Consider the following 56966-nt stretch of genomic DNA (forward strand, 5'->3'; position numbering starts at 1 on the left):
ATCGTCAAAAAGCTCAATGCGGACCGCAATTTCAGCGTGTTCGGCGGGGAAGACATCAATCGTGTCGCCCCGTACCCGAAACGTGCCGCGAAGAAATTCGAGGTCATTGCGCTTGTACTGCATTTTGACGAGCTGCTTGATGAAGTCTTCGCGCGTTTTGGTGTCGCCCTGCCGTAGAATCAGACGCATCATCGTGTAGCTTTCGGGCTTACCGATACCGTAAATTGCAGAGACCGTCGCGACGATGATCGTGTCACGACGCTCCAAAATACTTTTGGTGGCGGCAAGCCGCATCTGCTCGATGTGTTCGTTTACCGCCGAATCCTTTTCAATGAAAAGATCACGCGCCGGAACATAGGCTTCCGGCTGGTAGTAGTCGTAGTAGGAGACAAAGTACTCGACGGCGTTTTCCGGAAAGAACTCACGCATTTCCGAATAAAGCTGCGCGGCCAGCGTCTTATTGGGGGCCATGACAAGCGCCGGCACCCCCACGCGCGCGATGACGTTGGCCATCGTGAAGGTTTTGCCTGACCCCGTGACGCCCAAAAGCGTCTGAGCGGAGAGCCCTTCTTCCACCCCTTCCGTGAGTTTTTCAATGGCAGGGCCCTGGTCACCGGCCGGATCGTAGGGCGAATGCAGCCTGAAGGGCGAATGCTCAAACGTGAGAACCTTATCTGTCATCGCTGTTGCACTAAAACGCAGTACCAAACGCAGAAACGGTTAACTTTAGCACCCGGCGCGTCCGATCGCCTCAGGAAGACGCAATTTTCTTTTCGTTGAATTTCAGTTACTTAGCCTCAGGAGCCGAATTTATTTCTAAAAATCGGCTGTAAGGACTTGCCAAGAGTGAAAAACGCCTGTATAGTTCGCGTCCTGCATTCCCCGATAGCTCAGTCGGTAGAGCAACGGACTGTTAATCCGTGGGTCGTTGGTTCGAGCCCAACTCGGGGAGCCAGAATTCATAAAGGTCCTGATACAAACGTGTCAGGACCTTTTCATTTGTGCTTGCCGCACCCGCTTCTCCCAAAATTGTGCGTTTTCTCTGTAACTAGCGCACGCACGTAGAAGGCCGCCATTACGACGGCCTTTTGCGTATCCGGGCTCAGTCATCAAGGTCCGGCGGCAAATCCCCAGACGACGCTCGGGAAATGTTGCTTGCAACGCCTGTGCCAGGGGTGTAGACCCCACCAGCTGATTCAACGCTCAAGTAGCACCACCGTGTAAGCGGACTATCTCTTTGGTCCGCCGAATTGAGTTCTCGGGATCAATGGGCTTGAACTGTTGCACGACATACTAAAGTACCCACCAAACGACATTAATTTTGACCCACCTCGAGGGGGCGTCGTGAGGTACTTTTACAATGACGAGAAAGTCGAGGATCATGGGTTCCGTTGTTCATCACAACGGAGGTTCCAAAACCATGATTACCAAAGAATGCCGTCTTCTTGTGCGGCAACTTGTTCTTGAAGAACACAAACCCATCCGCCATGTCGCCCGGATCTTGGGCATGGCACGCAACACGGTTAAGCGGTGCCTGCAGACGGATACCGACCAACCCCGCCGAGACACCCGCAGTCAGGCCGGCCGCTTTCTGGCCGAGCACTCCGACGAGGTGCGAAACAGCTTCTACACGTGCGAGAGCCGCTGTCCACCACTGCAGAGTTTGTTGCGTGAGACTTACGGCGTTGACATCCCCCTGAGAACGCTTGAGCGGTTTTGCAAGCCGTTTCGTGAGGCTGCCCGAGCTTGCCTGCAGCAGCAGGCTATTCACGGTCGCTACGAGACTGCTCCGGCACAGCAGTTGCAGATCGACTTCGGCGAGAAGGTTGTTCGGTTGGGCGGGAAGATGACACGCCTGCACTTTTTTGTTTGCAAGCTCGGTTACTCACGCCGATTGTTTGCCAAGGCCTATCCGTCTGAGACCCAGACTGCCTGGCTGGACGGGCTTGAGTCGGCCTTCCGCTACTTCGGCGGTCTGCCTTACTGCATCGTGTGCGACAACGCTTCCAGTCTGGTTCGCAACCACTATGCCAAGACGGCGGTCGAACGCTTTACCGAGCGCTTCTACCAGTTCTGCACCTACTACGGTCTCAAGCCGATTGCGACCGCCGTGTGTAAGCCTCGCAGCAAGGGAAAAGTGGAATCGGGGGTGAAGTATCTCAAAGGCAATCTGGCCGGCGTCAACAAACCCACCATCGAGGATTGGAACCTGTGGCTTGAGGCTTGGTGCCGATCTTCCGACGAGCGCAAGCTCTCGACGGTGTTTGACGGTCCTCGGACTCCTGCCCAGAGGTGGCAAATCGAGCTCCCCAAAATGCGTGCGCTCAGTAAGCCGCCGATGATCCACACCTACGTGGAGACTCGCAAGGTCGGCAACAACGACGGTCTTATCCGTGTTGACAACAAGTACTACCGAGTCCCCCAACATCTTGTCGGAATGAAGGTGCAGATTCAGATCGACGAGGCAACGATTTCTGTGTTGCAAGGGGGTGTTATGGTAGCCACACTCGATAAGACCGCCGATGTATTTAACCCTCAAGCTCAAAATCTGTCAAACGGTGAGATCGAGAAGGATGCCTACGACAAGAGTCGGGACAAGCTTGCCGAGGATCCTCAGTGGCAAGCTTACAGTGAGCACCGCAGCGCTCTCAGCGCCGATACGCGTGCCTATGACGACAGCATCGGCTGGACCGAGCCCAAGGAGCAAGAGTGATGAGCCGTGAATCTGATGAGAGGCTCTGCTCTCTGGCCGATCGTTTGCGTCTGCCCTATCTGCGCGACCACATGACCGAAGTTCTCGAGAATATTGCGCAGGCCAAAATGACGCCCCGTCAGGCTATCGAGTACGCCTTCGGCAAGGAAGTGCAACAGCGTGAATGCAATCGCTTCAAGCAGTTGCTGCAGTCGGCGCATCTGCCGACGATCAAGAAGCTGGAAGATTTCGATCTGACGGCGCAGCCGTCTATCAACCCCGGGACTATCCGTGAATTGGCCAGCTTGGAGTGGATTGACGCCGGCGAGAATGTCGCCTTCTTCGGCGTTCCTGGTGTGGGTAAGACGCATCTGGCGATCGGGCTTGGCTACAAGGCCATTGAGAGCGGTCGGTCCGTGCGTTTTTACACGGCGGCCAATTTGCTCGCCACGCTTGAGAAGGCGTCAAGAGAAGATACGTTGGAAGCGAAGCTGCGGGAAATCAACAAGCCCCAGGTGATCATCATCGATGAGATTGGCTACCTGCCGTTCTCGCCGTCGGCAGCACATCTTCTGTTTCAGTTGATCAACCGCCGTTACGAGAAGAAGAGCGTGGTCATCACGAGTAATCGACCGCCCTCGGAATGGAGGCTCATCTTTGCCGACGAAGCGGTGGCCGCGACGATCCTCGATCATCTTCTGCACCACAGCACAGCGTTAACCATCACGGGAAGCAGCTATCGATTGAGGGAGCATCGCCGTCAGGCCCTGAACAAGGGGCTTTTAACCAAGGACAATCGTCCCGAGTCGTAACAATAACGTTACGCTGTAACGTTACAGCAATTTTTGAAGAGATTAAAAATGATGAAAGATCAAAGTGTTAGTGATTCTGTACGTGAAATTTTAGAGAGCGTGCGGGAGAGTGACCTTCAGTTGCCGTCCATCCGTGCCATCCGAGCCAAGATTGGGAAGGGCTCGCTGGGGACGATCTCGGAGGCAGTGAATGAGTGGAAACAAGAAAAGCTTGTCCAAAAGGGCGAACTTCCGTCAGGGTTCGAACAACGTGAAGCCGAAAATATCATCAAAGCAGTATGGGAAGCCGTGGCCCCGATGATTCGGGCCCAGGTTGAACAGATCGACAGCCGCGCCAAGGCGCGGCTTCAGATCGAACACGACGAGGCAAGCCGTGTCAGGGAGGCCGCCGACGAGGCTCTAGCCTCGGTGGAGAAGAAGGAGCGCCGACTCGAAGAACTCGATGAGCAGGTGCGTGGTTTGCAGGAAGATCTGGCCAAGCTCAAGGGAGCGCTCGAACAGGCCAACACGGAGAATCTGCGCCTTGCAGCAGAAAACACCCAATTGCACGAAGCCTTGGATAAATCGCTTCAGGAGGAAGCCAAAGCACAGGCGTCACTGCAGTCGATGAAGAGGCTGTTGCCGTTCCTTGATCCCAAACACTTGGACAAGGTCTGCGTTGGGTAGCTTTGAATAAACAACCGGGGGGGGGGCGGCGGCCAAGAACGGCATTTGACGCGCCTTCCCCCTCCACGGCCTGCCGGCCGTGGAGGGTCGGCACGTCAAATGCCGTTCTTTTGTCCCTTTTGGAGGTGGGTCAATTTTTATGTCGTTTTGAGGGTCAATTCTTATGTCGCTTGACAGGGCTTGAACTCAAGTCGTCCGCCTCTGTAGCGATAAACGCGGAACTTCTCCAGTCCGGAGTGCTCCTTTTTAAAGTCCTCTTTGAAAACAATCTCCCAGCAATCCTTCTTACCGTTGACCGGCAGGCACTTACCGACAGAGCGGGAATTCCCCTTGCTGCGGGCAGGACGCTTCTTAACGGGATTCTTGTACGTCATTGCGTCCCTGTTCTTGGCTGAACCGTTGATGATCAGGGGCGGCAGTTCCGGAAGCGTAATGTTGGGCATGGTGTGCTCATAGAAACCTGTAGAGATGTTCTTTTTTGCGCAAAATATCGTTGTTTGCCATTGATTTAAAACAAATCTTTGGCGATTAATCTATGAATGTATCTATACGCGCACAATTTGGGCTTCTTTTCTTCAAAAAAACCACGCTGTAAGCACAAGGCACTATGAAGCCTCAGTAAAACCGTTCTAGCATGACGGTTACCCGGTTTTTTCCGCATCCACCGAAAGGAAAAAGCGTGCCGGGGCGTTTTCTGAGGTCAACACAAACGGCCCGCGGAAAACGTTGGCTGTTACGTTCTGAAGGCCTGGTTCACAGCCTTTGCGCCTGCAGAAGCAGTCAAATTCGTGCGGTCTGCGCCGGACAACCCCGATGCCGGTACCGTCTGCACCGTTGGTTTACATGCATTGCGAAAGAAGTTAAGAAAAATGAAAACTCTGGCCTCCGTCAGTCAGTTCTTCGGCAAGACTTTTGCCCTCTGGGTGCTTGTCTTTGCCGCCCTCGCGTTTTACTTTCCTGCAACCTTTAAGGTTTTTCTGCCCTACGTCTCGATTCTTCTCGGGATTGTGATGTTCGGTATGGGTCTTACGCTCTCCGTGGGCGACTTTAAGGCCGTTTTAACGCGCCCCCGCGACGTCTTCATCGGTATTGTCGGTCAGTTTGTGATCATGCCCGCAATTGCCGCGTTTCTCTGCTGGGCGATGAACCTGCCGCCCGATATTGCCGTGGGCGTCATTCTTGTGGGCTGCTGCCCGGGCGGCACCGCCAGTAACGTGATGACCTTCCTGGCCCGAGGCGACGTGGCGCTTTCCGTGACCATTACGAGCTGCACCACGATTCTCGCGCCGCTTGTCACGCCGTTTTTGATTTACTTCCTCGCCAACCAGTGGGTGGAAATCAATCCGCTCGCGATGTTCTGGTCCATCTGCCAGATCGTGCTCATTCCGATCGCTTTGGGTGTGGCCGTGAAGTCGCTCTTCGGTCGTAAGGTGGAAGTGGCTGTCTCGGCGCTGCCGCTGGTAAGCGTCGTGGCCATTGTGCTGATTCTGGCAGCTGTCGTTGCCGTGAGCCGCCCCACGATTGAGAAGGCAGGCCTGCTCGTTCTTGCCGTCGTGATTCTGCACAACGGTCTCGGACTTTTGCTCGGCTACATTCTCGGCAAGGTCTTTCACATGGAACTCCCGAAGTGCAAGTGCCTTTCCATCGAAATCGGTATGCAGAACTCGGCCCTTGGCGTGGCGCTTGCAACGGCGCACTTCGCGACGATGCCTCTCGCGGCACTGCCCGCTGCGGTCTTCAGCTTCTGGCATAACGTCTCCGGCCCCATCATGGCCACGGTTTACCGCCGCATGAATGACAAGGCCGGTGAACCGGTTGAATTCAAATAACGGTTCACCCACCAAGGCGGCGTCACACTGACGCCGCCCGAATACGACGAAACGCCCGATTTCTTTGCGGAAACCGGGCGTTTTAGTGTGCGTTAAGCGTACGCTTTAGAGCGTATCGCCGAACCACTTCACGTAGATTTTCTTGTACGTACCGTCTTCACGCACAGCCTTTAAGGCCTTGTTGAGACGTTCACGCAGGGCATTACCCTTTTGCACGGCAAAGCCGTAATCGTCCTCAGAAAGGATCACCGGCACTTCCCTTAGGTTCAGGTTGCGCGCAGCCTTCTGAGTGAGGAAGTATTCGTTCACGGGCTTATCGTTCACCATCGCCCAGCAACCCTTCTGATTGACTTCCAAAAAGGCTTCCGCAGCGGAATTAAACGTGCGGATCTTCGTTCCCTTGAGACGCTGAGAGAAGAGTGCCCCGGAGCTGCCGATTTCAACGCAAAGGGTTTTGCCTTCGAGATCCTTCGCGCCCTTAATCTTGTCGACGTTATCCTTGTGCGTCATGATCGAGAGACCGCTCTTGTAGTAGGGGTCCGAGAAATCGACCTTGGCTGCACGCTCGGGCGTAATCGTGAGTGCGGATACCGCCACATCAATGGAGCCCGAAACAAGCGCCGGCACCAGGCCGTCTAAGCCCATCGAATAGATCTGCACGTCAAACCCGGCCTTTTTGCCGATGGCGTTGATGAGATCAATGTCAAAGCCGACGTACTTGCCGGACGCTGAATCCAGGAATTCAAAGGGGGGATAGACCGTCTCACTGCCAACACGCAGGGTTTCGGCGTTGACGCTCACGACAACAAGCGCGGTCGCTGCTGCGACCGCAATCTTCTTGATATTCATACCGTAGGTTCCTTTTCCTATTGTTGTACGGGATTATTTCGGTGCGGCTCATATGGCCGCTCGAGAAGCCATGAGTCTACGCATCCCGGGATAAAAAACCATACGGCAAAATGGCTAGGAACAAACCCTTTAGGCAAAGAAAAACCCCCGAGACCGTTTTGATCCCGAGGGTTTTAAATGGTAAAGCCCGGCAGTGTCCTACTTTCACTGGAAATACAACCAACTATCATCGGCCCAGAAGCGTTTCACTGTCCTGTTCGGAATGGGAAGGAGTGGTACCGCCACGGTATGGCCGCCGGGCAAAGCCTGTTGTCTCAGAAGTTCTTTAATTGAACTCCCGTGACGAAGTCTTTGCAAAAAGAAGTAAACGTCGGAACGCGATTATTTGCATTCACTGCGCTTCAAAATCCATTGTCCGTTTCTCAACTGCCTCACATTAGGCTAGGCAGCACGGTTATAGGATCAAGCCTCACGAGCAATTAGTATCAGTCAGCTCAACGCCTCACAGCGCTTGCACTCCTGACCTATCAACGTCCTGGTCTCGAACGACTCTTCTGGGAGGTCTAGCCTCCGGGAAGACTTATCTTCAGGCAAGTTTCCCGCTTAGATGCTTTCAGCGGTTATCTCTTCCGCACATAGCTACCCGGCTGTGCCACTGGCGTGACAACCGGTACACCAGAGGTGCGTCCACTCCGGTCCTCTCGTACTAGGAGCAGCCCCCGTCAATCTTCCAGCGCCCGCGGCAGATAGGGACCAAACTGTCTCACGACGTTTTAAACCCAGCTCACGTACCTCTTTAAATGGCGAACAGCCATACCCTTGGGACCGGCTACAGCCCCAGGATGAGATGAGCCGACATCGAGGTGCCAAACACCGCCGTCGATATGAACTCTTGGGCGGTATCAGCCTGTTATCCCCAGAGTACCTTTTATCCGTTGAGCGATGGCCCTTCCATTCAGTGCCACCGGATCACTATGACCTGCTTTCGCATCTGCTCGACTTGTCGGTCTCGCAGTCAAGCACGCTTGCGCCATTGCACTATCAGCACGATTTCCGACCGTACCTAGCGTACCTTTGTACTCCTCCGTTACCCTTTAGGAGGAGACCGCCCCAGTCAAACTGCCTACCATGCACGGTCCCGGAACAGGTTTACTGTCCGCGGTTAGAACCTCAAACAAATCAGGGCGGTATTTCAACGTCGGCTCCCCAAAGACTGGCGTCCTCGGTTCTCTGCCTCCCGCCTATCCTACACAGATCGGTTCAAAGTCCAATGCAAAGCTGCAGTAAAGGTTCATGGGGTCTTTCCGTCTAGCCGCGGGGAGATTGCATCATCACAAACATTTCAACTTCACTGAGTCTCGGGAGGAGACAGTGTGGCCATCATTATGCCATTCGTGCAGGTCGGAACTTACCCGACAAGGAATTTCGCTACCTTAGGACCGTTATAGTTACGGCCGCCGTTTACCGGGACTTCGATCAGGAGCTCTCACCCCATCACTTAATCTTCCGGCACCGGGCAGGCATCACACCCTATACGTCGACTTTCGTCTTTGCAGAGTGCTGTGTTTTTAGTAAACAGTTGCAGCCACCTATTCTCTGTGACCTCTTCATGCTCGGAGTGTTTCACTCTTCACACTACAAAGGCACACCTTATCCCGAAGTTACGGTGTCAATTTGCCGAGTTCCTTCTCCCGAGTTCTCTCAAGCGCCTGAGTATATTCAACTCGCCCACCTGTGTCGGTTTACGGTACGGTCGACATTAAGCTATTGCTTAGAGGCTTTTCCTGGAAGTTCATCCCATCACTTCACTGCAAAATGCAGCTCGATGCTTTGTCTCGGAGATATGCCGGCGGATTTGCCTGCCGGCCTCCTACACGCACAAACCGGGACATCCAACACCCGGATGATGCTCAAAACTCCGTCCCCCCTTCGCACTTAACGTCGGTGCAGAAATCTTAATCTGCTTCCCATCAGCTACGCTTCTCAGCCTGGCCTTAGGGGCCGACTCACCCTGCTCCGATGAACGTAGAGCAGGAAACCTTGGGCTTACGGCGAGCGGGCTTTTCACCCGCTTTATCGTTACTCATGTCAGCATTCGCACTTCTGATACCTCCGGCATGCGTTACCACACACCTTCGCAGGCTTACAGAACGCTCCCCTACCACTTGCACTTGCGTGCAAATCCGCGCTTTCGGTTACAGACTTAGCCCCGTTACATCTTCCGCGCATGAGGACTCGATCAGTGAGCTATTACGCTTTCTTTGAAGGATGGCTGCTTCTAAGCCAACTTCCTGACTGTCTTAGCCTTCACACTTCGTTTTCCACTTAGCCTGTATTTGGGACCTTAAACGGCGGTCTGGGTTGTTTCCCTTTTGAGTCCGGACGTTAGCACCCGGTGCTCTGTCTCCCGTGATTCAACTTCCGGGTATTCGGAGTTTGCCATGGTTTGGTAAGACGCCATGTCCCCCTAGCCATAACAGTGCTCTACCCCCCGGAGTCAGTCACGAGGCACTACCTCAATAGTTTTCGGGGAGAACCAGCTATCTCCAGATTTGTTAAGCCTTTCACCCCTAACCACAGCTCATCCGCCGGTTTTGCAACACCGGTCGGTTCGGTCCTCCAGTGTGTGTTACCACACCTTCAACCTGGCCATGGTTAGCTCATCTGGTTTCGGGTCTACGCCTTACGACTCTATCGCTCTGTTCGAACTCGCTTTCGCTGCGCCTCCCCTACTCGGTTAAGCTTGCCGCAAAACGTAAGTCGCTGACCCATTATGCAAAAGGTACGCAGTCACCCCGTAGGGCTCCTACTGTTTGTATGTATGCGGTTTCAGGTTCTATTTCACTCCCCTCCCGGGGTTCTTTTCGCCTTTCCTTCACAGTACTGGTTCGCTATCGGTCGATCATGAGTATTTAGCCTTGGAGGATGGTCCCCCCGTCTTCGGACAGGATGTCACGTGTCCCGCCCTACTTATCGTCTTTTTAGTACCATGCACCGGACTTCGCATACGGGGCTGTCACCCACTGTGGCCGGCCTTTCCAGACCGTTCTGCTGTCACCATGCATTATCAAAGACTAGGCTGCTGCGGTTTCGCTCGCCGCTACTGCCGCAATCTCGGTTGATTTCTTTTCCTGCAGTTACTTAGATGTTTCAGTTCACTGCGTTCGCTTCACAAACCTATGTATTCAGTTTGTGATACCGGTTACCCGGTGAGTTTCCTCATTCGGACATCTGCGGATCAAAGTCTTTTTGCCGACTCCCCGCAGCTTTTCGCAGGCTTACACGTCCTTCATCGCCTATGATCGCCAAGGCATCCACCACATACACTTAGTCACTTGATCCTATAACCCTGCAGCCTTTTGCCCGCAGAGTATTCACGTGACTGATTTCGTAACGTGCTGTTCTCTTGGTTAATTCGTTGAGATTCTCGTTCAATGAAGATTTGAAACTCAGTTCAAATGCAATCACATCCCGTTTCAGCGTCTCATCAACGCTGAAATTGAACGCTTTACTTCTTTTTCCAAATTTTTAAAGAGCTCGGTGCATCTTCGTACTGAAGACACTCCGTTTAAATGTTTTCAGTTCTCACTGAAAACGCTTAAACCGGGCGTCTGGTGGAGACAAACGGGATCGAACCGTTGACCCCCTGCTTGCAAAGCAGGTGCTCTCCCAGCTGAGCTATGCCCCCGCGTGTTTCATGCACTGCGTTTGGTGGGTCTTGATGGACTCGAACCATCGACCCCCGCCTTATCAAGACGATGCTCTAACCAGCTGAGCTAAAGACCCAACCGCATTACAACTTCAACAGACTCAACCGATAAGTGTGGGAACTTCCTTCTTTTACTGCAGTTCCTTTTCAGAAACATTCTCTAGAAAGGAGGTGATCCAGTCGCACCTTCCGGTACGACTACCTTGTTACGACTTCACCCCAGTCATGAAACCCACCGTGGGCGCCGCCTTCCTTGCGGTTGGGCAAACGTCTTCTGGTGAACCCCACTCCCATGGTGTGACGGGCGGTGTGTACAAGACCCGGGAACGTATTCACCGCGGCATGCTGATCCGCGATTACTAGCGATTCCGACTTCATGCAGTCGAGTTGCAGACTGCAATCCGGACTACGATCGGTTTTCTGGGATTGGCTTCACCTCGCGGCTTCGCTGCCCTCTGTTCCGACCATTGTATGACGTGTGAGGCCCCAGCCATAAGGGCCATGAGGACTTGACGTCATCCCCACCTTCCTCCGGTTTGTCACCGGCAGTCTCATCAGAGTGCCCTTTCGTAGCAACTGATGACAAGGGTTGCGCTCGTTGCGGGACTTAACCCAACATCTCACGACACGAGCTGACGACAGCCATGCAGCACCTGTGCTCAGGTTCCCTTGCGGGCACTGCCTCATCTCCGAAGCATTCCTGACATGTCAAGGCTGGGTAAGGTTTTTCGCGTTGCATCGAATTAATCCACATCATCCACCGCTTGTGCGGGTCCCCGTCAATTCCTTTGAGTTTTAATCTTGCGACCGTACTCCCCAGGCGGTCTGCTTCACGCGTTGGCTTCGTTACTGAGAATTAAATTCCCAACAACCAGCAGACATCGTTTAGGGCGTGGACTACCAGGGTATCTAATCCTGTTTGCTCCCCACGCTTTCGTGCATGAGCGTCAGTTGCGTCCCAGGGGGCTGCCTTCGCCATCGGTGTTCTTCCACATATCTACGCATTTCACTGCTACACGTGGAATTCCACCCCCCTCTGACGTACTCCAGTCGGACAGTCACAAATGCAGTTCCCAGGTTAAGCCCGGGGATTTCACATCTGTCTTACCCAACCGCCTGCGCACGCTTTACGCCCAGTAATTCCGATTAACGCTTGCACCCTACGTATTACCGCGGCTGCTGGCACGTAGTTAGCCGGTGCTTATTCTTCAGGTACCGTCAGCACCCCGGCATATTACTCCGGAGCTTTTCGTCCCTGACAAAAGCGGTTTACAACCCGAAGGCCTTCTTCCCGCACGCGGCATGGCTGGATCAGGGTTGCCCCCATTGTCCAAAATTCCCCACTGCTGCCTCCCGTAGGAGTCTGGACCGTGTCTCAGTTCCAGTGTGGCTGGTCGTCCTCTCAGACCAGCTATTGATCGTCGCCTTGGTGAGCCTTTACCTCCCCAACTAGCTAATCAATCATCGGCCGCTCCGTCTGCGCCAGGCCTTGCGGTCCCCGGCTTTCACCCTCAGGTCTTATGCGGTATTAGCCATCCTTTCGGACGGTTGTCCCCCACAAACGGACACGTTCCGATGTATTACTCACCCGTTCGCCACTCGCCATCAGAGAGCAAGCTCTCCATGCTGCCGTTCGACTTGCATGTGTAAGGCATGCCGCCAGCGTTCAATCTGAGCCAGGATCAAACTCTTCACTTGAATCCTGCTTTTTGGTCGTACTCAAATCACTCGCAGAAACTGACCGAGATAAATCTCAATCATTTCTTTGGCTTAAAGTCTGAGTACTTCCGATTTTTTTGCGTTTCCATGAAGAAACTGCATTTTTCAGAAGCACCCACACTTATCGGTTCGTCTGTTTCAGATTTTTAAAGAACACCGAAAACCTGTCGTTGGTTGCGGAGGGAGGATTTGAACCTCCGACCTTCGGGTTATGAGCCCGACGAGCTACCGGACTGCTCCACCCCGCGATCCGAGTTTTCGCTCTGCCTCATCAGCAGAGAAAGCGCATATTACAGAACGATTTTTCTGATGTCAAGCTTTGCGCCAAAAATTTTTTAAGCGCCTTTTGCGGCCATTACCTGAATTACGCCACCGCCTGAGGTTTTTCGCCTTGATTTACAGCGGTTTTCCGAAAGCCAGCCAACCCCGACGGCCCCGCTCTGTTAAAATGCACAAACAACACTTAGTACTTTCGGCCTACGCCGCACACCATATGCTGACAGCCGCTTGAAAGTTTGAAGAGGCTGTCGGAAAATGTGCGTGCATTTTTCCCCTGCGGCAGAGCATTTTGCCGCCATTTATAAACAGTAAACCGCCATGCTTTACAAACTTGCCAAGAGCGTTCTCTTTCAGATGCAGCCTGAAACTGCCCACCATCTGATCATGGAGAACTTGGACTGGGTCACTTCGTTCGGTCTTCATAAGCTGCTTACCCACACGCCCCCGGAAGATCCGGTGGAAGTGATGGGCATCCGCTTTCCCAATACGATCGGGCTTGCGGCCGGCATGGATAAGGACGGCGAGCGTGTAAGCGCTTTCGGTGCCCTCGGGTTCGGCCACGTCGAAATCGGCACGATCACGCCGCTCGCGCAGCCCGGTAACGCCAAGCCGCGCTGTTTCCGCGTGATTCCCGCCGAAGGCATCATCAACCGCATGGGCTTTAACAACGAAGGGTGCGACAAGGTGCTCAAGAACTTAAAGAGTGCCGACGCCTTTAAGCTCAGAGGCGGTGTTTTGGGGATCAACATCGGCAAAAATGCCGTCACCCCCATTGAAAATGCGGTGAGCGACTACCGTATCTGCCTGCAGAAGACCTATGCCAAGGCCGATTACATCGCCGTCAACATTTCAAGCCCCAACACCAAGAATCTGAGGACGCTCCAAGGCGACAAACCCCTGTGCGAACTGCTCGAGGCCCTTAAGACCGAGCGTGAAAAGATCATGGAAACGCAGGGTCTGGCCTACAAGCCCATCGCCGTGAAGCTTGCGCCCGACCTCGATAACGATGCCATCCTGCGCGCCGTGGACCACATTGTGAGCTACGGCATGGACGCGGTGATTGCCACCAACACGACGATTGATCACTCCTCCGTTCAGGGGCTGCCCCACTGGGAGGAAACGGGCGGCCTTTCCGGTAAGCCCCTGATGGAGCGCTCCACCGAATGTCTGCGCCTCATTACCGAGCACCTCAAGGGCGAACGCCCCGTGATTGCCTCGGGCGGCGTCATGACCGGGGAAGACGCCGTCATCAAGATGCAGGCCGGCGCCGCACTCGTGCAGCTTTATTCGGGCTTTGTCTATAAGGGACCGGCTCTGGTGGCTGAGTGCGTGGAAGCCGTTGCCAGGTGGCGCGCTGAACAAAAGCACTGACATACATTTTTTCTGAGCCGGTTTCAGCAGTCTGATTCCGGCTCTTTTTCTCCGAAATATCCGATACTTCGCTCATGGTTGGGTGCGGTAAAATCGCCCGCACCTTTAAGAGAGGTCTGACGGCGCGGCTTCCTGCCGCAAACCGACAAACGAAAAACGCCGCAGCCTCTGAAAACCCCAACACAACAATTACAGCGACAGCCATGTTGTCTTCCACTCTTCCTGTCCGTCCCGCCTTTTGGAACGTACCGCTTTGGGCCGAAATCGGCGTTTACATCATCGGACTCATCGCCGTCATCGTCTGCGCGGCAGGCATTATCCGTGTGATCAGGGAGCGCCGCGCGGGAGCTGCGCCCGAAACGCCTGAAGGCCCCCGCAAGCGGCGCATCGCAAATCTTTTCTGCGAGGTGCTCGGACAAAGCAAAGTCATGCGTGGCGCAAGCGGCAAAGCGCATCTGGCGATTTTCTGGGGCTGCATTTTCCTTTTCTGGGGAACGGCCACCGCCACGCTTGACTGGGACGTCGGTCACTATGTGTTCGGGCAGCAGTTTCTGACCGGACGCTTTTATCTTGTCTACAAGCTCATCCTGGATACGGCCGGCCTTGCCGCTTTAATCGGCCTCGGCTACGGCGCCTGGCGCCGCTTTGTGGCGCACGACGAGCGGGTGGAAAGCAACGGGCGCTTTGCCTGCCTTATTGCAAGCCTTGCCGCCATCATCATTACGGGCTTTTTCGTTGAAGCCCTACGCCTTGCGGTGCAGCAGCCCGCCTGGCGTGAGTTTTCTCCCGTGGGTAACCTCCTTTCCCAGCTGTTTGCGGGCAGCACCCCGGATTTTCTGACCACAGCCCATCTCTTTCTTTGGGTTGTGCACGGGCTTGCCTCGCTGATTTTCATCGCCGCGGTGCCGCTCACGTTTTATTCGCACATCTTTAAGACGCCGATCTCCATTTTCTGGCAGAAAGTGTCGCCCGCGGGTGCCATTGCCAAAATCGACAACATCGAAGAGCAGGAAACGTTCGGCATTTCCAAGTACGAGCAGTTCACCTGGCGCGACCGCGCCCGCTTTGACGGCTGCACCGAATGCGGCCGCTGCCGCGGCGTGTGCCCGGCCGTCAAGGCTGATACGCCTCTGGATCCGAAGTCGCTCATCATGACGCTCCGAGACAGAATGCGCGATGCGGCAAACGACAAGGAACTTATTGGGGGGCTCGTGAGCCGTGACGCGCTCTGGAGCTGCACCACGTGCGGCGCCTGTGCGCGCGCCTGTCCCGCCGACATTCCGATTCCGGATCTCATCGTCTTGATGCGCCGGCATCTTGCGCTTGAAACAGGCGAATTCCCCGAAGGGCTCGCCGGCGCCCTGGAAAACACCGCTTCGGTCGGTAACCCCTGGGGCATGGACCCGGGCAGCCGCCTTGCGTGGGCCAAGGACCTGGATGTGCCGGTTGCCAAACCCGGCGTTGCCTACGACGTACTCTACTGGGTGGGGTGTTCAGCCAGTTACGACCGCCGGGCGCAGAAAATTGCCCGCGCCATGGTGAAGATTCTCAAGGCCGCCGGCATTCACTTTGCCGTAATGCAGGAAGAGCGCTGCCACGGCGACTTCGCTCGCCGCGCCGGTGAGGAATACCTCTTTCAGACAGCTGCCGCCGAAAACATCGAAAACCTCAGAAAGTATCAGTTCAAGGAACTCGTTGCGGCCTGCCCGCACTGCTTTAACACCCTTAAAAACGAGTATCCCCAGTTTGAGGGCGGCACCTTTAACTGCGTGAGCCATACGGTTCTCATTGACCGGCTCATCACCGAAGGCCGCATCAAGGTGAGTAAATCGCAGTTTTTCACCGTGATGCACGATCCCTGCTATCTCGCGCGCATGAACGGCATCACCGCCGAACCCCGCCGGGTGCTCGAAACCCTCGGCGCACACCTGCGCGAAGCCAAACACAGTAAGGCCGATACGCTTTGCTGCGGCGCGGGCGGCGCTCAGATCTTTATGGACCGGCCGGCCCGCATCAACGTGATCCGCCTGAAAGAACTCAAGGACACCAAGAGCGAAGTCGTTGCAAGCGCCTGCCCGCACTGCCTCACGATGCTCACAAGCGCGCAGGCTCAGCAAAAAGAAGGCGACAAGGACGAAGTTCTCTTCCTTGACGTCGCGGAAATCGTGGCCCAGCAGCTCGAAAGCGCTGCCGCCGAAGAAACGTCCGGAAGCCAGCGTCATGGCAGCTGATAAAGATTCAGACATCAAAACCGTGCAGGTTCTTGACCGCGCCGTCAAAATTCTCGACGTGGTCGCTGCCGGCTCGGACCCGGTTAATTCCAACCGCATCGTGCAGGAAACCGGGATTCACGCGTCTACCGCACACAGGCTTTTGTGGAGCCTCACCGAGCTCGGATTTCTGGAGCACACGACGGAAAACTGCTGGCGTCTGGGCCTGCGGTTTCTCGAGTACGGCAACCGCGTGCGCCGGGCGCTTCCCGTGCGCACTGCAGCCGTTGACGTGATGCGCTCGCTTTACGAAAAAACGCAACTTACCGTCAACCTTTCGATGCGCTCGGCGGATTCGATCATGTACATCGATCACGTCTACGCGCCCAAAACCGGCGTGCGGTTTTCCCGCCAGGTGGGAGCCGTGGCGCCGATGCACTGCACAAGCGGCGGCAAACTCTTTTTAAGAGAAATGACGCCCGAGGATCTGAGCGCCTACATCGAGCGCACGCATCTGGCACCGCGCACATCGCATTCGCTTGCCACCCGCGAAAAACTCATCATTGAACTGGACCGTATCCGCGAAAGAGGCTGGGCCGAAGACAACGAAGAGCTCGAATACGGCATCCGCTGCATCGGTGCGCCGATCAGGGACGAAAACGGCCGCATCACGGCGGCCGTCACACTGGTCTCTGACACGGAGATCAAACGTAAGCCCGAATTTGTGGACCTGCTCGTTAAGGGCGCGGCGCAGATCTCGGCGGCACTTGCCTCAGCGGCGCAGCCCGCCGCCTGATTTAAAGGCAGGACTCAAAGCGGCAGAGCTCAGACGGGCACTGCCGCTTTTTTCTTGTCAGAAACCGCGCTCCTTGTTGGCGGCAAGCGCGGTCTTTACGACGCGCCGCGCCAGAGACGATGTCGGATCGATGATGTAGACCGTCTTACCTGCGCAGTCAAAATCCCCTTCATCCAGAATCAGCGGCAGCTCCGTGCAGCCCAAAATGAGCACGTTGCAGTCATAGGTCTTCACCAGGTACTCGGCGGCGCTGACGAGGTCCTCGCGGCAGATGCCGTCGGTAAATCCCGCCTTGGCGCCCTTGGGCCCGTAAATCGCCGCCATCACGCGCGCCTGATGCGCCTCATCGGGCACAAACATGGGAATGCCCATCGCTTCAGCTTTCTTCGAGTAAATGCCGGTGCGCACGGTGCCTGTCGTCGCCATCAGACCAACGCGGGCCTTATCGCCGAACTTTGCCTGAATTTCGTTGAGGCACGACTCCTGCATGTCGATGAAATTCACATCGAGGTGACGCCGCATGTAGGGCATAAAGGCGTGCGCCGTATTGCACGGGATGATGACTGCGTCACAGCCGTCGGCCTGCAGGGCCTTGGCGCAGCGGTACAGTGCGAGCGTGGGATCGGCTCCGCCCTCCAAAAGCGCCTTCGTCCGGTCCGGAATCTGGGGATTTTGCTCCACCACCAGACGGATATGTTCCTGATCGGTTGTCGCGGGCGTTGCCTTCACAATCTTGTCGTAGAGGTCCACCGTTGCAGCGGGTCCAAGGCCGCCGATAAGTCCCACCTTGTAGGGTTTCTCAGGCAGCGCATCACACGTTGAAAGCAGCTTTTCCGCGTAGTCTTCAACGGGAAGAGGCCCGCCCTTGGCGCCGCAGGCATCCACCACGGCGATGCTCACCTCGGCCGCGAGCTCATCAAACCAGGCATGCGGGCACGCACAGGTAAAGGCGGCAATTCTCACGCCCTTTGCGGCAAGCGCTTCCACCGCGTTAAAAAGCTCAATCTTGCGGTCGGCAAGCTTCACCCGTTCGTCCGGCGCATCCTGCCGCATGGCCGTCTCTTCAATCACAACCTTCACGAGCGGATCTTTTGCAATGAGTGCGGCTTTCAGAGCCGTTGCCTGCTCCGGTTTGGCGCCGGCCACAATACCGATATATTTCATTTCTTTCTCTCCTGCACTTTGTGTCTGCAGTGTTTTTTCCAGGACGCTCCCGGCGCCCGGCTGATCGGGTCATGATACCGCCCCTGATACGAAAAAACCTTCGGTTTTTTCCGAAGGTTTTGCCTCTGACGGGTCTTACATCAGCTCGTAAGGAGTGCTCTTGGCAAAGACCGCCTGATACTCGGTTTCGTCCTCAAGCCAGCGGCGCATCCTGAGCATATCGTCGGCGCGCTTACCGTTGGTGGCGGAGTCAAGCACCACCATCACAAGGCGGTGCCCGGCAAATTCGCTCTGCACCACCATGCAGCGGCCCGCTGCCGTCGTAAAGCCCGTTTTCTGCAGTCCCACATTCCAGCGCGGATCACCGATCAGACGGTTTGTGGTCTGAAGGCGAAGTTTCGAAATCCCGGCGTTTAGTAGTGCCGTGGGCGTTGTCGATGCCTTACGGATCACGGCATAGCCGTGTGCTGCCGCCGCCAAAAGCCCGAGATCGCGGGCCGTGGAAATATTTTCGTTGGAAAGTCCCGTGGGATCGGTAAAGCGGCTGCTTGTCATGCCGAGTTCCGCAGCCTTCTCGTTCATTGCCTTCACAAAGGCTTTAACACCCCCGGGATACGTGCGCGCAAGCATGTGCGCGGCGCGGTTGTCGGAGCTCATAAGCGCCGCCTGCAGCGTGGCTTCACGCGTTAAAACCATTCCGTTTCTGAGCTTACTTTCCGCGCGCGACTTCACGTAATCGGCGCGCGTCACCCGCAGTTTCGCTTTCATCGGCAGTTCGCTTTCCACAATCACCAGAGCCGTCATCAGTTTGGTGACGGAAGCGATCGGAAGGCGCACATCGGCATTTTTCTCAAAAAAGACTTCACCCGAGTCCTGATCGGCCATATAGGCAACGGAACTCGAAAGTTCCAGCGGATCCGGTGTATCGCGCAGGCCCGCGAGCATCGCCACCGACGGTCTCTGGCGCGTAAAGCGCGCACGGGTGCGGCGCTTGGGCGTTTTCACCTGGGGCTTGGCAGGCGCATAAACCGAGGCGGGCCGCAGGCTTGCAACGGCGTCGCCCGTGGCGGCGGGCGCGGCAACGGCCGAGCCTGCCAGCACAAAAGCAGCACTGACTGAAATCAACAATTGACGGAAAAACACGCGGAGAGCCCCGAAAAAAACGCGCCCGAAAACGGCAAAAACCTTGTTAATGCTAAGGAAAAATTTCTTCAAAATCAACCAGATTAACAATTTTTTAAAGTCGGCGGATCGACTCCCAGACCTTGGTGAGGCGCTTCACGCTCACGGGCATCGGGGTTCTCAATTCCTGAGCAAAGAAGGACACCCTCAGCTCTTCAAGAAGCCAGCGGAAGTCCGTGAGCCGCTCATCGGGCTGTCCGCGCCGCTCGGCCAATTCCCGGAAGTACGGTACCGAAAGGCGGGTGATGTCTGCCATGCGTTCGGCGTCTTTTGCCGGATCATTGCGGATTTTGTCCAGACGGCTGTTGACCGCCTTCACGTAGCGCTCGTAATGCCTGAGTCTGTCAAGCCCCACCACCAGGAGAAAGTGTTTCGGGAAAAGCCCCCGCAACTGATTTTTGATGTCCTTGACGGCCTCGGGCCAGGCCTTGGCGCCCTGCAGTTTTTTGGGCACGAGCGCGAGTTGCGCCGTCACCGCTTCAAGCGTGCGGGCAATTTCCTGGCCGATGAGCGTGAGTTTTGTCCGCGCCTCGTCCTTGCGGTGTCCGAACTCTTCGGCGTTCACGGGCCAGGGTTCAGCCATCGCGCAGGTCTCAACGGCCGCTGCCACCACGTCGTCGCGGAGCGCTTCAAAGCTTTCAAAGGCGGCGCTTACCTCCTCAATGACACCGGCCTGCATCTGCACACGGTGCAGTCCCGAGAGGTTCTTTTCGAGGTACTTCACCTGCTCTTTCATCTGAATGATGAAAAGGCGCCGCAGCCCCGCGCGGTGCGCGGCCTTTGCCTGCAGCGGATCATCGAAGACTTCCAGGGAGCACGCGTCTCCCCGGTCGACTAAGGCCGGGTGCCCGATCAGAGTCTCACCCCGGCGGCTGATCTCCATAAGTTCAGGCAGTTCCCCGAAATTCCAGACCGTGATGTTGTCGGCCAAATCTTCGGCAATCGATTCATCGGCCTGCGCCACGGTCTGAAAACTCTTTTGAGCCTCCTCTCCGAGCTCACTTCTGAGTTCGGCAAGGTTTCGGCCCATACCGAGCTGACGGCCGTGCTCATCAACAACCTTAAAGTTCATGATGAGGTGCTTGGCGAGAAACTCGGTTTTAAAGTCTTCCCGCTGACAACGCACGCCGGTCTCTTGGGCAATATCGTCGATCAGGGCATCAATGAGGGTTTTGGAGCCGACCTGAACCCCCTTGGTGCGCTCGAAAAAGCCCGCGGCGTACTGCTGCAGCGGCACGCAGTGCCGTCTTAAGCGCTGCGGCAGGCTCTTTAAAAGACTCTGCACCTTTTCCTTGAGCATACCCGGCACCAGCCACTCGCAGCGCACGGGATTAACCTGATTGAGCGCGAAAATCGGCACCGTCATCGTGACGCCGTCGCGCGGTGCACCGGGTTCAAAGTGGTAGGTAAGCCCCATCTCAACCCCCGCAACCGTCACCTTCTTCGGGAAGAAGTCCGTGGTGACCCCCTGCGCATCGTGGCGCATGAGCTCTTCCCGTGAGAGGTAAAGCACCTTTTTATTGTCTTTTACCGCCTCTTTGAGCCACGCTTCAAAGCCCGTCTGATCCGTCACGTCCTTGGGGATACGCTCATCGTAAAAAGCCACAATGAGTTCATCGTCGACCAAAACGTCCGGACGGCGGCTTTTGTTTTCAATGTCGCGGATTTCCCGCACAAGCTGCATGTTGTGCCGGAAAAAGGCGGCGTTACTGTCAAAGTCCCCGCCGACGAGCCCCTCGCGGATAAAAAGTTCTCGCGCGAGCACCGGATCATGCCGGGCAAAGGAGACACGACGCTGCATGTAAACGGGGAGCCCGTAGAGCGTTCCCCTTTCAAGCGCCACCACTTCACCGCGTTTTTTCTCCCAGTGCGGTTCCGTCCAGCTCTTTTTGATGAGGTGCGCCGCGGCCCTTTCCACCCACTGCGGCTCAATATCAGCCGCGCAGCGGGCAAAAAGCCGGCTTGTTTCAACGAGTTCCGCGGCCATGAGCCACTTTGCGGCTTTCTTTGCCAAACCCGAGCCCGGCCACACCCAGAAGTGAATGCCGCGGGCACCGAGATACGGGGGCGCCCGGAAGTCGGCGTCAAGCTGCCGGCAGCCGAGGTTACTCAAAAGCCCTGTTAACAGTGCCTCGTGAATCTCTTCGTAGCGGGCGGGCTTGGTGTTCACGGTCCAGCCGATCTCGCTCGTAAGTTCACTTAACTGCTTAAAAACGTCGCGCCACTCGTGAAGCCTTCGCGCAGAAATAAAGCGCCGGTGCAGCTCTTCGGTAAGTTTCCGGTTGCTTTCTTTTTTGGCGCGTGCCTCTTCGTACCAGCGCCAGATTCTGAGATAGGACAAAAAGTCGCTTTTTTCATCCTTAAACATCTTGTGCGCGTTGTCGGCGGCGTCCGGCGCATCCGCAGGCCGCTCTCTGGGATCCTGAATCGAAAGACCGGAAACAATCACAAGCGCTTCAGCCAAAGACCCCTTCTCATGCGCGGCAAGGAGCATCCGCGAAAGGCGCGGGTCCACCGGAAGACGCGCCAGAGTCTTACCGACCTCGGTGAGGTTTCCGATGTCGTCCGTTGCGTTTAATTCATTGAGAATCTGATAGCCGTCGGCCACCGCGCGCGCGGGCGGCGCCTGCACAAAGGGAAAGTCCCGGACTTCGCCGAGTTTTAAGGACTTCATCCGCAGAATCACCGCCGCAAGGTTGGAGCGCATGATTTCCGGATCGGTAAAGGCCGGGCGCCGGGCAAAATCTTCTTCCCCGTAAAGACGGATACAGATACCGTCGGCCACACGGCCACAGCGGCCGGCACGCTGATTGGCCGAAGCCTGACTCACGGGCTCAACCAAAAGCTGCTCCACTTTGTTGCGGTAGGAGTAGCGCTTGATGCGCGCCAAGCCCGTATCCACCACAAAGCGGATTCCGGGCACCGTAATGGAGGTTTCCGCCACGTTTGTGGCAAGCACCACGCGTCTTAAGCCGCCCGGTCGAAAAACGCGCTCCTGATCCTGCGCCGAAAGCCGTGCGTACAGGGGAAGAATGTCAATCATCCCGGGGCGGTGATGCTTGGCAATCACTTCCGCGGCTTCCCGGATTTCACGTTCTCCGGGCAAAAAGACAAGAATGTCGCCGCGGCCTGCCGTCTCCAGTTCATCAACGGCATCGGCAACCGCGTCCATAAGCGTGCGGTCGTCTTCCTCGTCGAGGTCTTCCACAGGTCTCCAGCGGATTTCCACCGGATACGTGCGGCCTGAAATCGTAAAGACAGGGACCGGATGCTCGGCGTCTTTACCGAAGTGCTTGGCAAAGCGCTCGGAGTCAATTGTTGCGGACGTCACAATCACTTTGAGGTCAGGACGCTTTGAGAGAAGGCGCTTTAAGTACCCCAGCAGAAAATCAATATTGATCGAGCGCTCATGCGCTTCGTCGATAATGATTGTGTCGTATTTTTTGAGCAGCGGATCGGTCTGGGTTTCCGCAAGGAGAATGCCGTCGGTCATCAGCTTGATGGTGGCGCCGAGCGAAGTGACGTCGGTGAAGCGCACCTTGTAGCCCACCACCTCACCGGGCTCGGTGTTCAGTTCCTGAGCAATGCGTTTAGCGATGGAACTTGCGGCAATACGCCGCGGCTGAGTGTGACCGATAAGCCCCTTTTTGCCGCGCCCCGCCATCAGACAGATTTTCGGAAGCTGCGTGGTCTTCCCCGACCCCGTTTCACCGCAGACGATGATCACCTGGTTATCTCGTATGGCCTTCACAAGCAGATCACCCTGCTCACTTACGGGCAGTCCCGGCGCGAGCTCAAAAGGCGGAATCGGGTTGCGGGATTCTTCAAAACTTAAGCGCGCTTTTGCCGGTGCCGCGGGTTTTCGGGCTTTTTCATGATCCGCCCGGCGGGCTTTCTGAAGGGGCCCTTGGGCCGGCATCTCACTTCTGCGGTTTACCGGCGCGCGCTGCGGCTGCTTTTTCTCTGTGGGCTGCTTTGCTGCCGCACGGCCCGTCTTCACTTCATGCACGGCCGTTTTTTCGGGCTGCCGGGCCTTTTTGAGCTGATCCGGTTTCTGCGGGGTCTGAGGCTTTGCCGCTAACTTGGGCGCAGCCGCCAGAAAAGTGGCCTTCCGGCCCTCAATAAGGCTGCGCAAATCACCGAACGGACGGGCCGAGGCTGAATCTGTCATAAGGAATTGAAAAAACGGGCGAAATAACAGAAGGCCGCCATTTTAACGAAGTCGGGGAAGGTCCAACCACGAAACAAAATCCGAACTTCCGCAGACTCCGCGCAACCGTTTCGCCCTTGAGGAAGGCGATATCCGGGATTCGGTGTTGGCAGAGTTCCGCCGGATCACAGTGCCGCCGTTGCGGCGTCTGTTGAGTACCGAAAACTGCCAAAAGTTAACGCCCGCAAGTCTCGTAAACAGGCGGGCGTTGGAGGACGCGATGAGCACTAGAAACCATCGCTTACCTGCCATTCTACTCAGACTCAGATGCGAATTCGGCGTAGGATGCGCTTACGGTCGACAGCTGCTGGCTTTACGGCCGTTTTGCACACAGCAAGGAAACACCATGCCGACAGAAGAAAATCACGCCGCAGAGACGCAGAAAGCCGTCCCCGCGGTCACAGAACCGGCCGCCGCCGACCTCTCACGCTGGGTGGCGTGGCTGCGCTCGGCCGCGCCCTACGTGCATCTTTTCCACGGCAAAACCTTTGTGATCAGCTTTGCGGGCGAAGTGGTGGCCGACACCAAGCTTCTGAACCGCCTCGTGATGGACGCAAGCCTTATTGCGAGCCTCGGGATCAAGCTCGTGCTCGTGCACGGCTCGCGCCCTCAGATTGAAGAGCTGATGCAGTTAAGGGGGCTTGCGGGTGAATTTCATAAGGGCGTGCGCATCACCGATGAAGCGGTTTTGGAATGCGTGAAGGAAGCCTGCGGCGAAACGCGGTTTGACATTGAAGCAGCGTTTTCCCAGGGGCTTCCCAACACCCCGATGCAGCACTCCCGCATCCGCGTGGTCTCCGGCAACTTTGTGACCGCCCGCCCCATGGGCATTATTGACGGCGTGGACTTCCGGCACACCGGTCTTGTGCGCAAAGTCGACGCCCAGAGTATTGAAGACGTCTTAAACCGGGGCTTTGTCGTGCTCGTGAGCCCCTTCGGCTTTTCCCCCACGGGCGAAGGTTTTAACCTCACGACCGAAGACGTCGCCACGTCCATCGCTTCTGCCATCAAGGCCGACAAACTCATTCTTCAGGTCGGGGTTGCAGGCGTTCGTCCTGACGGGGTCATGGCCCCGGAACTCACGGCCACACAGGCCGAAAAACTGATCGGCGACAAACGCGTCGACGCCGAAGACGTCTACAACCTCAACTTTGCCCTTAAGGCGATCCGTAACGGCGTGAGCCGCGTGCACATCGTCCCCTGGATGGTTGACGGCGCCATTTTGGCCGAGCTTTTCACGCACGACGGCGTGGGCACGATGATTGCCGAAGAGAATATGGAAAGCATGCGTGAGGCGGTCGCCGACGACGTGGGCGGCATCATGAAGCTGCTTGAGCCCTTTGAAAACGAAGGGATCCTTGTAAAGCGCCCGCGCGAAAAGCTTGAGCGCGAAATCAGTCACTTTACGGTTTTGGAACACGACGGCATCATTTACGGCTCGGCCGCCCTCTATCCCTATCAGGAAGCTAAAATCGGGGAAATGGCCGCCTTTGCCGTGCATCCTGCCTATCAGGGCAGCGGCGATGGCGACAGGCTTTTGCGCCGCATCGAGCAGCGGGCCCGCGAACTCGGGCTCACGCGGCTTTTTGTGCTCACCACGCGCACATCGCACTGGTTTATCAATCACGGGTTTGAGGCTGCGGACCTCGAGAGCCTTCCGATTGAAAAGCAGCGCATGTACAACTGGAACCGGCGCTCACAGATTTTTATCAAGCAACTTTAAGGAATAACGACCATGGCACGCACCGTGCACTGCATCAAACTCAACAAAGACGCCGAAGGGCTCGATTTTCCGCCGGTTCCGGGCGAACTCGGCAAGCGCATCTGGGCTGAAGTCAGCAAAGATGCCTGGGAAGACTGGAAGAAGCTGCAGACGATGATGATCAATGAGTACGGTCTGAACTGCGCCGACCCCAAGATCCGCAAGCATCTGATGGAGCAGTGCGAACGCTACTTCTTCGGCGAGGGCGTGGAAGCCGTCCCCAATCATGTGCCTGTGGAAGAAAAGAAGCCTGAATAATTCCGCTTCCCTCCAAAGCAAAAGCCGGCGAAGACTCGACAAAGGCGTCTAGCCGGCTTTTTTGTCTATGCGCTTAACGGGCCTTGAAGGTCTTCACGCCCTCTTCCGTTCCGAGCAACAGCACATCCGCCCCTCTCCGGGCGAAAAGCCCGACCGTCACGACGCCCGCCATCGAATTAATCTTGTCTTCAAGCGCCTTGGCGTCCGTAATCGAGAGCCCGTGCACATCGAGAATCCGGCAGCCGTTATCAGTCACAAAGTCCCGGAGCACCGGGCGCCCGCCCAGGGCGGCAAGTTCCCGGGTTAAAAGGCGGGCAGCCATCGGGATGACTTCAACGGGCAAGGGAAAACGCCCGAGCACATCGACTTTTTTACTTGCGTCAGCAATGCAGACAAAAGTGTCGGAAGCCGCGGCCACGATCTTTTCACGGGTGAGCGCGCCGCCGCCCCCCTTGATCATTTCAAAGTCCGCGTTGATTTCATCGGCCCCGTCCACGTACACCGAAATGCGGTCTTCGAGCGTATTGAGGTCAATCACCTTAAAGCCCAGGGCTTCCAGTTTTTTGCGGGAGCGCTCGGAACTTGACACACAGGCGGACGGCTTTTTCCCGGCTTCTTTGAGAGCATCAATAAAAAAATCCACCGTGGAACCGGTACCGACGCCAAGCACTTCGCCGTCGGTGACATAGTCAAGCGCCGCAAGGGCGGTTTTGCGTTTAAGATCGTTCTGATTCATCTTTTAAATCCTCTGCGGGGCGGTGTTTAACCGTCTCAACAGAGCGAATTTTGGCAAACGCGGGCGCAGATTGGAAACCATGGCAACAGGACACAACGAAACGGACACCCCAGAGGCTCAGTTTCTCGCGCATCAGCTCATGCAGCCGGTGACGGCTGCCGACAATTACGCGGCGGCTCTCCTGGAACTCCTTCACGGCGGGCGCCTTACCCCCGAAAAGCTCGAAGAAGGACTCGCCAAAATTAAGTCGCAGACAGAAAAAGCGCTCGGCACCGCCAAGGCCCTCCGGGCACTCACCCGCGCGCAGACAACGGCTGCGGGCCGTGCCCTTTTTTCAGAGGCGTTTAAGGCGGCGCTTACCCGCGTGCAGACCCTTTTTCCGGCCTTTTCCTGTCCGGCCGAAGGCCTTTGCGGTACGAACGTTGTCTGCGACCCGGTCCTTTTGGAAGAGCTCCTTTTTAATCTGCTGAAAAACGCCGCAGAAGCCGCTTCTGACACGGGCAGCAGTAAAGCCCGCGCAGCCGTCACGGTCTCGGGGGGCACCCTCGTTTTCACGCTCACCAACCCCGTTGCGGACGCAGACGAGGCGTTCACCGCCGCGCAGGGACCTGCGGCCGCAAACCGCAAAAAAGGCGGCAGCGGCACGGGACTCATCGTCGTGCGGCGCATTTTGGAGGCCTGCAGAGGACGCCTCTCACTGACCGCTCTTTCCGAAGGACAATTCAGCGCAACCGTCACGTTTTGTGTCGCCGGATACAGCCCGCGAACCGTTTCTAATAAAAACTAACCCTTACGCGTAAACCCTCGGTGCGGTACAATAAGAAACACGACCGATTGCTATTGTTCCAGGAGTTTGATTTATGGCTTTCCCGGATTACTTCACCGAGCCGCAGCAGCCTTTGGGCACTGTTTACGTTGTCGACGACGATGAGGCCGTCTGCGATTCCGTGCGCTGGCTTCTGGAAGCCGGCAACTACAAGGTGGAGATTTTCGACAGCGGCGAAAGCTTTATCGCAAAGTACGATCCGCAGGCCATTGCCGTGCTGCTGCTTGATGTGCGCATGAGCGGCATGAGCGGACTGGAAGTCCAGGAACACCTCATTGCCCGCAAGGCAGACCTTCCGATCATCATTCTCACGGCCTACGGCGACGTGCAGATGGCCGTCAACGCCCTGAAAAAGGGTGCCGTCGACTTCATTGAAAAACCCTTTGACCATGCGGCTCTGAGGCAGCTCGTGGAAAAAATGCTCGGTGAAGCACGCCGCAGACGCAGTCTCAACGAGCGGGAAGCCGCGGGGCGCCAGAAACTTGCCAAACTCACGCCGCGCGAACGTCAGGTTCTGGAGCGCATCGTTGCCGGGCGCCTTAACAAGCAGATTGCCGATGACCTCGGTATCTCCATTAAGACGGTGGAAGCCCACCGCGCCTCCATTATGGATAAAACAGCCTCCGGCACCGTTGCCGATCTGATGCGTGTGGTGATGGATTCGGGCGAGCGGCTCTGAAGCCCGCCTGACAACGACTTAACGCAATCCGGCGCAAGAAAAACAAAAAACGCCGGATTTTGTTTGGCTTTCCTTTAATGACCCAGGTTTATTTTCTGATTCCGGGCTTGCTGCTGCCTGAAGCGGCGCGCCCCTTTCTCTCAGCCGAAACGCTTGCCGTTGCGGGACGCATCACACGCGCTGCGGCGGGCGACGCCGTCACGCAGGTGCTCACCGCCGGCCCTGCGGCAGCAAGTGTGCATCTGGCGTGGCTCTGGCGGGTGCTTACGCGAAAGCCCCTGCCGTTTGCCTCAGCTCCCTACGCCTGGCTTATGGATCAGGGGCCGGAACTTTCGGGCGAAATCTGGCGCATGCACTTTGCTCACGATGACGGCACGGCACTTACGGACCTGGACGGCCGCATCACAAATGACGCGGCCGAGAGCCTTGCGCAGTTACTCAGAGCGCCTCTTGATCAGGCGGGCTTTGTGTTGCAGCGCTGGGATCAGACGTTTTACCTCACCCGCAAGACGGACTGGGGCGTGGAAGCGGCCGCCTGGCCCGTGCTGCGCGCAGGAGTCATTAACCGGGATTGCACCCTGGCCGCGCGCACTGATGCGGCGCCCGACGCATTACCGAAAGCGCAGGAAACGGTGAGAACCATCAACAGCCTCTTGGCCGGCGCCCGCATCACAACAGACGGTACCCAAGTCAACTTCACCTGGATCGACGGGGGCGGTCACGGCGGGCGCTTTTATCCGCCCACCAAAATCCGCAGCGTCCTCACCGACGACCCGGCTGTTTTGGGCTGGGCTCAGGAAGCCGGGATTCTCAACCACCGCACCGGAAAAGCCAAGGACGCAGAGACCTGGCCCGGGGATGCCCCTCCGGGCGAATGCATTGCCGTGCTTGAGGACCTTTACGAGCCGTGGCTCACGCGCGACTGGAAAACCTGGAGTGAAAAACTTCCGGCGCTTGTCACGCACATCGAAACGCTTGCTGCCGCCTCCCGCATCAAAAACTGTGATCAGGCGCTTGTTGTTGCCTGCGGCACGACGCACACGGTGTCGGTTCCGGTGAGACTTCCCGGGGCCGCCGCACGCGCCTTAAGCCTTTTGGAGCGCCTCAGGGGAAACAGCGGGCTTACTGCCGAAGCCTGGCTTTTCGAACCGGATTAATTCATCATGACCACTCTTTTTCAGCTGCGTCCTTACGACAAGCAGGCGTTTGAAACACTGGTGCACGGCGGAGTACTGCGGCCCGTCGCGCAGGCTCTCGCGGCCCGCGGGGTCACCTCAAACGAAGACCTGCGGGAAGACTGGAAGGCGATGCTCCCTCCGTCAGCGCTTGAGGGCACCGAAAAAGCAGCCCGCCTTTTAGCCGACCTCAGGGAAAAGAAGGGCCGCGTCATCATCGTTGCCGACTACGACTGCGACGGGGCAACGGCCTGCGCCGTGGCGATGAAGGGGCTCACCCTCATGGGGATTGCCGCCGACTACATCGTCCCTGACCGCTTTAAGCTCGGCTACGGGCTTACACCCGAAATCGTGGACATGTGTGCGGAGCGCACGCCGAAACCCGATCTCATCATCACGGTTGATAACGGCATAGCAAGCATTGAGGGTGTGGCGCACGCCAAGGCGCTCGGAATCGACGTTTTGGTCACCGACCACCATCTGCCCGCGGATGTGCTGCCCGAGGCAGCCTGCATCGTGAACCCCAACGTAAAAACAAGTACCTTCCCGAGTAAGTCCCTTGCCGGCTGTGGTGTGATGTACTACGTGCTTCTTGCGCTGCGTGCGGAGCTGAGACGCCGGGGTGTGTTTACAGCAGAAACGCAGCCGAGGCTTGATGCGTTAAGCGACCTCGTTGCCTTGGGGACGGTCGCTGATGTCGTGAGACTCGACAAAAACAACCGCATTCTTGTGGCGCAGGGGCTCGGACGCATCCGCCGGGGCCTTGCCGCCCCGGGCATTTCCGCGCTTTTTACCGTCGCGGGCCGCGACTGGCAGAAGGCTTCGGCGCGCGACATTGCCTTTGCGGTCGCCCCGCGCATCAACGCCGCAGGGCGCCTCACGGAAATGGGTGTCGGTATTGAATGTCTTTTAACCGACAACCCCGATCACGCACAGCTCTGCGCCGAAAAACTTGAGGAACTCAACAAAGAGCGGCGCGGTCTGGAAGACACCATGCAAAACGACGCGAGCGAATACGTCGCGCAACTTGACTGGCACAGCCGTGCCACCGTCACGCTTTTTGACGAGAGCTGGCATCAGGGTGTGGTGGGACTTGTGGCAAGCCGCGTCAAGGAAAAAATCCACCGTCCGGTGATTGCCTTTGCCTGTGACGGCGAGGAAGAACTCAAGGGGTCGGGGCGCTCAATCGAGGGAATTCACCTCAGAGATGCCCTGGATCGGGTGAGCAAAATTGCCCCGGACGTCATCGTGCGCTTCGGCGGCCACGCCATGGCCGCGGGCCTTACGATCCGCAAGGAAAACCTGCGGCGCTTCAGCGCGCTTTTTGAGCAGGCAGTCTCCGAAATGTACGACGCCTCCGTCTTTAACCGCGTGGTGCTTGTAGACGGCGCGTTAAGTCCCGAAGAGATCACGTTTCCTCTGGTGGAAGCGATCAGCGCGCGCATCTGGGGGCAGGGCTTTGAAAGGCCCCTTTTTGCCAATGACTTTACGGTGCTTTCGCAGCGCGTTTTAAAGGAAACGCACTTAAAGATTTTGCTCGAACTCGGCGACATGCGCTTTGACGCGATTTTTTTCCGCAGAAACACACCGTTGCCGGCCAAGGTACGCCTGGCGTACCGCCCTGAAATCAATGAATTTCAGGGGCGGCGCACCGTGCAGCTCGTCGTTGAAGCCGCTGAAGGCGCTTAAGCTTTCATTTTTCGAAAGAAAAACGCGCCCCGCGGGCTTTTGTAAGCGGCCCTGCTCCCTTATAATTCATAGTTTCTCCGCACGAAAAGCACTTTTTTGAAAGAGGCCGGGTTCACGCGTGAATCCGCCCGTGCGGACCGTTTGACAAATACATATTTGTAGGGACATGATGGAAGCCGAACGCATCAACCACATCACGAACCTCTGTGAAGATTTAGCTCACCGTCTTGCTGAGCTTAGGGGGTATCTTTGACGTCGACCGCAAGGAGCGCCGACTCGAAGAAGTAAACCGCGAAATGGAAAATCCGGATCTCTGGAACGATCCGGAACACGCGCAGAAAATCAGCAAGGAAAAGAAAACGCTTGAGGATCTGTGCGGCAGTTTCAAGCGTCTCACATCGGGCATTGCCGACGCCAAAGAGCTCTTTGAGATGAGCCTGGCCGACAACGATGAAGCCGGCGCCGAAACGGTTGCCGCCGAAGTCGAAGGCTTTGAAAAAGACGTTGAAAAGCTCGAATTCAAGCGCATGTTCAATCAGCCGATGGACAGCGCCAACTGCTACCTCGAAATTCAGGCGGGCGCAGGCGGCACCGAAGCCCAGGACTGGGCCTCGATGCTTGAGCGCATGTATCTGAGGTATGCCGAACGCTCCGGGTTTTCCGCCAAACTCACCGAAGAAACCGAGGGTGACGTCGCAGGGATCAAAGGCTGCACGATCTTTATCGAGGGCGAATGGGCCTACGGCACGCTCAGAACTGAAACCGGCATTCACCGTCTGGTGAGAAAAAGCCCCTTTGACGCCAACGCCCGCCGCCACACGTCCTTTGCCAGCGTCTACGTCTACCCCGAGGTCGACGATTCCATTGAAATCACGATTAATCCGGCGGACCTTCGCGTTGACGTCTTCCGCGCTTCCGGTGCGGGCGGCCAGCACGTGCAGAAAACGGAATCCGCGGTGCGCATCACCCATATTCCGACCGGTATCGTCACCGTCTGTCAGGATGACCGCAGCCAGCACAACAACCGTGAGCAGGCCATGCGCCAGTTAAAGGCCAAGCTTTACGAAGCCGAACTCAGAAAACGCATGGCCGCGCAGGAAAAACTTGAGGAAAGTAAGAGCGACATCGGCTGGGGACACCAGATCAGAAGTTACGTTCTCGATCAGTCCCGCGTTAAGGATCTCCGGACCAACGTTGAAACCGGCAACACCGGTGCGGTTCTGGACGGCGACCTGGATCAGTTTATTGAGGCAAGCCTCAAGCAGGGCATTTAACCGGACGGCCCAAACGGACACAACAATTTTTCGGAAAAAAGAGAAAATGACCGAACAGAACAACAAGAATCAAGCCCCGGCAGCCGCGGCAGAGGATGAAAACCACATCATCGCCGAGCGCCGTGCCAAGCTCGCACGCCTGCGTGAAGCCGGTGTCGCCTACCCCAACGATTTCGTGCGCAAGGACCTTTTCGGGGACCTGCGCGCCAAGTTTGGCGACAAAAGCCGCGAAGAACTCGAGGAACTTAAGCCCGAAGTCGCCGTTTCCGGCCGCATGATGCTGAAGCGCGTCATGGGTAAAGCTGCCTTTGCGACCATGCATGACTTCACAGGCGACATGCAGTACTTCATCACCCCGAGCGAAGTGGGCGATGAGGCGTTTGCGCAGTTTAAGGCGATGGACCTCGGGGACATTGTCGCCGCCCAAGGGCGCCTTTTCCGCACCAACCGCGGAGAGCTCTCGGTGCACGTCACCAAAATCCGGCTGCTCACAAAGAGTATCCGGCCGCTGCCCAATAAATTTAAGGGCCTGCAGGATCCGGAACAGTGCTGCCGTCAGCGCTACGCCGATCTCATCATCAATCCGGAAAGCCGCACGCGCTTTGAAACGCGCTCCAAGGTTGTGGCTTCGATCCGCGAATACATGCAGGCGCACCGCTTCATGGAAGTGGAAACGCCGATGCTCAACCCCATCCCGGGCGGCGCCAACGCCAAGCCCTTTGTGACGCATCACAACGCGCTTGACATGGACCTGTTCCTGCGGATTGCCCCCGAGCTTTATCTCAAGCGCCTCGTGGTTGGCGGCTTTGAGCGCGTCTTTGAAATCAACCGGTGCTTCCGTAACGAAGGCATCGACACGCGCCACAACCCGGAATTCACGACGATCGAGTTTTACGCCACCTACTGGACGTACCGCGATCAGATGGAATTTACGGAAAACCTCCTGAGAACCGTGGCTCAGAAGGCAACGGGCTCGATGGTGCTCAACTACCAGGGCACTGAAATTGATCTTTCGAAACCCTTTGCGCGGCTCACGCCCGAACAGGCAATCATGAAGTACGCGCCGCAGTACACGCCGGAAAACCTCACGGATGAGGCGTTCCTCAGAGCAGAACTTAAGCGCCTCGGAGAGCCCCAGCCCGACTGGGTCGGCATGGGGGCGCTCGTGATGGGGCTATTTGAAGCCGTGGCAGAGTCCAAGCTCATTGAGCCCACGTTCATCATCGACTACCCGGTCGAGATTTCGCCTTTGGCCCGCGCTTCCGACACCCATCCGGAACTTACCGAACGGTTTGAACTCTTTATCTACGGGCGCGAGACCGCCAACGGCTTTTCCGAACTCAACGACCCCGAAGATCAGGCGCGGCGCTTCCAGGCGCAGGCTGACGCCAAGACCCACGGCGACGATGAAGCCATGTACTACGATGCGGACTTTATCCGCGCGCTCGAGTACGGGCTGCCGCCGACCGCGGGCTGCGGTATCGGCATTGACCGCTTCGTGATGCTTTTAACGAACGCCTCCACGATCCGCGACGTGCTGCTCTTCCCGACGCTGCGTCTTGAAGCGTAAGCCGCAAAGGACGATTCATGCCGGTTCAGTTTGACGGCGTGACGCGAGAGCCCCGGCCCGCCGGGGCTCTTTTGCTGTCGGTTAACGGGCAGAGAGCCGGCCTTGTCACACGCGAAAACCTCGCCTTTATCGAAAGACTCGAAAAGCCTCTGGCATCCGCCTTTTCACTGAAGGGAGAAACCCTCACGCTCACGCTTCCCGCGGCTTCCGACGCGTTTTTGGCTGACCTCGCAGCAGCGCTCTGGCGGCGTCACGCGTTTTTTCAGTGGCGAAATGAAGCGCTTGACGTGTTGGCCGAAGACGACGCAACGGTCATTGCGCACGCCGAGCGCGGCCTTTTTCGGTTTCTCGGGCTCACAACCCGCTGCGTTTATGCGGTTGCCTCCACCCCTTCAGGAAAATTTTGGCTCGGCAAAAGAAGCGCGCATAAAGCAATTGATCCGGGGCTTTACGATACGCTCGCTAGCGGGCTGATTGCCGCAGGCGAAACCGTGCAGGAAGCGCTCATCCGGGAAACCGCCGAAGAGTCGGGACTTACGCCCGAAGTCTGTCAGTTTCACCCCGGCTGTGCCGTCACGTTGATTGAACGGCGCGTCAGGGAAGGATGGATGCGGGAAATCACATACACATACCGCGCAGAGGTCGCTGAAGACGTGACGCCCCAAAACACCGACGGCGAAGTGGAACGCTTTGACGCCGTGGATACTGAAGAGCTCAAAGACTGCGCACGGCGCGGGCTTCTTACCTTTGAGACCGTTGAGGCGCTCACCGTCCTCGGACTTCTTCCCAAAACCAAACAACAGAACACAACACCGTGAAAATTGCCACCTGGAACGTAAACAGCATCAAAGTGCGCGCCCCGCAGGTCTGCGCGTGGCTTCAAGCCTCCCGCACCGACGTGCTCGCGATGCAGGAAATCAAAACAACAGACGACCTCTTTCCGCGCGACGCATTTGACGCCGCAGGGTACGATACGTATGTCTTCGGGCAGAAGACCTATAATGGGGTGACGCTTGCCGTCAGACGCGAAACCGTCGCAAAAGTCGAGGATGTCGTCACTGGGATTCCGCATTATCCGGACGAACAGAAGCGCTTTATCGCCGCGACAATCACAGGTAAGGACGGTGCCCTCGTGCGGCTTGCGGGCGTTTATGTTCCCAACGGCCAGGCCGTGGGCTGCGACAAGTACCTCTATAAGCTTGACTGGCTCTCGGCACTGACCCACTGGACGCGCGCTGAAATTGCTGCCGGCAATCCCCTCATGATTGTCGGAGACTACAACATTGCACCTACGGACGCCGATGTCTGGAATCCGGAGAGCTGGAAAGGCAACATTTTGGTGAGCGAACCCGAGCGCAGTGCGTTAAAAACACTGCTTGCCGCCGGCCTCACCGACACGTGGAACCTGGAACTGCACGACCCCGAAACCTACTCCTGGTGGGATTACCGCCAAAGCGGTTTTGAAAAGAACCACGGCCTGAGAATCGATCTGATGCTCGCTGCCGAGCCGCTGACGCAGCGCATTAAAGACGTTGCGGTCGATACGGCCCCGAGAGCCACCGAAAAGCCGAGCGATCACGCACCGGTGGTGCTCACGCTTTCAGCCTGATTCTTATCCGCAGGTACAAAAAAGGGAACCGTTTTTTAGCGGCTCCCTTCTTTTTTATCCGGCAGTCAGCAAAGACTACGGAACATTGAACTTAAAGTCGTGGCACTGAGCGCAGAAGTTTTCGCTCTTTTCGTGGCCCAGGTGGCAGTTCGTGCACTCGAGCTTATCCTGGTAGTGCGGAGAGGTGTGCGGGTTGTGGGGCTTGACGTTTTTCGTCTTATTCACCAGAGCCTGCGTCGGATGGCACTTCGTGCAGGTATTGATGTCGGGCGGATCAAGCTCGGCGGGATTGCCCTTACCGTGACACATCTCGCAACTCACCCCCTTTGCGACGTGGCGGTCAGCCAGAAACTTATCAGCGGCCGAAGCCTGGCTCACAGCCATGAGGCCGGCGCTCACTACAGCCAACGTCATCAGAGCAGTACGCAGCATTTTCTTTTTCTCCTGAATCGGGGGATTTCTCTTTTATTCTGCAGGGCGCATTATGGGCTTATGCGAAACTTAAAGCCATAACAAAAAAGGGCGTCCCTACTGGGGAAATCACTAGGAGAATTATGCGGACCTTAAGCTCCTAGGAGTTTTGCCCGCGGTCAGTCGCGCTCGTCAATCCAAATCTGAAGGATCGCCTCAAGGCGCGCTTCGGTGGAAGCCTGCGGGTCATCGTCAAAATCCGGAAGCGCCAGAATTTTGGCGTGCAGTTCCGTCATTCTGAGCGTTGTCGGGTCCAGGTCCGGCTCATTGTCGTAAAGCTCTTCGGCAATGGCGCGGCTGTCGGTCCATTTGAGTCCCATGATTTTCTCTCCCAGGCAAAAAGAAAAAAGCCGGTGCTCACGAAAAACACCGGCAGCGGCCGAAAACGGCTTATTCGTTGACGAGATTGCGGTTATTTTTCGGAATCTCGATGGTGATGTCTTTGTCACCCATCACGGTCTGGCAGGCAAGGCGCGATTCGCTTGTGGCGCCGAAGGCGTTGTCGAGCTGATCGTACTCGTCGTCGGAGGGCTCACCGAGGCTCTCAAACCCCTCCTTCACAATCACGTGGCAGGTCGCGCAGGCGCAGTTGTACTCGCAGGCGTGCGGCAGATTGATGCCCGACTTATTGAGGCTCTGCGCGAGCTTTTCACCCGTTTTGACTTCAATTTTGGCGCCCTGCGGGCAGAGTTTTTCGTTCGGAAGAATCGTTACAAAAGGCATGGTTAATCTCCTGATAATTTGTGTTTTTAAATCTTGATGTCACTTAAGCTTTGGCCGGCCAGGGCCTGACGGATCGAGCGGTCCATGCGCCGTGCGGCAAAGTCGCCCGTGACGCGTGTGAGCTCATCAAGCGCCTTTTTAATGGCGGCGGCGTCCGTCCCTGAAGCGGTCTTTTTAAGTGCCGCTTCAGCTGCATCAATCGTGCGGCGCTCGGCGTCATCCAAAAGGTCTCCGTCCTGAGCCAGGGCCGAATCCGTGGATTCGATGAGACGGTCGGCTTCCACGCGGTTTTCACGCAGTTCCCTCTCGTGCATGTCGCTTTCAGCCGAGCTCGACCCGTCTTTAAGCATCCGCACGATATCCTCGTCACTTAACCCGTAACTCGGTTTCACGGTGATGGAACTTTCCACCCCGGTGTGCTGTTCGCGGGCTGAGACCGACAAAAGGCCGTCGGCGTCAATCTGAAAGGTCACGCGGATGCGGGCAGCACCGGCTGCCAGCGGCGGGATCCCGCGCAATTCAAAGCGCGCAAGCGACCGGCAGGCGTCCACCACTTCGCGTTCGCCCTGCACCACATGAATGGCCATCGCGGTCTGTCCGTCCTTAAAGGTCGTGAAGTCCTGCGCCATCGCCACCGGTATTGCGGTGTTTCTGGGAATGACTTTTTCAACGAGCCCGCCCATGGTTTCCAGGCCCAGGGACAACGGCGTGACGTCCAGAAGCAGCCAGTCGTCGCCTTCGGCAACGTTACCGGCAAGCTTATTGGCCTGCATCGCTGCGCCCACGGCCACCACCTGGTCCGGGTCGATGTTGCAAAGCGGCGCCTTTCCGAAATACGCATCAACGGCCTTGCGCACGCAGGGCATGCGCGTTGCGCCCCCCACAAGCACCACGCCCTTAATATCGGCGGCGCTTTTTTTGGCGTCCTTTAAAACGTTTCCCACGGCGTCCGTTGTCTTTTGCACAAGCGGAAAGACCATGTCGTCAAAAGCCGCGCGGGTGAGCGTTTTTTCAATTGTGCGGCCGTCGGAGAGTTCGAGCTTTAAAACCACCGCATCGGTGTCGGTGAGCGCTTCGCGCGCTTTTTTCGCCGCGAGCGTGAGCCTGCGTTTGTCTTTGGGCGTGAGAATCCCCTCGCCCTGACCGGCAACGCCTTCAAGCGCCCAGCAGACGACGCGGTGATCGAAGTCATCGCCCCCCAAGGCGGAGTTGCCGCCCGTGGCGAGCACTTCAAAAACACCCTTGGTGAGTTCCAGCAGCGACACATCAAAGGTGCCGCCCCCGAGGTCATAGATGAGATAAAGGCCTTCCGCGGCGTTATCAAGCCCGTAGGCGAGCGCCGCAGCCGTCGGTTCATTCAAAAGCCGCAGAACGTTAAGCCCCGCCAGACGCGCCGCGTCCTTGGTAGCCTGGCGCTGCGCGTCGTCAAAGTACGCAGGCACCGTAATCACGGCCCCCACAAGCTCCCCGCCGAGGCGCGCTTCAGCGCGCGCTTTCAGGGCCTTTAAAACTTCAGATGAGACTTCCACGGGGGTTTTCACGCCCGCCGCGGTTTCAATTTTCACCATCCCTTCGCCCGGCACAAAGCGGTAGGGAAGCGTGATGTTCCCGGCGATGTCTTTAAGCCCCCGGCCGATCAGGCGCTTGGCTGAACTGATGGTGTTTAAGGGATCGTCGGCCTGCTCGACCGCGGCCTGCCAGCCCGTGTGCACGGTGCCGTCGGCGAGATACCGGACAATTGAAGGCAGAAGCGCCCGCCCCTCATCGTCGCGGATCACTTCGGCTGCGCCGCTTACGACGCTTGCCACAAGGGAATTAGTGGTGCCGAGGTCAATACCGACCGCAAGCCGCTCCTCGTGCGGCGCCGCGGACAAACCCGGTTCGGCAATCTGCATGAGCCCCATGATCAGAATTCCTTACGTACATCACTGCCCGCGAGTTCCGCGCGCATCTTTTCAATAAACATGAGGCGCCGCACGGACTGAACCGCCGCGTCATTGTCCCTGGCGTCATCAAGCGCCGCAGCCAATACGCCGATTTCCTTCGTGCGCGCGGCGTCCACTTCGGCGATCAACTTGTCCCGGGCCTCACCCTGCGCTTCTTCAGCGGCTTCCCGCCACTGCATCTGCTGCATGAGAAAGGCCGTGTCCATGTGCGTGTCGGTTTCGCTTTTGATGTCGCGGCCCCTGAGTTTCAGCAATTCCGTAGCCCGGGCAACCGGCGTCATCAAAGCATCGCGCGCTTCGTTGATGCGGCCCGCCCACTGCTCGGCCACGCGGCGCTCGGCGGCTGAGCGGTCGGCAAAGCGGTCGGGGTGCACCGCGGCAATGGCTTTTTTCCAGCCCGCTTCAACCGCGGCCGGATCAAGCCTGAACTGCTCGGGAACCCCGAGCAGTACAAAAGACGTCATCTGCATGATCAAAAATCAGACGTGAAAGGACTTACCGCACCCGCAGGTCTCTTTTTCCTGCGGATTGTTGTACTTAAAGCCTTCCTGCAGGCCCTCCTTGACATAGTCAAGTTCGGTGCCGTCAATGTAGGGAAGACTCTTTGCGTCAACAATCACCTTGACGCCGTGACTTTCCCACATCTGATCATCGTCGTTCACGGCATCGGCAAACTCAAGCTTATAGGCCATCCCCGAGCAACCCGAGGTTTTTACGCCGAGCCTTAAACCAATGCCCTTGCCGCGCTTGGCAAGATAGGCTGCAACGTGCTTGGCGGCGGCTTCCGTTAGTGTGACTGCCATAATCCTTTACTCCTGAAATCCGGTGTCCTGCGCGGGCTTACTTTGCCTGCTGCTTCTTCTTGTAGTCGTCAATGGCGGCCTTTACCGCATCTTCGGCGAGAATCGAGCAGTGAATCTTCACGGGCGGAAGGGCGAGCTCCTCGGCAATCGCGCTGTTGGAGATCTTGGCTGCATCGTCCAGGCTCTTACCTTTCACCCATTCGGTCACCAGAGAACTCGAGGCAATCGCCGAGCCGCAGCCGTAGGTCTTAAATTTGGCGTCTTCAATCACGCCCTTGTCGTTGACCTTAATCTGCAGGCGCATCACGTCACCGCAGGCGGGGGCCCCCACCATACCGGTGCCGACGTTGGCGTCATCCTTGTCAAGCGTTCCCACGTTGCGGGGATGCTCGTAGTGGTCCATCAGTTTTTCGCTGTAAGGCATTTCTTCTTCACTCCGGAAAATTCGTGATTTTCCCCGGACGCGCTTTATAAAGCAGAGCCCGGGGTACGGTCAAAGACTCAGTGTTCGCTCCACTTCACCTGGGCCATGTCGATGCCCTGCTGGTGCATTTCCCACAGGGGCGAGAGCTCACGCAGCTTCGCGACTTTTTCCGTGAGAAGCTTCACGGCAAAATCGATTTCTTCTTCGGTCGTAAAGCGCCCGAGCGTAAAGCGGATCGAGCTGTGCGCAAGTTCATCGCTTCTGCCCAGAGACTTCAGCACGTAACTCGGCTCAAGCGAAGCCGAGGTGCAGGCAGAGCCAGAACTCACCGCCAAGTCCTTGACGGCCATCATGAGGCTTTCGCCTTCGATGAAATTGAAGGACACGTTAAGGTTGGAGCAGACGCGGTGCTCCATGTCGCCGTTAATGACGATTTCGGGGATGTTCTTTTCGATCCCGTCCTTTAAGCGGTCACGAAGAGCGGCGATACGCTTGATTTCCTCGGCCTGCTCCAGGCGCGCGAGGCGGTAGGCTTCACCCATACCGACAATCTGGTGCGTAGGCAGCGTGCCAGAGCGCATGCCGCGTTCGTGTCCGCCCCCGTGAATCTGCGGTTCGATACGAACACGGGGCTTGCGGCGCACGTAAAGGGCACCGACACCCTTGGGGCCGTAAACCTTGTGACCGGAAAGGCTCATGAGGTCAATCTTGAGTTTTTCCGTATCCAGGTCCATCTTGCCCACGGCCTGCGTGGCGTCGCAGTGGTAAAGCACGCCGTGCCTGCGGCACATTTCGCCGATTGCGGCAATATCCTGAATGACGCCGATTTCGTTGTTGACGGCCATCACGGAAACGAGCGTCGTGTCCGGACGGATGGCGGCTTCAAGCTTGGCAAGATCGAGAAGGCCGTTTTCCTCAACGTCCATGTAGGTCACTTCAAAACCTTCGGTTTCAAGATGGCGCATGGAGTCAAGCACAGCCTTGTGTTCGGTCTTGACCGTAATGAGGTGCTTGCCCTTATCCTTGTAGAAGTGCGCAACCCCCTTGATTGCGAGGTTGTCGGCTTCCGTTGCGCCCGAAGTCCACACGATTTCACGGGGATCGGCGTTGATGTAGCGGGCCACTTCGGCGCGCGCTTCTTCAACGGCCTTTTCGGCCTCCCAGCCGTAGGCGTGCGAGCGGCTTGCGGGGTTACCGAACTTTTCGCACAGGTAGGGAATCATTTTTTCGGCCACGCGCGGATCCACCGGGGTCGTTGCCGAGTAGTCAAGGTAGACAGGAAGCTTCAGGGTCATTCGTTGTTACTGCGGCCTTTTGTTGCCGCATCCTCATGGATTAAAAGTGTCTTCTGATGAAAAACGGGTTCTTCAAAAAAAATCAGTGCGCGGGCATTCTCACCCGCACGGGCGACTCATTGGCGGCCTCGGCGGCATGCGCGTGGCGCGCTTCGTAGCGGTCGCGGATGTCGGAGAGCGTCTGCGTATTTAAAAACTCGGCCATCCGGTCGTTTAATTCCGACCACAGACCGTGCGCGAGGCACTCGGCTCCGCCGCGGCAGCTTGCGCCCCCGCGGCACTGCGTGGCATCAACCTTACCTTCCACCGCAGAGACAATTTCTCCGGCGGTGATTTTGTCGGTCGGCCGTGCCAGGCGGTAACCGCCTCCGGGGCCGCGGACGGACTGCACCAGTTCGGCGCGCCTCAGCTTACAGAAAATCTGTTCAAGATAGGCCACTGAGATCTGCTGGCGGCGGGCAATGTCACTTAAGCGCACCGGGCCCGCGTCACCGTAGAGGGCCAGGTCGATCATGCTCGTCACCGCAAAGCGGCCGCGTGTCGTCAGTTTCATAATCGTGTCGCTCAGCCTCAAAAAAATAAATAGCCGAGTAATTTTGTCAGGAATGATACAGATTCCGGCAGAAAATAGCTGACTAAAACTGTCAGGTTTAGAAAAACCCTGCTTCCGAACTAAGACTTGTTACGGTGTCCTCCTCCGGCTTTATTACAATGTTCTGCTAAGACGAAAGGTGCGCCGGACGTAAGGGCGCGCCTTCTTTGTGTTCGGAGAAACAAACCATGAGAAAAACGACGCTTTGTGCCGTCCTTTTTGCCGCTGCGTTCGGCGTCCACTGCGCGCAGGCCGCCCAGACCCTGCGCGTTGCCACGGAAAGCACCTTTCCGCCCTTTGAGTACGTGAACACCAAAACCGGTGACATCGAGGGCTTTGACATGGACCTCATCCGGCTGCTCGCGAAAAAAGCGGGCTACAACATCGAAATCGCCAACATGGGGTTTGATGCGATTGTCCCGGGCATTCTCACAAACACCGTTGATATCGGCGCCGCGGGCATTTCCATTACGCCGCAGCGCGCTAAGCGCGTTCTTTTTACGGATCCCTACTACACCTCGGGGCTTTCCTTCGTGATCCGCGCTGAAGACAAAACGAAACTCAAAAGCATCAAAGATCTCGACAATCAGCCGATCTGCGTGCAGATCGGCACCTCGGGCGCCATGCGTGCGGCCAAGATCCCCGGCGCCACGGTCCGTACCTATAACGGGCTCAATGAAGCCTATACGGAACTCTTAAACGGCGGCTGCCGCGCCGTGCTTAACGATAAGCCCGTAAACGGCTACTTCATGGCCAAGTCCAATAAGAGCAAGCGCTACCACCACGTCACCGACGAGAGCCTTAAAGCCGAAGAGTTCGGGTTTGCCGTGAGTAAAGAGCGCCCGGAGCTGCTTGAAAAGCTCAACAAGGCCCTAAGAGAAGCCCGTAAAAACGGCGAGTACCAGGCGCTTTACACGAAGTACTTCGGGGAGTAATCCGCCCGCCGTATGCGGTGTAAGCCGCACGCGGCGCGATTCTTCTTTATGATGCGTTGATAAGAAAGCCCGTTTCCGGGACGCCCCGCGTTCCGGGGGCTTATTTCGTCCGCTGTTTTCACTGTTTTTCTGCGTTCTCGGCCGCGGCTGAGAGCCAATCTTGGGAGCCACACATGGAGTTTGATTTTTCACTGATTACCGGGTCGCTGCCCCTGTTACTGCAGGGCGCACTTGTGACGCTGGAAATCACCGCGCTCTCCGTGGGCCTGGGACTCGTATTCGGTCTGATTGCGGCGCTCGCGCAGATTTCCAAGTTTGCCCCGCTGCGGCTTTTGGGCAAGATCTACGTGGACTTTATCCGCGGCACACCGCTTCTGGTGCAGATCTTCATCATCTACTTTGCCCTGCCCGTCATCATCGGCCAGCGCATCGACCCGTTTGTGGCGGCCGTGGCGGCCTGTTCCATTAATTCGGGCGCCTATGTGGCGGAAATCTTCCGCGCGGGCATTCAGTCGATTGACATCGGCCAGATGCGCGCGGGGCTTTCGCTCGGGATGAACTGGTCCATGACGATGCGCTACATCATCCTGCCGCAGGCCTTTAAGCGCATCATTCCGCCGCTTGGAAACGAATTTATCGCCATGCTCAAAGACTCGTCCCTTGTGTCCGTGATCGGCTTTGAAGAGCTCACGCGCTCGGGGCAGTTGATCATTGCCGAAACCTACGGGTCACTGGAAATCTGGTCGGCCGTGGCGGTGATTTACCTCGTGATGACTCTGACCATCACGCGCCTTGTGAGTTTCCTTGAAAAGCGCTTTAAGACGAGCGACGCACGTTAGAAAACTTTCAGGCAACACGCAAAAGGCCGCATTCCTTTTTTGGAAACGCGGCCTTTTTGTTGGGTGGGCGCTTTACGCCTCAGAAAAGTTTGCCTGAGGCAATGTCCCAGGCGGTCTGCACGAAAAGAACCGCAAGCACGATGAAAATGATCGGCCGCACGATGCGGCTGCCGTTTTTAATCACAAGGCCCGCGCCGATGTAGTGGCCCGCGATGCTAAACAGCGCAGCCGCAGCACCGAGCACCCAAAGCACTTCGCCAGAGGCGGCAAACGTCACAAGGGCCGCCGTGCCGCTTGCAAGATTCACAGCCTTCATTTCGCCCCCGGCGTTACGCACATCAAGCCCCGCAAAAAGGGAAAAGCCGATCAGCATAAAAGTGCCCGCACCGGGCCCGTAAAAGCCGTCGTAGATCCCGCAGATAGCGGACACCGCAACAAGCATGACGATGCGCCGCTCAAAAGGCATCTCCCGGCGTTCCGCCGCGAGCGACCCCGACCGAAAAAGAAGAAAACCGGCCACAAAAGGCAGCGCCGCCACCATCACAATGAGAAAAATATCCGCCGGCACTTTAAGGGCAATCAGAGCTCCGAGTGTGCTCCCCGCAAGCGCAGCCGCCACTGCGGGCACGGTCTGCCGCCAGTGCATGCAGCCCGCGCGCGCAAGCCTCACCGCCGACACGGCCATCCCCACGCAGCTTGAGAGCTTGTTGGTGCCGATTGCCATATGCGGGGGCACCCCGGCAATGAGGTATGCAGGCAGCGTAATGAGGCCTCCGCCTCCGGCAATCGCATCCACAAAACTGCCCAAAAACACCAGCGGACAGACGATGAGAAAAAGTGTGAGATCAAGCTCAGGCACGACAAAACCTTCCTAAAGATCAAGGCGCGGCACGGCCTTTAAAAGGCGCTTTGTGTACGCAGCCTGCGGGTTGCACAAAACTTCTGCCGCGTCACCGGCTTCCACCAGGCGTCCTTTTTCCATCACCGCCACGCGGTCGGCAAGATACTCCACCACGGCAAAGTTGTGGGTAATAAAGAGGTAGGCCACACCCGTCTCTTTCTGAATCGCCTTCATGAGGTTCAAAATCTGCGCCTGTACGGAAACGTCAAGCGCGCTCGTCGGTTCATCACAGATAATGAGCCGGGGATTGGCGGCCAAAGCCCTTGCAATGGCAATACGCTGGCGCTGGCCGCCCGAAAACTCGTGCGGCAGGCGCTCTGCCGCTGATGCAGGCAACCCCACACGCTCCAGAAGCCCGGCGGCGCGCTTTAAGCGTTCTTCCTTCGTTTCTCCGATGCCCAGCGCCCGCATGCCTTCGGTGATGCTCTCCCCCACACTCATACGGGGATCGAGGGAACTGAAGGGGTCCTGGAAAATCATCTGGTTTGCGCGCCTCAATTTCGTGAGGTCTTCACCCTTGGCGGTCAGCGCTTCAATACCACCGCAGACCACACGTCCCATGATACGCACGTCTCCTTCAATGAGTCGCAGCACGGCTTTTCCGAGTGTTGTTTTCCCCGAGCCAGACTCCCCGACCAAGGCCACGGTTTCCCCCTCACGGACCGTGAGCGTCACGTCATTGACTGCCGGCGTGAGAAGCGGCTTTTTAAAGAGCCCCCGCGACTTTACAAAAGTAACCGAAAGGTGTTCTGCCCTCAGCACTTCGTGTGAGCCGGTTTCGGTGAGAGGGCTTTCCGTCACATCAGCGTGAGCTGCGGGCAGCCTTCCGGGATTAAGGCACCGCACCCGCCGATCCGGATCCCCCTTGACCGGCACCTGCGGCACAGGCGCTTTACGGCATGCTTCCCTGGCTTTCGCGCAGCGGTCTGCAAACCGGCAGCCCGCAGGCATCTCGTTTAAGTTGGGAACGCGTCCGGCGATCCCCGAGAGGCGCTGTCCGCGCTTTGCTGTTGAAGGCACGGCGGAGAGGAGGCCCGCGGCATACGGGTGCAGGGGCGAGGCGAAAAACGCACTGCAGGGCGCTTCTTCCACGATCTCTCCGGCGTACATGAGCGCCACTCGGTCGGCATAACGCTTTACGACCGCAAGGTCATGGGTAATCAAAAGAAGCGCGAGATTTCGCTCTTTCTGCAGGTCCTTTAGGAGATCAAGAATCTGCGCCTGCAGTGTGACGTCCAGTGCCGTTGTCGGTTCGTCGGCAATCACCACGTCGGGGTTACCGGCGAGCGCAATGGCAATCAACACGCGCTGCTTTTGCCCGCCCGAAAGTTCGAAAGGGAAAGCGTCAATGCGCTCTTCAGGCTTGTCAATTCCGACGCGCGTGAGCCACTGAAGAACCTTTTGGCGGACAACATCTTTTCCCGGGTTTTCGTGCAGCCGGATCACTTCGGCTATCTGCTCGCCCACCGTCATCACGGGATTTAAGGCGGTGGCTGGCTCCTGAAAGATCATCGCCATTTTGGCGCCCCGCACGCGGCACATTGCATCTTCGGGCAGGTCCGGAAGCGACACACCGTCAAGCACCACGTCACCGGCACTCACACCGGCCTGCGCGGGCAACAGGCGCATGAGCGCAAGAGCCGTCAATGACTTTCCGCACCCGGATTCTCCCACGAGCGCAAGCGTCTCGCCGGGGCTGACGGTAAAGCTGATGTCCTTGAGTGCCGTGACTTTCCCTGAAGGCAGGTAAAAGTCCACGGCAAGTGATTTCACGTCGAGCATGGAGTGCTTCTTTAGTATCCGTTAAGTGAGAACGATAACAGAAGGAAAAACGCACGAGAAAGAACTTCTTGAAGCGCGAAAAAAGTCCGATTTGCGAGAAGTGTTGCCTTTTTCGTTTCCCGGGCACTTACTGAAAACTATGCCCCCGATTCGAATCACTTAATGCAAAGCGGCGGCTTGTACTAAAAAATTCCGGCAGAAACGTCTGCCCCTCATGTCTCAGCCGCAAAGGGAAACCACTGAGTTTGCATTAAATGCCATACTACCTTTCGCCACCCCTTCAACCTTTCATGGAGTGGCAAAACATGCGATATTCGCAGGAGTTCAAAGACAACGTCGTAGCGCGCCTGCTGAGCAAGGAGCTCAGCATCTCTGAAGCCGTGGAGCAGTACTCGATCGGCAAATCAACGATCTCGTACTCGCTCAGGATTGCCAGAGAGAGCAAGCAGGTTGCGGCAAGCTGCCCGACGAAACCGCAGCACCCGTCCGCCCGCACCAGATCCGGACCTCGGATCAAACACGTCCCGCACGGCCGAAGCAAAGAGGTTCGCGCACAAAACAAGCGTCACCATGAAAAGAAAACAGGCGGCCAGATTCCACCAGATCATGGGGCTGCGGCTCATCTCAACGGCTGCTGCATTAATCATGGTGCCGAAACTGTCGATCGTCGGATCAACCCCGACCCCCACGTAACTTAAAACCGCTTCGTAAAGCACAATCCCCGAAAAGTCGAGCACCGCCACAATGAGCACAATGTGCGTGACGTTCGGAAGCACGTGGCGCGCCATGATGCGCCAGGGCGAGACGCCGAACGACTTGGCGGCGGTCACAAAGTCCATCGCCGCCACCTTCATCGTTTCAGCGCGCAAAAGTCTTGCGAGCGCAGCCCACCCCGTCACACCCATGATGACTGCCAGAAGAAAAAGCCGCACGTCCGCGCGCTCAAGCCCCGTTTCGTAGAGCTGCGGGTTTTTGTCGATAAAAACCTGCACCATCAGAACTGACGCAGCAATCAGAAGCACCGAGGGAATGGACGAAAGCGTCGTGTAAATGTACTGGATGACGTCGTCGGTCTTACCTTTAAAGTACCCGGCGGCTATACCCAAAACAACCGCAAAGGGAAGCGCGGAAAGTGTGGCGAGAGACCCGATCACAAAGGCCGTTCTCACCGACTTTAAGGCTGTGTAGAGGACGTCGTTACCAGTGGCATCGGTGCCGAAAACATGCCGCATCGGCCAGATAAACATAAGAATGACCGCCAAAAGCACGGCGACCTGCACCACCTGCACCGCAGGCCGCGCGGGATTGGTGCGCGCCGTAACCTTCACCAGGCTCAGCGTAAAAGGCGTTTTGCAGACCGCCTTATGCGCGAGCGCCAGGATAATCCAGAGCATTGAGAGCGCAATCACCCCCGTTAAAAACCCCGCAAAAAAACGTTTCCCGAGCTTAAGCCCCGCGCCCTTTTCGGGCACGTCAGGCGAAGCCCCGGTAAGCCTCTGATAGTCACGCACGCTTTTACCATCCCTGATGACCGTTGTTTTGTCAAAGTCGTGCAGGGCAAAAGGCGCTGAGTAACTTCTCTCGCGTCCCGCAATGTGCGGCAGCACCAGGGTGTCTAAAAGCGACACGGTCTTCGTGTCGTAGGCAACGGTTGCCTCAGCTGTCTGCTTCGGGAGTTCATTTCGCCAGTGCACGCTGTCGGCAAGCGCCAAAAGGAAAAAGAGCAGCAGCACCGTGCCGCAGGCCTGGGCCGCGGGGCGGATGAGCACTTGTTTCCATTTGGCCGCAAGTTCCGGGGTTTTCGCGGCATAAACCGCAAAAAATAGAACTGCGGCCGCAAGAAACCACATCACAAGATCGGTGTAGAGAACAACAATTTTCACTTTGCCGCATCCTTTACTTCAGCCGTATTCTGGGGTCAACCACCGTGTAGGCCACGTCCGTGAGAATGAGCCCGAGAATATAGGCAGCCGTTCCCAAAAACACCATCGCGCGCACGACGGAAAAGTCCTGGGCGTTAATCGCGTCAATCGTGTAGGAACCAAGCCCCGGAATTCCGAAAAAGTTTTCCATGATAAGTGACCCCATAAAAAGCATCGGGATCACGGCCACGGTACTGGTGATCACCGGAAGCATGGCGTTACCGAGCACATGGCGGAAAAGCACCCGCATTTCGCTTACGCCCTTGGCGCGGGCCGTTCTCACGTAGTCTTTTTCGCTTTCTTCAAGAAACATCGAACGGTAAAGAAGCGCTTCGCCGCCAAGGCGCGTAAAAACGCCGATAGCGACCGGCAGCACCAGAAACGCGGCCATGGCAAACCCCTCGGAAAACCCAGAGACCGGCACCCATCTCAGGGTCTTAGAAAAAAGCCACTGCCCCACGATGATGTAAAAAAGCGCCGAAATGCTCATCACCGTGACGCTCATCGCCACACCCGCCCACTCCAGCCGCGTTCTTCTCACCATCACCAAAATGAGCGCAAAACTCACCGATACAAATACACCCAGCAAAAAGGTCGGGAGGGCGAGCGCCAAAGACGCGGGCGCCCTTTCCTTAATTTCGGTATTGATACTGCGGCCGGTGTCCGAGAGCCCGAAGTCCCCGGCCAAAAGAGGCGCTGAGCGCCGGAAAAAGATCGTTTCCGTGAATTTCCCGGTACCTTCGGCCGCACTGTTAAAGATAAGCGGCACGTCGTAGCCCCGCTCCTTTTTCCAAGAGTCAATTGCCTGCTGCGTCACGTAGCGCCCGCCGATTGAAAGCCGGGCCATATCATCCGGCGTGTTGACGGCAAAAAAGAGGGCAAACGTAAGGGCGTTCACACCGAGCAGAATGAAAAAGCCGTAGACAATGCGGCGGAAAATGTAGCCGATCATTTATTTCCCTCCGCAATACGGCCGGTCACGGAACGGCGCGCCCTCACATAATTTCTCACCGCCCAAACCAAAAATCCCGCCGCCAAAAGAATGATGAGCGCCGGCCAGAGAACGGGCGTATTCCACGCGCGGATTTTTTCAGCCCGCGCTTTTGCGTGAACGGCCATGTACTGCACGTTATCCCGCACCGTCTGCGTGGGCTTGGCGTTTTTCACCCAGCCGTGCAGAGCCGCAGCCTGCCGGGGGTAGTAACCGAAACTCCACGGGGCCTCGGTCTGCGCGATCCGGATCATGCGGTCAATCAAAGCAGCTTTTTCCGGACCGTTTTCTTCCGTACGCATTTTTTCAAAAAGCCGATCAAATTCGGCGTTGCAGAAATTACTCGCATTTTCGCCTCCGGACGTGCTTCCCACTTTACTGTTGGGGCCGTACAGGAGAAAAAGAAAGTTTTCCGCATCCGGATAATCCGCGATCCACCCCCAGTAATAAATCTGGGCCGTGCCGTTCATCATCTTGTCCTGAAAGCGGTTGTAGTCGGTGGCACGGACTTCGAGCTGAATGCCGATCTTGGCAAACTGCCGCGTAAACCACTCAAGAAACGCTTTGGAGCCCGGGGCCGCGCTCTGCCAGTCAAAATTAAGCACAAGGGGGCGCCCCGTCTTCACGTCGCGCCCGTCGGGGTAACCGGCTTCACGCATCAGACGCCTGGCGTCCTCAATACTGCGGCGCACAATGCGGCCGTTTTCGTCCTTACGGTAGACAACCGGGTTAAAGGCCGCAGGCCCGTCTGCGCGGTAACCGAAAAGCCCGGGCGGCAGCGGCCCGTGCGCGGCTTCACCCTGCCCCTTTTCAAAGATCGCAATCTGCTCTTCCCAGTCAACAGCAATAGAAATAGCTTGTCTCAATTTTCGGTTGCGTTCGCGCTCGGCTGCCGTTTTTCCAGCGCCCACCACGGGGTCAAGCCAGTTAAAGCCGAGGTACCAGAGATTGGCTTCCACGGTTGTCGGGAAAACAAGCTCACGCTCGGCGTAAAGCTTTGCCTTATCCGCGTCATCTCCCGCAGCAACCAGATACCCCTGCCCCACATCCACGCGCGAAATCTGCGGACTGTCGTAATAGCCCTGCAGGAATTTTGTGGTCACCGGAACCGCTTCCTTTTCAAGCGTCATCACGATGCGGTCAACAAAGGGAAGGGGCTTGCCGCAGTCCTTTAAAAGGCCCTTTGCCTCATGCTCCGGCTCACCCTCACACGGATAGGGCACAAAGCGAAACTCGGGGTTGCGCTCCAAAACGTGCTCCCGGTTTTGCCGCGAAGAAACGAGCCGGTAGGGGCCTGTGCCCACAGGCCAGGCCTCAAGCGTGACGTTGTTCTTTTTAAGGAGCGGGTTGGCCCCGTAAAAGGCGGTTGCTTCCCACGGAACCGGTGCAAAAAACGCCATCGTGAGCCAGTTGGCAAACTGCGGATAACGCCCGTAGACCGTGATTTCAAGCGTATGGCTGTCGCGGGCTTTCACTCCCTCAACGGTAAAATCCCGGATATCGGGCGCCGGACGTCCGGCGGCTTCCGCCTCCTTTAAGGCTTGGGCAAAAGTTTCGGAAAAGGCCTTTAACCCCACGATGTGCGAGGACAAAATCCCCAAAACAGGGCTTACGGTGCGGACGTCACCAATGCGCTTAATGCCGTAGACGTAATCGTCGGCCGTCAGTTCCCGCGTCCCTTTTTCCGGAAGGTCCAGGGGGTTGGTGAGTTTTTCCGCCACCGCATCGGTTAGCCGGTGATAGCGGTAGTTGCCGGCCGCGTCTTTCGCAAAAGCCGGGTGCAGTGCGTAGCGGATCCCTTTTTTAATCGGAATCACGTAGCGGGAGAAGGCACTGGCGGAAACATCCGCCCCTGGCGCAAGTTCCCGGCCGTTTTTATCAAGGTAAACAGGAGTGACCACGCGCTCCGCCGTTTTCGGTATCACTTCATAAGGGCGCTTCAGATAGTGGTAACCGTAGGGCGGCTCGTAGATCGTGTAGGTGTAAATCGTCTCGTCGCTTGAGTAGGAGACCTGGGGATCAAGCGTCTTGGGGCTTCTCCCCGAAAAGCTCGAAAAGAGCGTGTTCTCGGCATAGTCCGCAAGGGGCCTGGGGTTATTAACCGGGCGCGAACAGCCGCAGGCAGTAAGGACCGCGACCACTGCCGCAGCCGTCAAAAACCGTTTCAAAGTGCATTTTTGCGTTGCAAAGCGCATCTTTTTCGCCCGAAAACAATGGCAAAACCCAAATCTTCTGTAGTATTTCGGCTCATCCGGCCGAAGGCTGACGCCAAATTAGCACGACTTCAGCCAGACAAGCACAAATTTTCTGCCACAAAACCTCATGCCGAGTCCAGTTTTTACCCTGCCCATACGCATCTACTGGGAAGATACCGATGCGGGCGGCATTGTTTATCACGCTAATTATCTGCGCTACATGGAGCGCGCCCGCGGTGAATTTTTAAGAAGCGCGGGGTTTGAGCAGCGCCGCATGCAGGAAGCCGGCATGCCCGTGATTGTTGTGGCGGACTTGTCACTTAAGTACCGGCGTCCGGCAAAGCTCGATGATCTTCTCACCGTCAAAACCCGCGTCAAACTCATCCGGGCCGCCTCCGTCGTTTTTGCGCAGGAAGTCTGGCGGGACGATACACTGCTGGTTTCCGCCGAAGTACGCTGCGCCGCGGTTGACCCCGAAAAAGGCACGCCCGTCACGATTCCTGACGCATTGTCCGAGGCCTGCCGCCGGATGCTTGCCGAGGCCGAAACAACAACCGATACCGAAAACAAATAAAAATGAATCCGTCTTCTGCCGATCTTTCCATCGTCACCCTGGTGATGAACGCAAGTGTCGTCGTTCAGTGCGTGCTGGGCATTCTGGTTCTGGCGTCTCTGATGAGCTGGGCCACGATTTTTTCAAAGGCCATTGTTCTTTCGCGCACGGCGCGCCAGACCGAAGAATTTGAAAAGCGCTTCTGGTCAGGCGCTGATCTCGCAAAACTCTTTGAGTCCGCCACGTCGCGCCACGACAGAACGGGCGCGGAAGAACGCATCTTCGTTGCCGGCATGGCCGAATTCGTAAAGCTTGCCGGCAAAGCCGAGGTCGAGCAGCTCTCGGGCGTGCGCCGCGGCATGACCGCCGCCTTTCAGCGTGAGGTCGATGACCTTGAGCGAGGGCTTCCGCTTCTCGCCTCCATCGGGTCGGTCTCCCCTTACATCGGTCTTTTCGGTACGGTCTGGGGCATTATGAATGCCTTCACCGGGCTTTCAACGCTTGACAACGTCTCGCTTGCCGTCGTGGCCCCGGGCATTGCCGAAGCGCTCGTTGCGACCGCAATCGGCCTTTTTGCCGCCATTCCCGCGACGGCTGCCTACAACTATTTTGCCAACCGCCTTGAGCGCATCACCAACCGCTTTGACAGCTTCAGCGAAGAGTTCTTAAACATCCTCTCGCGTCAGACGGCCTGACACCCCTGAAGGACAGACAATCATGGCACTTAAAAGCCTTCAGACGCGCAAGAAACGCCGCATGATGAGCGACATGAACGTCGTTCCCTATATCGACGTGATGCTTGTGCTCGTGGTGATTCTGATGGTCGCCGCCCCTTTTGTGAACCCTTCGGTCATTAATCTGCCAAGTGTTTCCAAGGCTTCCGCCGCACCCGCCAATCCCGTTGAAGTCGTGGTGCACGCCGACGGTCACCTCTCGCTTAAAGTCCAAAATGGGCTCAGGCCCGTTGACATGACGGCTCTCATTGCCAACGTGCGTTCGGCGCAGGCCGATGCCGACACGCCGGTCGTGATCGCCGCCGACCGCGATGTGCGCTACGAGCAGGTCGTGAACGTCATGAAAGCCCTGCAAAACGCCGAAATCAAGCGCGTGGGCCTCGCGCTGAAGATTGAGCGCACGAAATGAGCGAAGGCAATCAGGATAAGCGCGAAGATCCGCAGGATCTGCAGTCGGACCGGACTCAGACGGACAATGAGTCCGGAGATCCCGCGCGCCTTGCGCCCGCCAATTCCCGTCTGACGGATGTACCGGCTGGCGTCATTGCGGCGGTGGCTGTGCACGGGCTCCTCTTTTTCGCGCTCTTTAACGTCTTTCAGTGGAATACGGATACCGAAACGGTCTACGCCGAACTCTGGGCGCCGGAAGACGCCTCCGGCATGAGCCTCAAAGGCACGACGCAGGAAACCGAGGAAGAAGCTCCTGACAACAAAGCGGCACCGGCGCCGGAAGAACCCACGGCCGAAGAACTGCAGCTCAAAAAAGAAGCGCAGGTGAGACGTGAGGCGCAGCGCCTTGCCGACGAAAAGGCGCGCGCCGAAGCTGAAGCAAAGGCGCAGACTGAAGCTCAGAAGCTTCTTGAAGAAGAGCGCCGGGAAGCAGAACGCAGAGAGGCCGAGCGTCTCGAGGCTGAGCGCCTGGAAGCTGAAAAACGGGCCGCCGAAGAAGCTGAACAAAAGCGCCGCGAAGAAGATATCCGTATCGCTGAAGAAAAGCGTCTGGCGGAAGAAAAGCGTATTGCCGAAGAAAAACGCATCGCCGAGGAAAAACGCATCGCTGAGGAAAAACGCATCGCCGAAGAAAAGCGCCTCGCTGAGGAAAAACGCATCGCCGAGGAAAAACGCATCGCTGAAGAAAAGCGTATCGCCGAAGAAAAGCGCCTCGCTGAGGAAAAGCGCATCGCCGAAGAGAAACGCATTGCAGAGGAAAAGCGTTTGGCGGAAGAAAAACGCATTGCGGAAGCCAAAAAGCGTGCCGAAGCTGCCCGCCGCAAGCGCATTGCCGAAGAAAAACGCCGGCAGGCGGAGCTCGCTGAAGAAATGCGTCGGGCCGAACTCGCCCGCATCACCGGGGCACCCGCCGTTACTTCGGGCCGCGTGGGCTCAACGCGCGGCACACCGGGCGTTGAACGCTCGATGCAGGGGAAACTCTCTGCAGCGTACGCCTCACGCGTCATCAGCTGCATCCGGCCCTTTATCCTGTTTTCCGTTCCCTCGGGCATTGCCAGAGGCACGCATGTGGCCGTCTACAGCGTGAGACTTCTTCCGAACGGCAAAATCGCCGAAACCCCGCGTATGACGCAAAGCTCGGGGCTTCCCGCCTTTGACCGGGCCGTGCGGCACGCCATCAGCCGCTGCAATCCCTTCCCGCGGCCCCTTGGCAACACCCCGATGCCGCGGCGCATGGAGATTTCCTTCGATCCGGTTGAAGACGCACAGCCCTGAAAAATGCAAAAACCGAAGCTAAACACAATATCCGCTTCGGTTTTTCTTTATTCTCGCGGCTTTATTTCGGGAGCGAATCCACCACCGCAAGCCACTCCGTGAGGGCTTTGTTGCCGGTGGCCATATGCCGCACGTCATCGAGCCTTGCAAACCGCTCGGTGCCGCCTGGAAGCGTCACCGTGGGGACGTCACGGGAGCACTTAAACGTATCGGCAAAAGCGTCAATATCAACGTAGCGCACGCCGTCCTTCTGCACAAAGCGCGCGATCGTCTCGCCGTTTTCGCCGCTGATGACATCATCGTCAATCTCAACCCACTCATCATTGCGCCGCGTCACAAGCCACAGCCAAATAAAGGGCCAGACGGCAAACAAAAGCCAGAAGGGCGAGGTAAGGAGAAACGAGAGCCAGCCCGAGCCGCCCCTGGAGTCCTCGAAAAGAAAGATGCTGCCGATCACGCCCCAGGCAATCCACGCCAGCCACATGGTGCGGGACCGGGCCTTACTCAGTTTTTGTTTTCGTCGCTGCATTGTTCAATCTGTCGGTTAATCTCAAGTACCCGTGCCCGCAGCTGGCCGCATCCGCCTTCAATATCCTGCGCCGCACTGTCCCTTATCGTAGCGATGATCCCCTGACGGCGCAAAATTGTGATGAGATCCTGCATGTGAGCATTTGACGGACGCTTAAATCCGGTGCCTTCCACGGGATTGACGGCGATAAAGTTCACCATCGCGTAGCGCCCCTTGATAAGTTCGGCAAGGCATTCGACTTCTCGGGCAGAGTCGTTCACACCCTCAATCAGTGTCCACTCAATCTGCGCCGGGTACTTGGTGCTTTCCGCGTAATCGAGCGTCATCGCCAAAAGGTCTGCGGCTGGAATTTTCGGCGCCTTGGGTAAAAGCTCGCGGCGCTTCATGTCGTCCGTTGTATGAAGCGAAAGAGCAACAGCCGGATGCACGCCGTTGGTGCGGATCGCATCAAAAAGCCTCGGATCCCCCACCGTTGACACCACAATTTCCTTGTGCGCAAGGCCCAAAACGTCGCCGAGAAAATTCACCGCCTCCAGCACTTCCTTCAGGTTGTGGCTGGGCTCACCCATCCCCATCATCACAACCTTTTTAATATCGGGCCGGATTTTGAGGGCTTCGACAACCTGAGCGACAATTTCCGCGCTCCCTAACTGCCGCACAAGGCCGCCCTTTCCCGTCATGCAGAAGCGGCACCCCACAGCGCATCCCACCTGCGTCGACACGCACAGCGCACGGCGCGGCAGCAGGACGCTTTCAATGCACTCTCCGTCACTTAACCCCACGATAAGTTTTAAGGATTCCGCCTGCTCACTTTTTACGGGCAGCACTTGCGTGAGTTTTGTGAGCCGGTTGCGGATTTCTGTGAGTTTTGCTTCCAGAGCGGCCGGGTAGCGCGCCGAGTCCTTGGCCTCCCAGGGGCCGAGCCCCAGCCAGGCACGGTAAATGCGGCGGATATGACGGGGCCCTGCGCCGAGCGCGCGCAGTTCGTCTTCAAAGTCCGAGAGTGAGAGGCCTTTTTGCATCAGAGAATCGCAGCAGGATCGGGGATGTTGATAAAGTCGGTTCAGCCAATTAACGGCATCTAACGAGAAAAACTCTGTGTTTTAGCTGCCTGCTCCTCACCAACAGCGTAGCAAACAGGTTTTTCAAATATCTAAACCGGTTTGTGACGGTTAAATTAAAAATTCCATCCATTGATTTTCAATGGTTTTTTACTTCGCTCAATGAGCCGATTTTATCAACACCCCCAGGAATGCCGCTTGTTATTTTTTCCAAGCATATCTGCAGGATTCTAACCATTAGCACAGCCATTGGTTTTGATAGACTTCGAAGCTCAGTGGTACCAGCCGTACCAGAGATCACATGCTTCACGTTGTCAAAGTCCGCATCTACCCGACAGAGGAACAGCAACAGTTCCTGCGCGGGCAATTTGGCGCCGTGCGTTACTGCTACAACAAAGCCGTCGCCATAAAGAATCATTGCTATAAGGTTCATGGCGAGAGCCTCAGTGTTATTAAGGACATTAAACCGCTGCTGACGAAAGCCAAAAAACTACACAATCACTGCTGGCTTAAGCAATACGATTCCATGGCGGAGCAGGAAGCGGTCCGCAATGCAGATAAGGCCAAAGGCGGAAGGGCTGTCCGTCTCTGCTCGCGGAGGCTGTGTAAGTCACAACGACAGTTGTGCTGTAGCCGTTGAACCGAGAAGCCCCTCAATTTATTAAGGGGGAGCAGTCACCTGGTACGGATGATTTTCTTGTGCGGCCGATTATGCGGGAAAACCGTCCGCGACTGCAAGCGCTGCCGGGTTCGTCCAAGATCTCAGAGCCCGAGCTCCTGAATCTTTCGCGTGAGCGTGTTGCGCCCCACTCCGAGCTTTTGCGCTGCCTCCACCTTGCGGCCGTGCGTAAAGTCAAGTGCCGCGCGAAACACCGCGCACTCAAAATCGCGGGTAAATTTCGCCATTACTTCCGGAGCTCCAGTAGTCAGTGCCACGCGGATTTCGTCTTTGAGCGCCGATGTCCACTCGCCCTCGGCACCGCCCTTTACGGCATCCTTTGCCGCCTCACCCCGCAAAAACTCGTCCGGTAAGTCTTCGGTCCGGATCCACTGGCTCGGGGCCATCACGGTAAGCCAGTTACAGAGATTCTCAAGCTGCCTCACGTTTCCCGGAAAAGGGAAACGCCGTATAAAGTCCAGCGCTTCGGGCTTTAAGTGCTTGCGTTCTGTTTTGAGGTTTTTCGCGGCCTCAGCCAAAAAGTGATCGGCCAAGGCCGCAATGTCTTCAGAGCGCTCGCGCAGGGGCGGAAGCCTGAGACGAATCACATTTAAGCGGTGAAAGAGGTCTTCACGGAAAAGGCCTTCGCGCACGCGGGCCTCCAGGTTTTGGTTCGTAGCGGCAATGACGCGCACATCACTTCTGATTAACTGACAGCCCCCGACGCGGTAAAAGCACCCGTCCGACAAAACGCGCAAAAGCCGCGTCTGCATCTCCATCGGCATGTCGCCGATTTCGTCCAGAAAGAGCGTGCCGCCCTT

At 57.0% G+C, this 56966-nt stretch carries 49 protein-coding genes, 4 tRNA genes and 3 rRNA genes (2 of these 56 running past the window's edge); 25 read left to right on the top strand and 31 right to left on the bottom strand.

The annotated features are described in order from the left end of the window. Window positions 1-681: the start of an excinuclease ABC subunit UvrB gene (gene uvrB, locus BQ7486_RS05265; protein ID WP_022372442.1), read on the bottom strand. Its footprint begins 1356 nt before the window's first position; only the first 681 of its 2037 coding nucleotides appear in the window; it begins with the start codon at window positions 679-681; the stop codon falls past the left edge of the window. 198 nt (window positions 682-879) lie between these two features. Here uvrB and BQ7486_RS05270 point away from each other — a divergent pair. The 4 genes from BQ7486_RS05270 to BQ7486_RS05285 all read left to right on the top strand — a co-directional run bounded on the left by BQ7486_RS05270 (window position 880) and on the right by BQ7486_RS05285 (window position 4170). Beyond that, window positions 880-955, top strand: a tRNA-Asn gene (locus BQ7486_RS05270). A 465-nt stretch (window positions 956-1420) separates the two neighbouring features. Next, entirely contained in the window at window positions 1421-2713 is a 1293-nt protein-coding gene (gene istA, locus BQ7486_RS05275) for an IS21 family transposase (RefSeq protein ID WP_162272207.1), read from the top strand. Further along, complete coding sequence (gene istB, locus BQ7486_RS05280; protein ID WP_074008582.1) at window positions 2713-3504, top strand: IS21-like element helper ATPase IstB; 792 nt, start codon at window positions 2713-2715, stop codon at window positions 3502-3504. The genes istA and istB overlap by 1 nt, the downstream gene beginning before the upstream one ends. 48 nt (window positions 3505-3552) lie before the next feature. After that, on the top strand, window positions 3553-4170 hold the full coding sequence (locus BQ7486_RS05285) for a DNA-binding protein (protein WP_074009191.1): 618 nt from the start codon (window positions 3553-3555) through the stop codon (window positions 4168-4170). A gap of 161 nt (window positions 4171-4331) precedes the next feature. On the opposite strand, the gene BQ7486_RS05290 is transcribed toward BQ7486_RS05285, so the two are convergent. After that, on the bottom strand, window positions 4332-4613 hold the full coding sequence (locus BQ7486_RS05290; protein ID WP_074009192.1) for a hypothetical protein: 282 nt from the start codon (window positions 4611-4613) through the stop codon (window positions 4332-4334). A gap of 426 nt (window positions 4614-5039) precedes the next feature. Between BQ7486_RS05290 and BQ7486_RS05295 the strand changes: the two genes are divergently transcribed. Then, entirely contained in the window at window positions 5040-5999 is a 960-nt protein-coding gene (locus BQ7486_RS05295) for a bile acid:sodium symporter family protein (RefSeq protein ID WP_022372444.1), read from the top strand. A gap of 105 nt (window positions 6000-6104) precedes the next feature. On the opposite strand, the gene BQ7486_RS05300 is transcribed toward BQ7486_RS05295, so the two are convergent. The 7 genes from BQ7486_RS05300 to BQ7486_RS05330 all read right to left on the bottom strand — a co-directional run bounded on the left by BQ7486_RS05300 (window position 6105) and on the right by BQ7486_RS05330 (window position 12524). After that, entirely contained in the window at window positions 6105-6848 is a 744-nt protein-coding gene (locus tag BQ7486_RS05300) for a basic amino acid ABC transporter substrate-binding protein (protein WP_022372445.1), read from the bottom strand. Between the two features lie 185 nt (window positions 6849-7033). After that, window positions 7034-7148, bottom strand: a 5S ribosomal RNA gene (gene rrf, locus BQ7486_RS05305). 158 nt (window positions 7149-7306) lie between these two features. Continuing rightward, window positions 7307-10189 (bottom strand): 23S ribosomal RNA (locus BQ7486_RS05310). A gap of 271 nt (window positions 10190-10460) precedes the next feature. After that, window positions 10461-10536: transfer RNA gene (locus BQ7486_RS05315), tRNA-Ala, on the bottom strand. A 21-nt stretch (window positions 10537-10557) separates the two neighbouring features. Next, window positions 10558-10634 (bottom strand) — tRNA-Ile (locus tag BQ7486_RS05320). Between the two features lie 87 nt (window positions 10635-10721). Next, window positions 10722-12255, bottom strand: a 16S ribosomal RNA gene (locus BQ7486_RS05325). Together the 16S, 23S and 5S rRNA genes with 3 tRNA genes alongside form the textbook arrangement of a ribosomal RNA operon. Window positions 12256-12447: 192 nt before the next feature. After that, window positions 12448-12524, bottom strand: a tRNA-Met gene (locus BQ7486_RS05330). Window positions 12525-12873: 349 nt separating this feature from the next. Here BQ7486_RS05330 and BQ7486_RS05335 point away from each other — a divergent pair. The 3 genes from BQ7486_RS05335 to BQ7486_RS05345 all read left to right on the top strand — a co-directional run bounded on the left by BQ7486_RS05335 (window position 12874) and on the right by BQ7486_RS05345 (window position 16932). Continuing rightward, window positions 12874-13926, top strand: coding sequence for a quinone-dependent dihydroorotate dehydrogenase (locus tag BQ7486_RS05335; protein WP_074009193.1), 1053 nt, complete (start codon window positions 12874-12876; stop codon window positions 13924-13926). 203 nt (window positions 13927-14129) lie between these two features. After that, on the top strand, window positions 14130-16157 hold the full coding sequence (locus BQ7486_RS05340; protein ID WP_074009276.1) for a heterodisulfide reductase-related iron-sulfur binding cluster: 2028 nt from the start codon (window positions 14130-14132) through the stop codon (window positions 16155-16157). Next, window positions 16147-16932 carry an IclR family transcriptional regulator gene (locus tag BQ7486_RS05345; RefSeq protein ID WP_022373480.1) on the top strand — a complete coding sequence of 262 codons (786 nt, stop codon included), beginning with the start codon at window positions 16147-16149 and terminating at the stop codon, window positions 16930-16932. The genes BQ7486_RS05340 and BQ7486_RS05345 overlap by 11 nt, the downstream gene beginning before the upstream one ends. 57 nt (window positions 16933-16989) lie before the next feature. On the opposite strand, the gene cuyB is transcribed toward BQ7486_RS05345, so the two are convergent. The 3 genes from cuyB to hrpA form a co-directional block, all read right to left on the bottom strand. Beyond that, window positions 16990-18096 (bottom strand): cysteate racemase, encoded by a 1107-nt coding sequence (gene cuyB / locus BQ7486_RS05350; protein ID WP_074009194.1) that lies wholly within the window; start codon window positions 18094-18096, stop codon window positions 16990-16992. Between the two features lie 135 nt (window positions 18097-18231). Next, window positions 18232-19197, bottom strand: a complete 966-nt coding sequence (locus tag BQ7486_RS05355; protein ID WP_235836731.1) for a D-alanyl-D-alanine carboxypeptidase family protein — start codon at window positions 19195-19197, stop codon at window positions 18232-18234. 136 nt (window positions 19198-19333) lie between these two features. After that, window positions 19334-23449, bottom strand: a complete 4116-nt coding sequence (gene hrpA / locus BQ7486_RS05360; protein ID WP_084765694.1) for an ATP-dependent RNA helicase HrpA — start codon at window positions 23447-23449, stop codon at window positions 19334-19336. A gap of 385 nt (window positions 23450-23834) precedes the next feature. Between hrpA and argA the strand changes: the two genes are divergently transcribed. Further along, complete coding sequence (gene argA / locus BQ7486_RS05365; RefSeq protein ID WP_022373476.1) at window positions 23835-25211, top strand: amino-acid N-acetyltransferase; 1377 nt, start codon at window positions 23835-23837, stop codon at window positions 25209-25211. 12 nt (window positions 25212-25223) lie between these two features. Continuing rightward, window positions 25224-25508, top strand: coding sequence for an oxidative damage protection protein (locus BQ7486_RS05370; RefSeq protein ID WP_074009195.1), 285 nt, complete (start codon window positions 25224-25226; stop codon window positions 25506-25508). Between the two features lie 73 nt (window positions 25509-25581). Here BQ7486_RS05370 and rpiA read toward each other — a convergent pair whose 3' ends face one another. Continuing rightward, on the bottom strand, window positions 25582-26244 hold the full coding sequence (rpiA, locus tag BQ7486_RS05375; protein WP_074009196.1) for a ribose-5-phosphate isomerase RpiA: 663 nt from the start codon (window positions 26242-26244) through the stop codon (window positions 25582-25584). Between the two features lie 79 nt (window positions 26245-26323). Here rpiA and BQ7486_RS05380 point away from each other — a divergent pair, with 79 nt between their 5' ends. The 8 genes from BQ7486_RS05380 to xth all read left to right on the top strand — a co-directional run bounded on the left by BQ7486_RS05380 (window position 26324) and on the right by xth (window position 35066). After that, the gene (locus tag BQ7486_RS05380; RefSeq protein ID WP_143183055.1) at window positions 26324-27031 is read left to right on the top strand and encodes an ATP-binding protein; all 708 of its coding nucleotides are present in this window, start codon (window positions 26324-26326) and stop codon (window positions 27029-27031) included. A 73-nt stretch (window positions 27032-27104) separates the two neighbouring features. Further along, the gene (locus BQ7486_RS05385; RefSeq protein WP_022373472.1) at window positions 27105-27749 is read left to right on the top strand and encodes a response regulator transcription factor; all 645 of its coding nucleotides are present in this window, start codon (window positions 27105-27107) and stop codon (window positions 27747-27749) included. A gap of 77 nt (window positions 27750-27826) precedes the next feature. Next, window positions 27827-28906 (top strand): hypothetical protein, encoded by a 1080-nt coding sequence (locus BQ7486_RS05390; protein WP_074009198.1) that lies wholly within the window; start codon window positions 27827-27829, stop codon window positions 28904-28906. A 6-nt stretch (window positions 28907-28912) separates the two neighbouring features. Then, entirely contained in the window at window positions 28913-30613 is a 1701-nt protein-coding gene (recJ, locus tag BQ7486_RS05395; RefSeq protein ID WP_074009199.1) for a single-stranded-DNA-specific exonuclease RecJ, read from the top strand. A 169-nt stretch (window positions 30614-30782) separates the two neighbouring features. Next, window positions 30783-31887 (top strand): peptide chain release factor 2 gene (gene prfB / locus BQ7486_RS05400; protein ID WP_143183068.1). Its coding sequence is split into 2 segments (ribosomal slippage): window positions 30783-30863 and window positions 30865-31887, totalling 1104 coding nucleotides; the frame shifts between segments, so codons are not numbered across the junction. Window positions 31888-31933: 46 nt separating this feature from the next. Continuing rightward, window positions 31934-33457 carry a lysine--tRNA ligase gene (gene lysS, locus BQ7486_RS05405; RefSeq protein WP_022373468.1) on the top strand — a complete coding sequence of 508 codons (1524 nt, stop codon included), beginning with the start codon at window positions 31934-31936 and terminating at the stop codon, window positions 33455-33457. Window positions 33458-33474: 17 nt separating this feature from the next. Continuing rightward, the gene (locus BQ7486_RS05410; protein WP_074009200.1) at window positions 33475-34275 is read left to right on the top strand and encodes an NUDIX domain-containing protein; all 801 of its coding nucleotides are present in this window, start codon (window positions 33475-33477) and stop codon (window positions 34273-34275) included. Next, window positions 34272-35066 (top strand): exodeoxyribonuclease III, encoded by a 795-nt coding sequence (gene xth, locus BQ7486_RS05415; RefSeq protein WP_074009201.1) that lies wholly within the window; start codon window positions 34272-34274, stop codon window positions 35064-35066. Before BQ7486_RS05410 ends, xth begins: the two co-directional genes overlap by 4 nt. 75 nt (window positions 35067-35141) lie before the next feature. Here the strand turns inward: xth and BQ7486_RS05420 are convergent, their stop codons facing one another. The 9 genes from BQ7486_RS05420 to BQ7486_RS05460 form a co-directional block, all read right to left on the bottom strand. After that, window positions 35142-35498: a cytochrome c3 family protein gene (locus tag BQ7486_RS05420; protein ID WP_022373465.1), complete on the bottom strand. Its 357-nt coding sequence runs from the start codon at window positions 35496-35498 to the stop codon at window positions 35142-35144. Between the two features lie 158 nt (window positions 35499-35656). Beyond that, window positions 35657-35857 carry a Fe-S cluster assembly protein IscX gene (iscX, locus tag BQ7486_RS05425; RefSeq protein WP_074009202.1) on the bottom strand — a complete coding sequence of 67 codons (201 nt, stop codon included), beginning with the start codon at window positions 35855-35857 and terminating at the stop codon, window positions 35657-35659. Window positions 35858-35927: 70 nt separating this feature from the next. Next, complete coding sequence (gene fdx / locus BQ7486_RS05430; RefSeq protein ID WP_074009203.1) at window positions 35928-36260, bottom strand: ISC system 2Fe-2S type ferredoxin; 333 nt, start codon at window positions 36258-36260, stop codon at window positions 35928-35930. Window positions 36261-36286: 26 nt separating this feature from the next. After that, window positions 36287-38164 (bottom strand): Fe-S protein assembly chaperone HscA, encoded by a 1878-nt coding sequence (hscA, locus tag BQ7486_RS05435; protein ID WP_074009204.1) that lies wholly within the window; start codon window positions 38162-38164, stop codon window positions 36287-36289. Window positions 38165-38166: 2 nt separating this feature from the next. Further along, complete coding sequence (gene hscB / locus BQ7486_RS05440; RefSeq protein WP_074009205.1) at window positions 38167-38676, bottom strand: Fe-S protein assembly co-chaperone HscB; 510 nt, start codon at window positions 38674-38676, stop codon at window positions 38167-38169. Window positions 38677-38685: 9 nt separating this feature from the next. Next, entirely contained in the window at window positions 38686-39009 is a 324-nt protein-coding gene (gene iscA / locus BQ7486_RS05445; RefSeq protein WP_022373459.1) for an iron-sulfur cluster assembly protein IscA, read from the bottom strand. A gap of 37 nt (window positions 39010-39046) precedes the next feature. Further along, on the bottom strand, window positions 39047-39433 hold the full coding sequence (iscU, locus tag BQ7486_RS05450; RefSeq protein ID WP_022373458.1) for a Fe-S cluster assembly scaffold IscU: 387 nt from the start codon (window positions 39431-39433) through the stop codon (window positions 39047-39049). 77 nt (window positions 39434-39510) lie between these two features. Beyond that, window positions 39511-40728, bottom strand: coding sequence for an IscS subfamily cysteine desulfurase (locus BQ7486_RS05455; RefSeq protein WP_276526131.1), 1218 nt, complete (start codon window positions 40726-40728; stop codon window positions 39511-39513). Between the two features lie 82 nt (window positions 40729-40810). Then, on the bottom strand, window positions 40811-41281 hold the full coding sequence (locus tag BQ7486_RS05460) for an Rrf2 family transcriptional regulator (RefSeq protein WP_074009206.1): 471 nt from the start codon (window positions 41279-41281) through the stop codon (window positions 40811-40813). 227 nt (window positions 41282-41508) lie between these two features. Here BQ7486_RS05460 and BQ7486_RS05465 point away from each other — a divergent pair, with 227 nt between their 5' ends. Both BQ7486_RS05465 and BQ7486_RS05470 read left to right on the top strand, forming a co-directional pair. Next, a complete protein-coding gene (locus tag BQ7486_RS05465) occupies window positions 41509-42255 on the top strand; it encodes a basic amino acid ABC transporter substrate-binding protein (RefSeq protein ID WP_022373455.1) in 747 nt (248 codons plus the stop codon). 173 nt (window positions 42256-42428) lie between these two features. Continuing rightward, entirely contained in the window at window positions 42429-43094 is a 666-nt protein-coding gene (locus BQ7486_RS05470; protein ID WP_074009207.1) for an amino acid ABC transporter permease, read from the top strand. A gap of 79 nt (window positions 43095-43173) precedes the next feature. Here the strand turns inward: BQ7486_RS05470 and BQ7486_RS05475 are convergent, their stop codons facing one another. The 5 genes from BQ7486_RS05475 to BQ7486_RS05495 all read right to left on the bottom strand — a co-directional run bounded on the left by BQ7486_RS05475 (window position 43174) and on the right by BQ7486_RS05495 (window position 50885). Next, a complete protein-coding gene (locus tag BQ7486_RS05475; RefSeq protein ID WP_074009208.1) occupies window positions 43174-43953 on the bottom strand; it encodes a sulfite exporter TauE/SafE family protein in 780 nt (259 codons plus the stop codon). Between the two features lie 12 nt (window positions 43954-43965). After that, window positions 43966-45777, bottom strand: a complete 1812-nt coding sequence (locus tag BQ7486_RS05480; protein WP_074009209.1) for a dipeptide ABC transporter ATP-binding protein — start codon at window positions 45775-45777, stop codon at window positions 43966-43968. Window positions 45778-46181: 404 nt separating this feature from the next. Further along, on the bottom strand, window positions 46182-47627 hold the full coding sequence (locus BQ7486_RS05485; protein WP_074009281.1) for an ABC transporter permease: 1446 nt from the start codon (window positions 47625-47627) through the stop codon (window positions 46182-46184). A gap of 46 nt (window positions 47628-47673) precedes the next feature. Then, entirely contained in the window at window positions 47674-48651 is a 978-nt protein-coding gene (locus BQ7486_RS05490) for an ABC transporter permease (protein ID WP_022373289.1), read from the bottom strand. After that, window positions 48648-50885 carry an ABC transporter substrate-binding protein gene (locus BQ7486_RS05495; RefSeq protein ID WP_074009210.1) on the bottom strand — a complete coding sequence of 746 codons (2238 nt, stop codon included), beginning with the start codon at window positions 50883-50885 and terminating at the stop codon, window positions 48648-48650. Before BQ7486_RS05495 ends, BQ7486_RS05490 begins: the two co-directional genes overlap by 4 nt. A gap of 127 nt (window positions 50886-51012) precedes the next feature. Between BQ7486_RS05495 and ybgC the strand changes: the two genes are divergently transcribed. The 4 genes from ybgC to tolA are packed head-to-tail and all read left to right on the top strand — an operon-like array spanning window position 51013 to window position 53897. Further along, a complete protein-coding gene (ybgC, locus tag BQ7486_RS05500) occupies window positions 51013-51459 on the top strand; it encodes a tol-pal system-associated acyl-CoA thioesterase (RefSeq protein ID WP_074009211.1) in 447 nt (148 codons plus the stop codon). Window positions 51460-51461: 2 nt separating this feature from the next. Further along, entirely contained in the window at window positions 51462-52133 is a 672-nt protein-coding gene (tolQ, locus tag BQ7486_RS05505) for a protein TolQ (protein WP_022373286.1), read from the top strand. 22 nt (window positions 52134-52155) lie between these two features. After that, window positions 52156-52581 carry a biopolymer transporter ExbD gene (locus tag BQ7486_RS05510; protein ID WP_074009212.1) on the top strand — a complete coding sequence of 142 codons (426 nt, stop codon included), beginning with the start codon at window positions 52156-52158 and terminating at the stop codon, window positions 52579-52581. Then, window positions 52578-53897, top strand: a complete 1320-nt coding sequence (gene tolA, locus BQ7486_RS05515) for a cell envelope integrity protein TolA (protein ID WP_084765695.1) — start codon at window positions 52578-52580, stop codon at window positions 53895-53897. The genes BQ7486_RS05510 and tolA overlap by 4 nt, the downstream gene beginning before the upstream one ends. A 61-nt stretch (window positions 53898-53958) precedes the next feature. On the opposite strand, the gene BQ7486_RS05520 is transcribed toward tolA, so the two are convergent. From BQ7486_RS05520 to BQ7486_RS12220, 3 genes are all read right to left on the bottom strand, one after another. Further along, window positions 53959-54426: a hypothetical protein gene (locus tag BQ7486_RS05520; RefSeq protein WP_143183056.1), complete on the bottom strand. Its 468-nt coding sequence runs from the start codon at window positions 54424-54426 to the stop codon at window positions 53959-53961. Continuing rightward, window positions 54402-55448 carry a radical SAM protein gene (locus BQ7486_RS05525; RefSeq protein WP_022373282.1) on the bottom strand — a complete coding sequence of 349 codons (1047 nt, stop codon included), beginning with the start codon at window positions 55446-55448 and terminating at the stop codon, window positions 54402-54404. The genes BQ7486_RS05520 and BQ7486_RS05525 overlap by 25 nt, the downstream gene beginning before the upstream one ends. Window positions 55449-55626: 178 nt before the next feature. Continuing rightward, window positions 55627-55920, bottom strand: a complete 294-nt coding sequence (locus tag BQ7486_RS12220) for a hypothetical protein (RefSeq protein WP_022373281.1) — start codon at window positions 55918-55920, stop codon at window positions 55627-55629. Between BQ7486_RS12220 and BQ7486_RS12485 the strand changes: the two genes are divergently transcribed. Beyond that, a complete protein-coding gene (locus BQ7486_RS12485; RefSeq protein WP_419519788.1) occupies window positions 55843-56127 on the top strand; it encodes a hypothetical protein in 285 nt (94 codons plus the stop codon). The two genes, BQ7486_RS12220 and BQ7486_RS12485, sit on opposite strands and share 78 nt — an antisense overlap. 122 nt (window positions 56128-56249) lie before the next feature. Here BQ7486_RS12485 and ntrC read toward each other — a convergent pair whose 3' ends face one another. Next, a protein-coding gene (ntrC, locus tag BQ7486_RS05535; protein ID WP_074009214.1) for a nitrogen regulation protein NR(I) crosses the window boundary here: on the bottom strand, window positions 56250-56966 show its 3' portion. It continues 684 nt past the right edge of the window; only the last 717 of its 1401 coding nucleotides appear in the window; the start codon falls outside the window, past its right edge; its stop codon occupies window positions 56250-56252.

The sequence above is a fragment of the Duodenibacillus massiliensis genome, from assembly GCF_900128485.1.
In the GTDB taxonomy this organism is placed as follows: Bacteria; Pseudomonadota; Gammaproteobacteria; order Burkholderiales; family Burkholderiaceae_F; genus Duodenibacillus; species Duodenibacillus massiliensis.

Coding starts and splice junctions, on each gene's coding strand:
- BQ7486_RS05300 (WP_022372445.1), bottom strand. CDS start 6,848: ATGAATATCAAGAAGATTGCGGTCGCAGCAGCGACCGCGCTTGTTGTC.
- BQ7486_RS05380 (WP_143183055.1), top strand. CDS start 26,324: ATGGCAACAGGACACAACGAAACGGACACCCCAGAGGCTCAGTTTCTC.
- fdx (WP_074009203.1), bottom strand. CDS start 36,260: ATGCCTTTTGTAACGATTCTTCCGAACGAAAAACTCTGCCCGCAGGGC.
- BQ7486_RS05295 (WP_022372444.1), top strand. CDS start 5,040: ATGAAAACTCTGGCCTCCGTCAGTCAGTTCTTCGGCAAGACTTTTGCC.
- BQ7486_RS05390 (WP_074009198.1), top strand. CDS start 27,827: ATGACCCAGGTTTATTTTCTGATTCCGGGCTTGCTGCTGCCTGAAGCG.
- ybgC (WP_074009211.1), top strand. CDS start 51,013: ATGCCGAGTCCAGTTTTTACCCTGCCCATACGCATCTACTGGGAAGAT.
- cuyB (WP_074009194.1), bottom strand. CDS start 18,096: ATGAAATATATCGGTATTGTGGCCGGCGCCAAACCGGAGCAGGCAACG.
- BQ7486_RS05420 (WP_022373465.1), bottom strand. CDS start 35,498: ATGCTGCGTACTGCTCTGATGACGTTGGCTGTAGTGAGCGCCGGCCTC.
- hscB (WP_074009205.1), bottom strand. CDS start 38,676: ATGCAGATGACGTCTTTTGTACTGCTCGGGGTTCCCGAGCAGTTCAGG.
- BQ7486_RS05510 (WP_074009212.1), top strand. CDS start 52,156: ATGGCACTTAAAAGCCTTCAGACGCGCAAGAAACGCCGCATGATGAGC.
- iscU (WP_022373458.1), bottom strand. CDS start 39,433: ATGCCTTACAGCGAAAAACTGATGGACCACTACGAGCATCCCCGCAAC.
- BQ7486_RS12220 (WP_022373281.1), bottom strand. CDS start 55,920: ATGAACCTTATAGCAATGATTCTTTATGGCGACGGCTTTGTTGTAGCA.
- BQ7486_RS05470 (WP_074009207.1), top strand. CDS start 42,429: ATGGAGTTTGATTTTTCACTGATTACCGGGTCGCTGCCCCTGTTACTG.
- BQ7486_RS05455 (WP_276526131.1), bottom strand. CDS start 40,728: ATGACCCTGAAGCTTCCTGTCTACCTTGACTACTCGGCAACGACCCCG.
- tolQ (WP_022373286.1), top strand. CDS start 51,462: ATGAATCCGTCTTCTGCCGATCTTTCCATCGTCACCCTGGTGATGAAC.
- BQ7486_RS05495 (WP_074009210.1), bottom strand. CDS start 50,885: ATGCGCTTTGCAACGCAAAAATGCACTTTGAAACGGTTTTTGACGGCT.
- argA (WP_022373476.1), top strand. CDS start 23,835: ATGCCGACAGAAGAAAATCACGCCGCAGAGACGCAGAAAGCCGTCCCC.
- BQ7486_RS05525 (WP_022373282.1), bottom strand. CDS start 55,448: ATGCAAAAAGGCCTCTCACTCTCGGACTTTGAAGACGAACTGCGCGCG.
- iscA (WP_022373459.1), bottom strand. CDS start 39,009: ATGGCAGTCACACTAACGGAAGCCGCCGCCAAGCACGTTGCAGCCTAT.
- istB (WP_074008582.1), top strand. CDS start 2,713: ATGAGCCGTGAATCTGATGAGAGGCTCTGCTCTCTGGCCGATCGTTTG.
- lysS (WP_022373468.1), top strand. CDS start 31,934: ATGACCGAACAGAACAACAAGAATCAAGCCCCGGCAGCCGCGGCAGAG.
- BQ7486_RS05370 (WP_074009195.1), top strand. CDS start 25,224: ATGGCACGCACCGTGCACTGCATCAAACTCAACAAAGACGCCGAAGGG.
- BQ7486_RS05385 (WP_022373472.1), top strand. CDS start 27,105: ATGGCTTTCCCGGATTACTTCACCGAGCCGCAGCAGCCTTTGGGCACT.
- tolA (WP_084765695.1), top strand. CDS start 52,578: ATGAGCGAAGGCAATCAGGATAAGCGCGAAGATCCGCAGGATCTGCAG.
- BQ7486_RS05335 (WP_074009193.1), top strand. CDS start 12,874: ATGCTTTACAAACTTGCCAAGAGCGTTCTCTTTCAGATGCAGCCTGAA.
- BQ7486_RS05465 (WP_022373455.1), top strand. CDS start 41,509: ATGAGAAAAACGACGCTTTGTGCCGTCCTTTTTGCCGCTGCGTTCGGC.
- BQ7486_RS05290 (WP_074009192.1), bottom strand. CDS start 4,613: ATGCCCAACATTACGCTTCCGGAACTGCCGCCCCTGATCATCAACGGT.
- BQ7486_RS05460 (WP_074009206.1), bottom strand. CDS start 41,281: ATGAAACTGACGACACGCGGCCGCTTTGCGGTGACGAGCATGATCGAC.
- rpiA (WP_074009196.1), bottom strand. CDS start 26,244: ATGAATCAGAACGATCTTAAACGCAAAACCGCCCTTGCGGCGCTTGAC.
- recJ (WP_074009199.1), top strand. CDS start 28,913: ATGACCACTCTTTTTCAGCTGCGTCCTTACGACAAGCAGGCGTTTGAA.
- BQ7486_RS05490 (WP_022373289.1), bottom strand. CDS start 48,651: ATGATCGGCTACATTTTCCGCCGCATTGTCTACGGCTTTTTCATTCTG.
- hrpA (WP_084765694.1), bottom strand. CDS start 23,449: ATGACAGATTCAGCCTCGGCCCGTCCGTTCGGTGATTTGCGCAGCCTT.
- BQ7486_RS05345 (WP_022373480.1), top strand. CDS start 16,147: ATGGCAGCTGATAAAGATTCAGACATCAAAACCGTGCAGGTTCTTGAC.
- BQ7486_RS05485 (WP_074009281.1), bottom strand. CDS start 47,627: ATGTGGTTTCTTGCGGCCGCAGTTCTATTTTTTGCGGTTTATGCCGCG.
- hscA (WP_074009204.1), bottom strand. CDS start 38,164: ATGGGGCTCATGCAGATTGCCGAACCGGGTTTGTCCGCGGCGCCGCAC.
- istA (WP_162272207.1), top strand. CDS start 1,421: ATGATTACCAAAGAATGCCGTCTTCTTGTGCGGCAACTTGTTCTTGAA.
- BQ7486_RS05410 (WP_074009200.1), top strand. CDS start 33,475: ATGCCGGTTCAGTTTGACGGCGTGACGCGAGAGCCCCGGCCCGCCGGG.
- BQ7486_RS05480 (WP_074009209.1), bottom strand. CDS start 45,777: ATGCTCGACGTGAAATCACTTGCCGTGGACTTTTACCTGCCTTCAGGG.
- BQ7486_RS05285 (WP_074009191.1), top strand. CDS start 3,553: ATGATGAAAGATCAAAGTGTTAGTGATTCTGTACGTGAAATTTTAGAG.
- BQ7486_RS05520 (WP_143183056.1), bottom strand. CDS start 54,426: ATGCAGCGACGAAAACAAAAACTGAGTAAGGCCCGGTCCCGCACCATG.
- iscX (WP_074009202.1), bottom strand. CDS start 35,857: ATGGGACTCAAATGGACCGACAGCCGCGCCATTGCCGAAGAGCTTTAC.
- BQ7486_RS05340 (WP_074009276.1), top strand. CDS start 14,130: ATGTTGTCTTCCACTCTTCCTGTCCGTCCCGCCTTTTGGAACGTACCG.